The organism is Streptomyces sp. NPDC031670 (assembly GCF_055580545.1).
The window spans coordinates 658,695-708,128 of the sequence record NZ_JBVILC010000001.1 but is presented as its reverse complement, the minus strand read 5'-3'; the positions used below and the strand labels follow the sequence as shown (position 1 = coordinate 708,128).

Below are 49,434 nucleotides of genomic sequence, written 5' to 3'. Positions count from 1 at the left end.
CACTTGGCGGTTTTGTTCCCCCCCCCTTTGTCTTTGTGCTTTTTTTTGGGCGGAGCCCCGGGGGAACCCTCCCCCAGGGGAGGGGGAGGGCCCCACCCCCTGGCGGGGGTGCGGCCCCTTCCGCGTCATCCGTACGTCAGTGCACGGGGGAGCCCTGCGGCTGCGGCGTGATGCCCAGCGCGGCGGCGTACTGCGACAGCACGAGCTTGCCGATCGCCGGGTAGGCGCCCAGCGGCTCAGCGGCCAGGCAGTCGGCCTCCTTGGCGGCGGTGTCCAGCAGTCCGTCCGCGACCTCGGGGCCGATCAGGTAGGGGGCGACCGCGAGCTGCACCGAACCGGAGCCGCGCAGCTGCTCGGCCATGGCGGCGATCGAGCCCTCCTGGTCGAGCGCGGCGGCCATCACGGGCACGGCGAGGCGGGCGGCCAGCAGCATGCCGGTGATCCCGGCGGCCTGCACGGCCTCCTCGCCGCCGACCGTCGCCAGGATGATGCCGTCGGCGGCGGTGGCCACCGTGAACAGCCGGGCGCGGTCGGCGCGGGCCAGACCGGCCTCGGAGAGGCGTACGTGCAGGGCCTCGGCGAGCAGCGGGTGCGGGCCGAGGACGTCGGTCAGCTCGGCGGCGGCACGGCTGTCCATGACGGCCTGGCGCACCCGGCGGATCAGGGCGCTGTCGGGGCCCGCGAGCAGCGGCACGACGACGGCGACGGGGCCGTCGGGCGCGGCGACGTCCTGACCGGCGGCACGGGCCTGCTCGTAGCGGGCGGTGCGCTCGGCGGCGGTGTGCGCGAGCACGGCGTCGAGCGGGGGGAACTCCACGGCGGCCTCGTCGGCCGCGTCCAGGTAGCCGATCCGGGCGTTGAGGCCGGGCAGCTCCGAGCGCGCGATGCTGATGACTTCCTCCGCCAGGGCGCGCACGGCGGGGGAGGGGGTACCGGGAACGGCGAGGACGAGCGCGGGCGCGCCCTCGGGAGCGACCACCGGTTCCGGGCGGCGGTGCCGCCCTGGCTGGCGGGGTCGCGGCATTCGTACAGGCAGGCCGGATGCGGGCCCAGTGGGGGAGCTCATGGCGCCGCATGCTACTGGCTTTGCGTGCGCGGCTGTTCGGGTAGGGGTCAGGTGAGCGGTATCTGTCCACATTTATCCCGTGAGTGACATTGCCCTCAAGTGTCCCGCTCTGTCGTGACCCACAACATGCGCGGGTGGTGCGGCAGTCGCAGCTCGTCGCGGGCCAGCGCCGAGGCGATCAGCAGGGCTCCGGCGAGCGGATCTCCCGCCGCGGGCACTTGGCGGACGGACGGCAGCAGGGCGTCGAGCTCCTCCCGTACGGGGACGAGGAGCGGGTCGCCCACCCGGAACAGGCCGCCGGTGAGCGCCACTTCGCATTCGCTCACACTTTCGGCCGCCCTGTCGCCGACGGCTCCGCTCGCGCCGGAGTCCTTGGCCGTGCCGGGGCCGGGCCCGCTCGCGGGGTCCTCGCCGCGCGCGGGCGGCACGTCCGGGCAGACCGCCGCGGCCGACTCGGCGATGGCGCGGGCAGCCGCGCGCAGGATCGCCGCCGCGACCGGGTCGGACGGGGCACAGCGCGCCACCTCCGGCGCGAACGACGCCAGCACGGCGGGCCGGTCGGTGCGCGGATACAGCAGGCCGGGCAGCTCCGCCACGGGTCCGAACAGCGCCTCGGTGCGCTCCAGCAGGGCCGCCGAGCCGCCGTGCCGGCCGTCGTGGGCGCGCAGCGCGGCCTCCAGGCCCGCGCGGCCGATCCAGGCGCCGCCGCCGCAGTCACCGAGCAGATGGCCCCAGCCGTCGGCCCGCCGCCACCGCGTCAGATCCGTGCCCAGCGCGACCATTCCGGTGCCCGCCGCGACCACCGCCCCGGGCCGCTGGCCGAGCGCTCCGGCGTAGGCCGTCACCGCGTCGGCGGCCAGCGCGAGGCGTCGCACGCCGAGCGCACCGGCCAGGCCCGCGGGCAGCCGGGCGCGCAGGTCGTCGCCGAGCGAGACCATCCCGGCGGCGCCCACGGCCACCGCCGCCACCCGGCCCGCGCCGGTCCGGTCCAGCAACTCCCGGGCCGCGGGCGCCAATTGGGCGAGCAGCTGTCCCGCGTCGATCCCGGCGGGACCCGTGCGCACCGGCTCGTCGCTGAGCGACACCTCCGCCGGGGCGCCCCCGTCGGCCCGGCCGAGCGCGAACCGTACGCCGGACCCGCCGGAGTCGACGCCCAGCACCCACACGCCGTCGCCGCCCCCGGCGACCGTCACGGCAGGCGCCAGTCGACGGGCTGCGCGCCCTGGCGGACGAGGAGGTCGTTGGCCCGGCTGAACGGCCGCGACCCGAAGAACCCCCGGTCCGCCGACATGGGCGAGGGGTGCGCGGACTCGATCGCCGGGAGCTCGCCGAGCAGCGGGCGCAGGTTGCGCGCGTCGCGCCCCCACAGCACCGACACCAGCGGGGTCCCGCGCGCGACCAGCGCGCGGATGGCCTGCTCGGTCACCTCCTCCCAGCCCTTGCCGCGATGCGCGGCGGGCTTGCGGGGCGCCGTGGTCAGTGCCCGGTTGAGGAGCAGGACGCCCTGCTGGGTCCAGGGCGTCAGATCGCCGCTGGAGGGCCTGGGCAGCCCCAGGTCGGTGTGCAGCTCGCGGAAGATGTTCTCCAGACTGCCCGGCAGCGGGCGCACCTCGGGGGCGACCGAGAAGGAGAGCCCCACGGCGTGCCCCGGTGTCGGATACGGGTCCTGGCCCACGATCAGGACCCGCACGTCCTGGAACGGCTGCTGGAAGGCCCGCAACACATGCTGTCCGGCCGGGAGGTAGGTGCGCCCCTGGGAAATCTCCTGACGGAGGAAGTCGCCCATGGAGGCGATCCTTCCGGCCACGGGCTCCAGAGCGTCCGCCCATCCGGGCTCGACGATCTCTTTCAACGGTCGTGCTGCCACGGCCGTCACTCTACTGGCGGACCACCGCCGCCCGTACGCACAGCACATCGGGCAGATGGGAGGCGAGCAGGCTCCAGCTGTCGCCGTCGTCCGCGCTCGCGTACACCTCCCCGTTGCGGTTGCCGAAGTACACGCCCGCGGGGTCGGCGTCGTCGGTGCACAGGGCGTCGCGGAGCACCGTCCCGTAGTGCGCCTGCGAGGGCAGTCCGGCCGACAGCGGCTCCCAGGTGCGCCCGCCGTCCTGGCTGCGGAAGACCCGGCACCTGTTCCCGGCCGGGACCCGGTCGGAGTCGGCGGTGATCGGGAACACGTAGACGGTGTCCGGGCGGTGGGGGTGGGTGGCGGCGGCGAACCCGAAGGTGGAGGGCAGTCCCTCGCCGATGTCCTGCCAGCGCTCACCGCCGTCGTCGCTGCGGTAGACCCCCCAGTGGTTCTGCAGGAACAGCCGGTCCGGATCGGCCGCGTCCTGGGCGATCTTGTGGACGCACTGGCCGAACTCGGGGTGCTGGTCGGGCAGGAAGACCGCCGAAACGCCCTTGTTGGCGGGCGCCCAGCTCTCGCCTCCGTCCCGGGTGCGGAAGACCCCGGCGGTGGAGACCGCGACGGTCACCGCCCGGGCGTCGCGGGGGTCGGTGACGATGGTGTGCAGACCCTCACCGCCGCCGCCCGGCACCCACTGCGAGCGTGTCGGGTGCTCCCACAGCGGACGCACCAGGGTGAAGCTCTCGCCGCCGTCCTCCGAGCGGAAGAGCGCGGCCGGTTCGGTGCCCGCGTAGACCACGTCGGGCGCCTCGGGGCCCGCCGGGTGCAACTGCCACACCCGCTCCAGCGACTTGCCGGTGAACTCCGGGAACTTCACCGCGGGCCGGGGTGGCTCCACCCAGGTCGCGCCGAGATCGTCCGAGCGGAAGACGGAGGGCCCCCAGTGCGCGCTGTCGCCGCCGACGAGCAGCCGGGGGACCGGGCGCCGGGTGTCGATCCCGATGGAATAGACCGCCTGGGCGTTGAAGCGCGGCCCGTCGAACCGCCACTCGCCGCCGTGCCTGCGGCCGATGAACAGTCCCTTGCGGGTCCCCACAGTGAGCAGTACGTCGGTCATCGCTACCCCTCCAAAACGCCGTTGTCCCGGATATCCGCCAGTCTGCACCCGACCACTGACAGCGGCCCCCGAAGCCGGGGTCCGCGCAGGTCACAGGGCGTGGGAGCGGGATGCGGGGCGTGGCGCGAGGCCGACCGGGCCGCATTCACCCGGACGGGACCGGAGCGACCGTGACCGAGCCCTTCGAGGTCGCCCGAGGGCCTCCGGGCCGGGTCAGATCGCCCAGCCGTACTGGTCCGGCACCCGCACCTCGCCGCCCAGCTCACGGGCCGCCTGCCGCGCCCAGGACGGGTTGCGCAGCAGCTCCCGGCCGAGCAGGACCGCGTCCGCCTCCCCGTTGGCGAGGATCTTCTCGGCCTGGGCCGGTTCGGTGATCAGGCCGACGGTGGCGACGGGCAGCCCGCTCTCGCGGCGCACCCGGGCCGCGAATGGCACCTGGTAGCCGGGACCCACGGGAATGCGCACCCCCGTGGCGTTCCCGCCGGTCGACACGTCGAGGAGGTCCACACCGCGCTCCTTGAGCAGCGCGGCCAGGCGGACGGTCTCGTCCGCGGTCCAGCCGCCCTCCTCCAGCCAGTCGGTGGCCGAGACCCGGAAGAACAGCGGCAGCTCCTCGGGCCACACCTCCCGTACGGCTTCGGTGATGTCGAGCGCGAGGCGCGTGCGGTTCTCGAACGAGCCGCCGTACGCGTCGGTGCGCCTGTTGGAGTGCGGGGAGAGGAACTCGCCGATCAGATAGCCGTGGGCGCCGTGGATCTCGACGACCTCGAACCCGGCGTCCCGCGCGCGCCGGGCCGCGTCCGCGAACTGCCCGACGACCTCCTTGATCTGATCGGTGGTCAGCTCGCTGGGCACGGTGTGGCGGGGGGTGAAGGGCACCGGGCTCGGGCCGAGCGGCTGCCAGCCCTCCTCGGCGTCCGTGGCGATCGGCGCGCCGCCGCGCCAGGGGCGGTCGGTCGAGGCCTTCCGGCCGGCGTGCGCTATCTGGATGCCGGGGACCGTGCCCTGCGCCTTGAGGAACCGTACGATCCGGCCCAGCGCTTCGGCCTGGGTGTCGTTCCAGATGCCCAGGTCCGCGGGGGAGATCCGGCCCTCGGGGCTGACGGCGGTGGCCTCGACGAGGATCAGCCCCGTGCCGCCGGTCGCCCGGGCCGCGTAGTGGGCGAGGTGCCAGTCGTTGGCCACACCGGCGTCCGGACCGAACACCTCGGCGCTGTACTGGCACATCGGCGCCATCCAGATCCGGTTGGGGATCGTCAGCGACCGCAGGGTGTACGGCTCGAACAGGGCACTCGCAGCAGGCACGGCAGACTCCATTCCGGACGGCCGCGGCGCCACGGGCGGCGCCGGATCCGGTTCGTACGATATGCATCGTAGTACGGGAGATGTCAAACTACGACGCCTCTCGTACAATGCGTATGTGTCCACTGCAACGAGCAAGCGCGAACTCGACCACCCGGCACGCCACGAGATCCGTCTGGAGGCGGTGCTGCACGCGCTCTCCGACCCCATCCGGCTGCGGGTGGTCGGTGAGCTCGCGGCGGCCGACGGTGAGGTGTCCTGCTCGTTCTTCGACCTGCCCGTCACCAAGTCCACGACCACGCACCACTTCCGCGTGCTGCGCGAGAGCGGCGTCATCCGGCAGACCTATCGCGGCACCGCGAAGATGAACGGGCTGCGCCGCGACGATCTGGAAGAGCTCTTCCCGGGGCTCTTCGACCGCATCCTGGGCGCGGCGGCGCTCCAGGGGGCGCGGCTCGACGGCTGAGCGCCGCTCGGCTCGCGTGCGCCCCACTGCCGGGGCCGACGCCCTCCGGCCGGGCGCTCAGTCCCCGCGCGCGCCCAGCGCGGCGGCGAGCAGTCCCTCCCAGTCGGCGATCTTCACCGGGCCCCGGCCCAGCGAGCGGCCGAGCGCCGCCTCCGCCAGCTCGATGTCCCGCCAGCCCCGCCACTGGACCGGCCGCAGCCCCGACTCCCGCATGGCGTCCACGGGTTCGCCCTCGACGGGCCGCCGCGCCAGGGCGTCGGCATCCGCCAGGAGCGAGGTCACCGTCTCCTTGGCACACGGGCGGTTGGTGCCGATGACGCCGGTCGGGCCGCGCTTGATCCACCCCGCCACGTACTCCCCGGGCGAGGGCACGCCGTCGCGCAGCACCCGGCCCGCCGCGTGCGGGACCGTCCCCGTCGCCGGGTCGAACGGCAGACCCGCCAGTGGCACGCCCAGATAGCCGACCGCCCGCAGCACGAGCTGCGCCTCGATCTCCTCGTACGTGCCGGTGCCGCGCACGCCCCCGGCCCCGTCGGGGGCGGTGTGCTCGAAGCGGACGCCGCCCACCCGCCCGTCCCGCTCCAGGATCTCCACCGGGCGCAGGAAGAACCGCAGCCGCAGCGTGCGCTCCACGCTCCGCCGCTCGCGGTCCGGCGCCGCCCAGCCGCGCAGCACCTCGATGTTGCGGCGGACGGCGGCGGGCAGTGCCGAGGGGTCCGCGCAGGCCGGGTCCAGCGCCAGTTCGGCGGCGTCCACCACCGCCTCGGCGCCCGGCAGCACGCCCAGCTCGCGCAGCTCCTTGGTGGTGAACTTCGCCTGCGAGGGGCCGCGCCGGGCGGCCATGTGCACCTCGCGCACCCGGCTCGCCGCCAGCGCGTCCAGCGCCGCGTGCGGCACGTCGGTGGGACGCAGCTCCTCGGCGCCGCGCGAGAGGATGCGGGCCACGTCCACCGCCACGTTGCCCGCGCCGATGACGACCGCCGAGCGGGCGGTGAGCCATTCGAGGCGGAATCCGTTCGCCGAGGCGTCCGGGTGGGCGCTGTACCAGGCGACGAAGTCGGTGGCCGAGCAGCTTCCCGGCAGGTCCTCGCCGGGAATGCCGAGCCGGCGGTCGGCGGAGGCGCCCACGCAGTACACCACCGCGTGGTAGAGCCGCAGCAGCCGCTCCGGAGCGAGGCCCCCGGGCCCGATCTCGACGTGCCCGAGGAAGTTGATCCGTTCGTCCTCCAGGACCGCGCGCAGGTTGTTCTGGAGGGATTTGATCTTCTCGTGGTCGGGCGCCACCCCGTACCGCACCAGACCGTACGGACAGGGCAGCCGGTCCAGGACGTCGACGCGCAGGCCTGGGACCGTGCTCTGGGTGACCAGGGACTGAGCGGTGTAGACCCCGCTCGGCCCGGAACCGACGACGGCTATGCGCAGCACGAAGGGTCTCCCTTCCCGCAGGCGGATCCCACCGGGGGACTCCAGCATCGCACCGGCACGCGCGCGGCGTCAGGGGACGGCGAGCGGTTTCCCCTGCGGTGGCGGGTTGCCGAGCTCCCAGTCGAGCCCGAAACGCTGGAACAGCTCGCCCCGCAGCCGGGGCACCTCCATGGGGGCGCCGGGCAGCAGGGCCGCGAAGACCGCGCCCATCAGCAGGGCCCGCAGGATCGGGTACTCGGCGTCCACGTCCGCCGAGCCGTACCGCCGCATCGTGTCCTTCAGCAGCCAGGACAGGCGCTGCTGCTCGGGGCACTGCACGAACCCCTCGGCCTGGAGGATGCCCGCCATGTGGGCGCGCATCAGCACGGGGTGGACCGCGGTGAGGTCCAGTATCGCGTCGATGGCGCGGGCCAGCCGCTCCCGTCCGTCCTCGGTCCGCGGCTCCTGCTCCAGGCCCGCGTCCAGGGCCAGGTGCATGACCCGGTGGACGGCCGACTGGAGCAGTTGGCGCTTGCCCGGGAAGTAGTACGAGACCAGGCCGCGGGCCGAGCCGGCCCGGTCGGCGATGTCGCCGAGGGTGGTCGCCTCGTAGCCGCGCTCCGCCACCAGCTCGACTGTCGCCTGGAGCAGCCGCTCACGGGAACGCCGGCGCAACTCTTCATTGACCGATGCGCTGCGCGGGGACATGCTGTAACTCCTGCGTTGACTGGCTCTGAGCCAATATACTCAGGTGACCGTGTGCGGGAACCCCTGCCGGGTGTTCTGGCCTGCGGATTCGCTGTCCTTTCTGGGTGACGCGGGGGATCACCCAGGAGGGGCGGCCCTCTTCTGCCGCGCTCCGTCCGCGTCGACGAGGCCCAGGACGGGGCGCAGTCCGGCCGGCCGCTCGGTGACCGGCAGATGGTCCACGAAGTGGACGGCGCAGCCCAGCGCCGCGGCGCCGCCGTCCGCCTCCCGGTCGTCGCCCACCATCAGCACCTCGCCCGGCTCCCGCCCGATCGCCTCGCAGGCCGCGCGGAAGAGCCGCGGGTCGGGCTTCTGCACCCCGTGTTCGTACGACAGGACGTACGCGTCCACCAGGACGTCCAGGCCATGGGCGCGGAAGACCGGCCGCAGGTCCCAGCCGATGTTGCTGACCACCGCCACGCGCGCGCCCCGCTCCCGCAGCCCCCGCAGGACGGCTCCGGCGTCCGGATACGGGTGCCAGGCGGCCGGCGTCCTGTGCCGTTCGTAGAGCGCGGTGTGCAACTGCGGATCCGGCAATGTCACCGTTCGCGCGAGCCCCGTGTACGCCGCGCGGTGGAGTTCGGCGCTGCGGTCGCGGACCGCCCAGAGGTCCGCCAGATGCGGCGGCAGGAACTCGGGGGCGGGACCGCCGGGCAGCGCCCCCGCCCGGGCCAACTCGGCCGCGTACCGCGCGCGTCGCTCCTCGGTGAGCGCGATGCCGCGCGCGTCGAGGACGGCGTCGAGCCAGTCGCGCGTGGACTCGATACGGAACAGCGTCCCGGAGAAGTCGAACAGCACACCCTTGATCGCCATGGCGGCGATCCTCGCGTGCGGCCGGTGGCCGGTTCAAGCCCTGTCGCTCCCGGGCGGCCGGTTCGCGCCCCATCGCCCGTACGCCGCCACCGACAGACACACCAGTGCCGCCCCGATCAGCCAGCCGCCGGCCACGTCCGAGAGCCAGTGGACGCCGAGATAGACCCGGGTGAAGCCCACCCCGAGCACCGAGACGGCGCCGAGCGCGGCCACCGCCCGCCGCACCGCCGGGCGGGCGCCCCGGGCGACGGCCAGCCACAGCAGGAGGCCGAATGTCACCGTCACGGTGAGCGCGTGGCCGGACGGGAAGGCCGCGTACGAGGCGGAATCGACGGGATCCGGCCACTTGGGCCGTTCCCGCCCGAGCGCCGCCTTCATGGTCTGCTGCACCAGCGTGCCCAGCGCGCTCGTCGCCGCGGCCCACAGCGCCACGCGCCGCCCGCCGCGTACGAAGACGGCGACGACCACCGCGGCCAGCAGCGCGCGCATCGTCCAGGTGTCCCAGACCCAGTCGGTGAGCACCCGGTTGAGGTGGGTGAGACCCCGCTCGGCCACGGCCCTCCTGTGGAGCCCGTCGGCGACCGCGCGGTCCAGGTCCATCAGCGGGCCCCACGAGACCGCCACAAGGGCCAGCAGGAGGCCGGAGAGGGCCGTCAGGGCGGCGCCCGCGCGGGCCGGGCCGACTACGGGGGCCGGGACGCGGACCGGCGGGGGTGCGACGGGCATGGCTCGATCCTCGCTGAGACGCCCGCGGCTCGTGCGCGCGGGGTGCGTGCGCGGCGTCGTGGGGCGGCCGGCAAGGTGGCGGGTGGCTCGCCCTTCGGGCGGACGGCGCTACTTTGGCAACCCGCCCTAGCCGAGGGCGCGCAGCGCCGGGACGAAGGCCACCAGCAGGGGCACGACCGGGACCAGGGCGGCCGACGCCGTCAGCCGGAGCCGGTGGCCGGCGGTGAGCCGGGGCGAGGCGGCCAGCAGGCGGTTGACCCGCTGCGGGACCTCGCCGTGCGGGGCCGGGCAGGGCCCGAACAGGCCCCGGTCCTCGTTGAGTTCGACCAGCGCGAGCGCGATCGTCAGCCGGCCGTAGCGGCGCGAGGCGACATCGTCCGCGGCCAGCTCGACCAGCCGGTGCATCTCGTCACGGAAGGCCGCGAACACCGGGATCTTCGGGAATCCGTTGGCCAGCGCGGCCGAACAGTTCAGCAGCCAGTGGTGGCGGGCGCGCGCGTGCCCCTGCTCATGGGCGAGCACGGCGTCGAGCTGACGGCCCTTCAGGCGGCGAAGTGCCGCGGTGGTGATGACCAGTTGGGGACTGGGCCCCGGCAGCCACCAGGCGTTTGGACGCGGCCCCTCCAGGACCACCAGCGGCGCCCCGCCGGGTGCCTCGCCGGGCAGCAGCGGTGCGCGTACCAGCAGCTCCGAACGGCTCGCCCGGCGCCGGGCCCGCGCGTCGCGGATCTCCCGGGTGAGCATCGCGGCCGTCCAGGCACCGCCGCAGAAGAGCAGTACCGCGAGCGCCGCCGACCACGGGCCGTACGGCCCCAGCGCATACGCGTCGATCACCGCGCGCGGGGCGGTCGCGAACACCTGGCCCCGTACCGTCTGCCAGGCAGCCGCCGCGCTGAACACCATCGCCAGGGCGAAGCAGAGCAGCACCGCCCCCACCACGCACTGCCAGACCCACAACGCCACCACCGGCTCGCGCTCGGCCCAGTGGGCACGCGCGAACAGGCGCGGGGCCACCACGGCGGACACGACGCCGAGCGCCAGCAGCGCGAGGGAGACCATCATGTCCTCAGCCTATGAGCGGGGCCGTCCCCATAGGTACGACCTCGCGCGGCAAGTGACGCACGCCACGTTTTGATCACGGCCGTCCACCGGCGTCCGGGAGGGCGGCCGGGAGAACGGCGGACGGGGGGCGGACGAACACCGGGCGCACCGCGGGGGACGGGCCCCGACGGACGTCGCGGGCCGGCCCCCGACGTCCGTCACAGGGCGAGCAGCATCGCCAGCATGGCCATCCCCATCGACAACCGGCAGGCCAGGGTCAGTTCGGGCCGCGCGCCCCAGCCCGGCGCGGCGACCGCCCCGGCGGGCCCCGCCGTGGGCAGCAGCCGTATCCCGGCCGTGAGGACGTAGCCGACGTAGTAGACGAGCAGCGCGCCGGTGAGCGGGGGGATGCCGCCCGCGGCCCCCGCGTGGCCCTCGTGGCCCGGGTGGCCGCCGGGGGCGCCCATCGTCAGCGCCATGTAGACCATCGCGAGCGAGCCGATGGCGTGGTGCAGATGGTGTCCGCCGCCGGCCACGCGCGCGTGGACGAGCCAGCCCGCCCGCAGGGCCGTGGCCCCGAAGACCCCCGCGTACCCGGCGAAGATCCAGGGCGGCGGGGTCGCGAAGGCCGCCGGGACGGCCATCGCGGCCATGCCGAACCCCATCACCGCCTCGCCCCCGGCCGAGTCGCGCGCGTGAGGGCAGCCGCTGCGCAGCCGCAGGACGCCGTACGCGCCGGTGGCCGCGCAGACCGCCACGAGCAGCCAGCCGGACAGCGCCGTTCCGTGCATGGCCACCTCCCCGCTCCACATGTCGCCCCGCCGAGGGGTCGATGCCCGTGGGGCCGGTCGCGCACGCGGGCGCAAGGACACACAAGGGGGCGCGTGAGGGGCTCGCGGGACGGCGGAGGGCCGTCCCGCCGGACCCGGCGCGGCCGGAGGAGGCCGGGTCAGGGGCGAAAGCGCAGCGGGTGGTCGGCCGGCACCTCCACCACCACGATCCGCACCCCGTCCGGGTCCTGGAGCCACATCTCCACCAGTCCCCACGGCTCGCGCACCGGGGGCCGCGAGATCTCCACCCCGCGCCCGGTCAGCTCCTCGTACGCCTCGGCCACGTCCGCCACCTGGAGCCACAGCCGCAGACCGGGGGAGAGGGGCGCCTCGGCGCGGCCGGAGACCTCCAGGAAGCCGCCGCCGAGGAAGTAGACCGTGCCGCGTTCCGGTCCCGTACCGAACTCGCGGTAGACCGGGAGGCCCAACTGCCCGCCGTAGAAGGCGCGGGAGCGGTCCGGGTCGGTGGGGCGCAGAAGGGTCCTGCTGCTCAGCACATGAACCATGGAGGCAGGTTAGAAGACGCCCGCCGGGGCGGGGTTAGGCTCGGGGTGCGCCCGCCACGTCATGATGCAGTTGGGAGAACGTTCGCCATGGACACCACCCGCGCCGGAGAGCTGAGCTACCGGGACGCCACCGAGGCCGATGTCGAGGAGCTGGTCCCGCTCATCGAGTCGGCGTACCGGGGGGACACCAGCCGGGCGGGCTGGACCACCGAGGCGGACATCCTCGAGGGGCAGCGCACCGACCCCGAGGGGGTGCGCCAGGTGATCACGACGCCCGGCAGCCGGCTGCTCACGGTGGAGCGGGACGGCCGGATCGTCGCCTGCTGCCAGCTCGAACACCGCGGCCACGCGGCCTACTTCGGGATGTTCGCGGTCCGCCCCGAACTCCAGGGCGGCGGCCTCGGCAAGGAGATCATCGCCGAGGCGGAGCGCAGCGCGCGCGAGACGTGGGGCGTCACCGAGATGCACATGACGGTGATCTCGGTACGGGACGAGCTGATCGCCTGGTACGAGCGGCGCGGCTACCGCCGTACGGGACAGCTGACGCCCTTCCCGTACGGCGACGAGCGCTTCGGCATCCCCCAGCGCGCGGACCTCGCCTTCGAGCTGCTGGTGAAGGAGCTGGTCCGGTGACCGCCGGGGGCGTCTGTCAGGCCGTGAAGCGGCCGGTGCGGCGGATCTCCGGATAGTCGGTCGTCGCGCCGTCCAGGCCCAGCGCGCGGACCAGCCGCAGATGGTCCTGGGTGTTCACCACCCAGCCGATGACCTGTACGGACGCGGCGTGCGCCCGTTCGACGTCCTCCAGGGTCAGCCGGCGGATGTCGAGCGAGAGGGCGTGCGCGCCGACCGCCGCGGCCCGGTCCGCGATGCCGGTGTCCCAGCGGCTCGCGACCAGGACCGTCCGTACCCCCGGCACCAGCGAGGCCATCCGCACCAGCGCCTCCTCGTGGAACGAGGAGACCGTCACCCGGCCCACGACATCGCGCGCGTGGATGACGCGCGCGAGCTCGTCGGCGGCCCTGACGTCCTTGATCTCGGCCTGGAGCGGTGAGGCGACCGCGTCCAGGACCTCTTCGAACAGCGGGATGCGCTCGCCCTGGCCCGCGTCGAGCTCCCTCAGCTCCGCGACCGTCTTGTCGGCCACCGGGCCCTTCCCGTCCGTGGTGCGGTCCACGTCCGCGTCGTGCAGCACGACGAGCGCGCCGTCCTTGCTGAGGTGCAGATCCAGCTCGATGACGTCCATGCCCGAGCGTTCGGCGCGAACGAAGGAACGCAGGGTGTTCTCCGGCTCGACACCCATGACCCCGCGATGACCGATGGTGAGGAACGTCAAGACAGGCCTCGCTTCCGTCGACGGCGGTTTCCGCGGCGGGCCATCCCGAGCCCACGCGGCAGTGCCGCAGCCTAACGGCCGCGACGCGCGATGGACCCCGGCTCGCGCGGGGCATCCACGGTGTCCGCCCGGACGCCACGGGGCATCCGCGCCCCTGAGAGGCCACTCGCGGGTGGGCGAGTTGCCGCTGTCTTGACCCGGGCCAGCACTACGTCCGCGCCGTGGCAGAACCGAGCGCCTCGGCGGAGCTTCACAGGAAGAACAGCGGCCTGTGTGACGTAGTACGGGATAATTTCCCGAGATCCCCCTTGAGCGGGGTAACCGAACACGGATACGGTGTCTTGACGCGAGGTTCTCCTGTGGAGGAAGTGACATGACGGAAATTCTTGTGCAGGACGTGGCTGTCGGGGGCGTTCTCGCCACCCGGCCCGTGGTCGAGCACCCTGCCTGGACCGTGCTCAAGAGTTCCGTCGAGGAGATCCGGCCCTGGCAGTCCAAGGACGGCTCCATCGACTTCGACGCCGAGGGCGCCCCGTCCCGCGCCACCGCCGAAGCCGCCGTCGAGCGCGTCGCGGGCGCGGTCGAGGAGCTCTCCCTGCTGCTGCCGCACGACGCCGCCTACCACCGCGCCCTCGTCGCCGACCTGCGCAAATGGGCCGACAGTGCCTTCGACGTGCCGGACTTCCTGGACTCGCTGCTCGCCTTCCACCCGGCCGCGGACCGCGCCGACGGGCTCCAGCGCCTGGTCGTCTTCCCCATGTACACGCAGAACGGCAACCCGGACCGCAACCTGGAGGCGGTCGTCCTGCGCATGGTGTGGCCCGACTGGCTGGCCGAGCTGGAGGCCACCCGCTACGACAACCCGCTCTTCTGCGGCATCGCCTTCGAGGACTTCACCGCCGGGTACGACACCCACTCGGCCGTCCTCTTCCCCGAGACGATCGCCGTGCGCGAGGCGCCCGAGCGGTTCACCTGGGGCGGCATCTTCTGCGACCGCGAGGCCGCCCGCTTCCGCCGGGTCACCGAGGCGGCCGTCGACATCCTCGGCGTCGAGCTGCCCGAGGACATCCGGGAGATGGTGGGCGACCAGGAGCGCTGCGAGAAGGCCTTCGTGCTCTGGGACATGGTCCACGACCGCACGCACAGCCACGGCGACCTGCCCTTCGACCCGTTCATGATCAAGCAGCGCCAGCCGTTCTGGATGTACGGCCTGGAGGAGCTGCGCTGCGACCTCACCGCCTTCAAGGAGGCCGTGAAGCTGGAGGCCGAGGGCAACCAGCACGGCCGCGACGTGCAGTACGCGGTGCTCTTCGACCGGATGTTCCGCTTCCCGGTCTCCGGCGACCGCAACCGCAACTACGACGGCCTCGGCGGTCAGCTGCTCTTCGCGTACCTGCACAAGCACGACGTGGTGCGCTGGACCGACAACAGGCTGCACATCGACTGGGAGCAGGCCCCCCGGGTCACCAACGAGCTCTGCGCCGAGATCGAGAAGCTCTACCGGGACGGCATCGACCGCCCGAAGCTGGTGCACTGGTTCGCCGCGTACGACCTGGTCTCCACCTACCTCGCGCCGCACCCGGGATCGCGCTGGGCCAAGGGCCCGGACGCCCTGGACCTCTCGCTGCCGCCGCGCAAGCTCGTCGACGACGTGCTCGCGGACGAGTTTCCCCTGAGCATGTTCTATGAGGCGCTCGCCAAGAAGCTCAAGGACGTGATTGCCTCCACCAAGGGGATCACCGCGGCGAGCGTCCAGCCGGCTGCCGCGTGAGCACTGGTGCGGAGGAGATGAACATGAACGTCAACGGGAATGGCAGCGGGCCGCTGAGCGGCGCCGTGGTCGCGGTGGCCGGTGCGGCGGGCCCCGCGGGCCGCGCCGCCCTGCTCAGGCTCGCCGAGGCGGGCGCGACCGTGGTGGCGTCCGACGCGGACCCGGCACGCCTCGCGGAGGCCGTGGACGCGGCGCGCTACGCCCATGGCGGCGCGACCGTGGTCGGCGACACCGTCGACCTGCTCGACCTGGACGCCACCCGCGAGTGGGCGGCCCGGACCGAGAAGGAGTTCGGCCGGATCGACGGCCTGGTCCACCTCGTGGGAGGCTGGCGCGGCAGCCCCTCCTTCCCGGAGACCGACCTCGCCGACTGGGAGCTCCTGGAGAAGCTGCTGGTCAAGACCGTGCAGCACACCTCGCTCGCCTTCCACGACGGGCTGCTGCGCAGCGACCGCGGCCGTTTCGTGCTGGTCAGCCAGTCCGGGGCGCACAAGCCCACCGCGAACAACGCCGCGTACAACGCGGGCAAGGCCGCGGCCGAGGCCTGGACGCTCGCGCTCGCCGACGCGTTCCGCAAGGCGGGGGGCGAGGGCGGTCCGAACACCGCCGCCGCCATCCTGGTGATCAAGGCACTGGTGCACGACGCGATGCGCGCCGAGCGCCCCAACGCCAAGTTCGCGGGCTTCACCGACGTCAAGGAGCTGGCCGAGGCCATCGCCGGAGTCTGGGACCGCCCCGCCGAGGAAGTGAACGGACAGCGCCTGTGGCTGACCCCCAAGCCGTGAAGACGGACGCACGACGCCACCACGACCCCGAGGTGCGCGGCTTCGCCAGCGACAACTACGCGGGCGTGCACCCCGAGATCCTCGCCGCCATCGCCCTCGCCAACGGCGGCCACCAGGTCGCCTACGGCGAGGACGACTACACCGACCACCTCCAGCGCGTCATCCACAGCCACTTCGGCGCGGGTGCCGAGGCGTTCCCGGTCTTCAACGGAACGGGCGCCAACGTCGTCGCCCTCCAGGCGCTGACCGACCGCTGGGGTTCGGTGATCTGCGCCGAGTCCGCGCACATCAACGTGGACGAGGGCGGCGCGCCGGAGCGCATGGCGGGCCTGAAGCTGCTCACCGTGCCGACCCCGGACGGCAAGCTCACCCCCGAGCTCATCGACCGGCAGGCCTGGGGCTGGGAGGACGAGCACCGGGCGATGCCGCAGGTCGTCTCGGTCACCCAGAACACCGAGCTGGGCACGGTCTACACGCCCGACGAGATCCGCGCGATCTGCGACCACGCCCACCAGCACGGGATGAAGGTGCACCTCGACGGTGCCCGGATAGCCAACGCCGCGGCCTCCCTGAACGTGCCGATGCGCGCGTTCACCAACGCCGCCGGCGTCGACGTGATCTCGTACGGCGGTACCAAGAACGGCATGCTCTTCGGTGAGGCCGTCGTGGTGCTCAACCCGGACGCGGTGCGCCGGATGAAGCACATCCGCAAGATGTCGATGCAGCTCTCCTCCAAGATGCGCTTCGTCTCGGTGCAGTTGGAGGCGCTGCTCAGCAAGGACCTGTGGCTGCGCAACGCGCGCCACGCCAACGCGATGGCGCAGCGGCTCGCCGAGGGCGTCCGCTCGGTCGACGGGGTCGAGATCCTCTACCCGGTCCAGGCGAACGCGGTCTTCGCCCGGTTGCCGCACGACGTCAGCGAGCGTCTCCAGAAGCGCTACCGCTTCTACTTCTGGGACGAGGCGGCCGGCGATGTGCGCTGGATGTGCTCGTACGACACCACCGAGGACGACGTGGACGGCTTCCTCGCGGCGCTCAAGGAAGAGCTGGCCCGCTGAGACGGCCTTCCGACGGCTCCTGAGCCACTCCGCAAAACTGAATATCTATACGGCCGACCGTAAAGCCATTGACTTGCGGTCGGCCGTTTTCGTACGCTCGCGTGCCATGCGACTTCAGCAGCGGAACCCCGAACTCTCCGCCTATCTCGTGGCGGACGAGGTCATCGACCATGACCACCCGGTGGTGCGTGAGCTGGCGGCGAAGCTGGCCGCCCAGGCGACTGACGCATACTCATACGCCGAGCTCGCCTATGAACACGTCCGCGACACCGTCGCGCACTCCCAGGACGCGGGCGACGAGTGCGTCACCTGGCGGGCCTCCGACGTCCTGGAGCGGCGCACCGGCATCTGCTACGCCAAGTCCCACGCCTACGCCGCCCTGCTGCGCGCCGAGGGGATACCGGCCGCGCTCTGCTATCAGCGCCTCGCGGACGACGACGGCACTAACCCGGCGATCCATGGGCTGGTCGCCCTGAAGCTGCCCGGTGAGCGCGAGTGGGCGCGGCAGGACGTCCGCGGCAACAAGCCCGGCGTCGACGCGTGCTTCTCCCTGGGGCAGGAGCGGCTGGCCTGGACGCCCCGCCCGAAGTTCAATGAGGTGGACTATCCGGTACTCTACGATGTACCACACCCGGTGGTGCTGGCCGCCCTGAAGGCCGCTCCCGACCGTCCGCACCTCTGGCGGACGCTCCTGACCGAACTGTGAGGCACGACCCGCCATGACGCTCACCGTCACCGTATCCGACGAGGTGCGCGCGATCGCGCCCGGCTTCACCCATGTCGCCGTGGAGGCCCGCGGGCTCGTCAACGGGCCCAGCGACGAGGCGGGTTCGGCGCTGCTCGACGAGGCCGCCCGGCGGCTGCGCGAGCGCCTGGGGTCCCTCGACCCGCACGAGGACCCGCACATGGCCGCCTGGCGGGAGGCGTACACCGCGTTCGGCGCCAAGCCCTCACGCACCCGCAACTCGGCCGAGGCGCTGGCCAAGCGCGCTCTCGCCGACGGCGGGCTGCCGCGGATCAACCGGCTCGTCGACGTGTACAACGCGATCAGCGTGGCCCACCTCGTCCCGGTCGGCGGCGAGGACATCGACCGCATCGCGGGATCGATGCGGCTGGTCCGCGCCACCGGCCAGGAGCCCTTCCACACCGTGGCGGGCGGCGAGGCGGCGGTCGAGCACCCGGAGGCGGGCGAGGTGGTGTGGTGCGACGACGAGGGTGTCACCTGCCGACGCTGGAACTGGCGCCAGGGCGTGCGCACCCGGCTCACCGAGGAGAGCGTCAACGCGCTCTTCCTTCTGGAGGGCATGGCTCCGCACTGCCGCCCGGAAGTGGCCGCGGCGGAGCTCGCCGAGCTCCTGGAGAAGGTGAGCCCCGGGGCCCGGGTCACCGTGCACGCCCCGGTCGCCGCCGGGGCGTGACGTCAGCGCCGCCTCAGTGGCTGGCCTCGCGCTCGCGCACCTCTTCGGGCGTGGGCGCGGTGCCGCCGAGGTGCGCCGGGATCCACCAGGTGTCCGCGGCGTCCTTGGGACGTACGGGATAGGCGCGCTGGGCGGCTTCCAGAAGCTCCTGGCAGCGCTCCCGCAGCCGCCGGGTGATCGCCCCGGCGAACTGGTCGGCGGGCGCCTCGACCGGCTCGCCGACCCGGATGGTGACGGGGATGTGGCTGCGCTTGAAGTTGCGCGGCCGGCCCTTGGTCCACACCCGCTGGGTGCCCCACAGCGCCATCGGGATCAGCGGGACCCCGGCCTCCTGGGCGAGCCGGGCGGCACCCGACTTGAAGCTCTTGAGCGTGAACGACTGCGAGATGGTCGCCTCGGGGAAGACACCGACGATCTCTCCCGAACGCAGCGAGTCCAGCGCGTGCGCGTACGCGTTCTCGCCCTGCTTGCGGTCGACCGGGATGTGCTTCATCCCGCGCATCAGCGGGCCCGAGATGCGGTGCCGGAAGACCGACTCCTTGGCCATGAAGCGCACCAGGCGCTTCTGCGGCAGGGCGGCGAGTCCGGTGAAGATGAAGTCCAGATAGCTGATGTGGTTGCTGACGAGCACCGCGCCGCCGGAGCGCGGGATGTTCTCCGAACCCTGGGTGTCGATCTTCAGGTCGAGCGCCTTGAACATCGTGAGAGCGGCGCCGACGACCGGCCGATAGACGAGTTCTGCCATCTGGGGGAGACCCTTCTGCTTTCCCGGGGGAGAGTACTTCCGGTGGAAGTTACGCAGCCGTAGGTTTTCGGCGTTGGGCAGATCGTGCCCGATACGCGCCGTGGTGGCCAGTCCTGCGGCCTGTGGACGGGGAGATTCTCGTCACGTACGCGCAGGTCGGGGGCGGGTGGGAATCTTCCGGGCGGTCCTCGGCGCTGAAGAGTCCGGACCGCTGGACCGAGGAGAGGAAGCACGGTGCGCGAGGACGGGCCGAGGCTGGGAGCAGCCCAGTTGGGCGCGGAGCTGGGCGAGCGGGCGACCCTGGTGCAGTTCTCCAGCGCGTTCTGCCAGCCCTGCCGCGCAACCCGGCGCACCCTGGCGGAGGTTGCGGCCATGGTGGACGGGGTCGCGCATGTGGAGATCGACGCCGAGGAGCACCTCGCGCTGGTGCGGGCGCTGGAGATCCGTGCCACGCCCACCGTCCTGGTCCTGGACCGCGGCGGCCGGATCGTGCGCCGCGCGGCGGGACAGCCCCGCCGGGCCGACGTGATCGCCGCGCTGGGGCAGGCGGTGTGAGCGGGGCGGCGGGGGTCGTGACGGATCTCCCACATCGTAGAAGGCACTTGACTGCGTGTACCCGCAATCGTCAATCTGACGACGTGCCGAACCGAATCCTTCTCCCCGGCTGCGTCCCCGCGGACGCCGCCCGCACCGCACGTGCGCGCTGTCCGGGCTGCTGAGCAGTCCACAGCCCCATCGCACCGACCGCAGAAGGACAACTCCATGACGGCTTCGCCCGAACTCGGCACCGCACGCGCCGCCTCCCCCCAGCTGTTCCGCGCGGTCTTCCGTCAGCACGCCGCCGGTGTGGCGGTGATCACCGCACAGCGTGACGGCCGTCCCGTCGGCTTCACCGCCACCTCCCTGAACTCCGTCGCCGCCGAGCCTCCGCTGCTCTCCTTCGGCATCGGCACCGGCTCCTCCAGCTGGCCGGTGATCTCCGAGACCGAGCACATAGGCGTCCACATACTCGGCGAACACCAGGAAGACCTCGCCGCGACCTTCGCCCGCAGCGGCGCCGACCGCTTCGGCGGCGACACCCGCTGGCGGCCGGGCCCCGAGGGCGTCCCCGTCCTCGACGGCGTCCTGGCCTGGCTGGTGTGCCGGGTGGCCGCGCGCATCCCGGCCGGCGACCACCGCATCGTGGTGTGCGAGGCGGCCTTCGGCGAGCCCGCCGGACCGGGCCGTCCGCTCCTGTACCACCAGGGTCGCTTCAACGCGCTGCGCGACTGAATCGTCTCCGTACCCGCCGGTTACTCAGCGTTGGCAACGTCACAGTTCAAAGCGCTTGCTTACGGGGAACACAGTGGGTGTACTGGCGAGTAATATTTGGTTCGGAGCGTCGGTCGCCCCGACCGGAGACCGCCCCATCAGGCGCCTATGCTGCGTGCAACAAGGCAGCCCAGAAATGACGATGCAGTAGGAGAGCCGGCGTGAGCTTGAGGATCGTTGTCTGTGTGAAGTACGTGCCCGACGCCACCGGCGACCGGCACTTCGCCGATGACCTGACCGTCGACCGCGACGACGTCGACGGCCTCCTTTCGGAGCTCGACGAGTACGCGGTCGAGCAGGCACTGCAGATCGCCGACGAGGCGGACGACGCGGAGATCACCGTGCTGACCGTCGGCCCCGAGGACGCCAAGGACGCGCTGCGCAAGGCGCTCTCCATGGGCGCCGACAAGGCCGTCCACGTCGAGGACGACGACCTGCACGGCACCGACGTCGTCGGCACCTCGCTGGTGCTCGCCAAGGCGATCGAGAAGACCGGTTACGACCTGGTCGTCTGCGGCATGGCCTCGACCGACGGCACCATGGGCGTGCTGCCGGCGCTGCTCGCCGAGCGTCTGAACGTTCCGCAGGTCACGCTGCTCTCCGAGGTCTCGGTCGAGGACGGCGTGGTCAAGGGCCGCCGCGACGGCGACACCGCCTCGGAGCAGCTGGAGGCGTCCCTGCCGGCCGTCGTGTCGGTGACGGACCAGTCGGGCGAGGCCCGCTACCCGTCCTTCAAGGGCATCATGGCCGCCAAGAAGAAGCCGGTGGAGTCGCTGGACCTGGGCGACCTCGACCTCGACGCCGACGAGGTCGGCCTCGCGGGCGCCTGGACCGCGGTCGACTCGGCCGCCGAGCGTCCGGCCCGTACCGCCGGCACGATCGTCAAGGACGAGGGCGAGGGCGGCAAGCAGCTGGCCGAGTTCCTCGCGAGCCAGAAGTTCATCTAAGGCTCGCAGAGCCCCGACTGCCCCCAGATTCTTCGCACTCGCAGGAGATTGAGTCCCATGGCTGAAGTTCTCGTCTATGTCGACCACGTCGACGGCGCCGTCCGCAAGCCCACTCTGGAGCTGCTGACGCTGGCCCGTCGCATCGGCGAGCCGGTCGCGGTCGCCCTCGGCGCCGGCGCCGAGGCCACCGCGTCCGCGCTGGCCGAGCACGGCGCCACCCGTGTGCTGACCGCCGAGGCCCCCGAGTTCGCCGACTACCTCGTCGTACCGAAGGTGGACGCGCTCCAGGCCGCGTACGAGGCCGTGTCCCCGGCCGCCGTGCTCGTCCCGTCCTCCGCCGAGGGCAAGGAGATCGCGGCCCGCCTCGCGGTCCGCATCGGCTCCGGCATCATCACCGACGCCGTCGACCTGGAGGCCGGCGACAACGGCCCGGTCGCCACCCAGTCGGCGTTCGCCGCCTCGTACACCACCAAGTCCCGTGTCTCCAAGGGCACCCCGGTCATCACGGTCAAGCCGAACTCGGCCGCCGTGGAGGCCGCCCCGGCCGCGGGCGCCGTCGAGGCCCTGTCGGTCACCTTCTCCGCGCAGGCCACCGGCACCAAGGTCGTCTCCCGCACCCCGCGCGAGTCGACCGGCCGTCCCGAGCTGACCGAGGCCGCGATCGTGGTCTCCGGCGGCCGTGGCGTCAACGGCGCCGAGAACTTCGCGATCATCGAGGCGCTGGCCGACTCGCTCGGTGCCGCCGTCGGCGCCTCCCGCGCCGCCGTCGACGCCGGCTGGTACCCGCACTCCAACCAGGTCGGCCAGACCGGCAAGTCGGTCTCGCCGCAGCTCTACATCGCCTCCGGCATCTCGGGCGCCATCCAGCACCGCGCCGGTATGCAGACCTCGAAGACGATCGTGGCGATCAACAAGGACGCCGAGGCGCCGATCTTCGACCTGGTCGACTACGGCGTGGTGGGCGACCTGTTCGACGTCGTTCCGCAGCTGACCGAAGCCGTTCAGGCGCGCAAGGGCTGACCTGCCCGTCCGTACCGCCCCGGGGGCCGCGTGGTGATCTTCACCGCGCGGCCCCCGGCCGTTTCGGGCAGCCATTGACGTGACGGGTGCCCCTCACTAAATTCTGCTATGCGGATCGATGATTCCGGTAAGTGGAAAATCCGAATGTGTGCGGAGGGTGCGGGATGGGTCAGCAGGAGAAGGTGGCGACGAGCCTCGCGGGCACGGTCAGCGAGGAGATCAGCGCCTCGCTGACGGCCGTGGACGAGGAGCTCGCCCGCCGCTACCCGGGCGACCCCGGCACCCGCCAGCCCGTGCACACCGTCTACGTACCCGGTGACCTCTTCGACGCGGACACCCCGCGCTCCTGGGGCGACCGGGCGCTGGCCGCACTCGACGAACACGCCCCCGACGCCGCCTCCTTCGCCGACGTGCTCGGCATCGACGCCGACCTCGCCGAGCCCGTGTACGAGCGGGTGCGCGCCAAGCTGGAGCGCGAGCCGGTGGAGGACCTGCGCGTGGACTTCGAGGACGGCTACGGTCCGCGCCCGGACGCCGAGGAGGACACCGCCGCCGCCCGCGCGGCCCGGCTGATCACCGAGGCGTACGCGACCGGCACGGCCGCCCCGTACATGGGCATCCGTATGAAGTGCATGGAGGCCGCGGTACGCGACCGCGGCATCCGCACCACCGACGTCTTCCTCACCGGCCTGATGGAGCACGGCGGCCTGCCGGACGGACTGGTCCTGACCCTGCCGAAGGTGACCTACCCCGAGCAGGTCTCCGCCTTCGTACGGCTCCTGGAGGCCTTCGAGAAGGCCCACGGCCTGCCCGCCGGGCGGCTCGGCTTCGAGATCCAGATCGAGACCAGCCAGTCGATCCTGGCCGCCGACGGCACCGCCGCCGTGGCCCGGATGATCGGCGCCGCCGAGGGCCGTGCCACCGGCCTGCACTACGGCACCTTCGACTACAGCGCCTGCGTGGGCGTCTCCGCCGCCTACCAGGCGAGCGACCACCCGGCGGCCGACCACGCCAAGGCCGTGATGCAGGTCGCCGCCGCGGGCACCGGCGTACGGGTCTCCGACGGCTCCACCAACGTCCTGCCCGTCGGCCCCACCGCCCACGTCCACGAGGCGTGGCGGCTCCACTACGGCCTCACCCGCCGTGCCCTGGCCCGCGCCTACTACCAGGGCTGGGACATGCACCCCGGCCATCTGCCCACCCGGTACGCGGCGGTGTACGCCTTCTACCGTGAGGGCCTGGAGGCCGCCGCGGCCCGGCTGGCGGCCTATGTCGCCAAGGCCGGCGGCGACGTCATGGACGAGCCCGCCACCGCCAAGGCGCTCAGCGGCTTCCTGCTGCGCGGCCTGGACTGCGGCGCCCTCGACACCGAGGAGGTCACCCGCCTGACCGGGCTGACCCGCGCCGACCTCGACGGCTTCTCCTCCCCGCGCCGGGCCGCGCTCACCGTCACCGCCCCATAGCCGCGGAGCTGTCACCGCGGCCCCTTACCCTGGACGCGACCACATCACCACAGGGAACGGGGCAGCGGTGTCTTCGGGGGAGAACGACCGGCTTGCGGGCCGCTACCGGCTGATCGAACAGCTGGGCCGGGGCGGCATGGGCGTCGTCTGGCGCGCCGTCGACGAGGTGCTGGGCCGCGAGGTCGCGGTCAAGGAACTGCGGACGTACACGGACACGTCCGGGCCCGAACTGGGCGATCTGCGGGTGCGCATGCAGCGCGAGGCGCGCGCCGCCGCGCGTGTGCGCCACCCCGGAGTGGTCGCCGTCCACGACGTCACCGAGCACGACGGCCGCCCGGTCATCGTGATGGAGCTCGTCGAGGGGCCCTCGCTCGACGGGGTGCTGAGCGAGCGCGGCGCGCTGGACGCGCGCGAGGCGGCCGGGATCGGCGCCCGGGTCCTGGAGGCGCTGGCCGCCGCCCACCGCGCGGGCGTGCTGCACCGGGACGTCAAGCCCGGCAACATCCTGCTGGAGCGCGGCGGCCGGGTCGTGCTCACCGACTTCGGCATCGCCGCGATGGACGACCCGGGCGACGGCTCGGCCACCCATCTGACCCGCAGCGGCGAACTGGTCGGTTCCCTGGACTACCTGGCGCCCGAGCGCGCCCAGGGCCAGGACCCCGGCCCGGCGTCCGACGTCTGGGCGCTCGGCGCCACGCTGTACGCGGCGGTGGAGGGCTCCTCGCCGTTCCGCCGCACCTCCACCTGGTCCACGCTCTCCGCGATCGTGTCGGAGCCGCTGCCCGAGCCGGTGCGGGCGGGACCGCTCGCGCCCGTACTGCGCGAGCTGATGCACAAGGATCCGGCCCACCGCCCGGACGCGGACACGGCGGCCCGGATGCTGGCGGCGGTGGCCGAGGGCCGGCCCCCGGTCCTCACGCACGCGATGGACGCGCCGCCCGTCCCGGCGCCCGCTCCCGCTCCGCAGCCGGTGGCGCCGCCGCGCGAGGCGACCGTACGGGACGTGCTGCCGCACCGGCCGCAGGGTTTCGGGCCCCTCGTCACCCAGCGGCCCGCGCCGGAGCCCGCCCGGGGACGCGGACGCGCGCGCGGCCTGGTGGCGGCGGGCGTCGCGGCCGTCGTCCTCACGGGCGCCGGTGTCACGTACGCCCTGGTCGGCACCGGGGACGACGACGGCACCCGGCAGCAGGCCGTCGGCTCGGCGTCCGGCGCGAGCCCGTCGGCGTCCGGCGCCCAGGACGGCACGGGCGGCGTCTGGGAGGGCGCCGCGAGCCCCGGCCCGACCGGCGGGCACGGCCGCGCCTCCGCGTCACCCGGCGCGGGCCGCCCCGCCAAGGACGCCAAGGACGGCAAGGAAGGCAAGCGACCCGGCGAGAAGGGCGGCACCACCCCGGGCAGGGCGCCCACCGGCGGCCACGCGAGCGCCACCCCGGGCGGAGCCGGCGGAACCTCCGGCGGCGGCACCGGCTCCACGTCCGCCCCGTCCTGCCACCCCGCCGGCGCGGGCAAGGTCGACTGCCAGGTGTGGCGCACCGCGAAGAGCTACCGCCACGACGGCGGCGAGATGGGCGTGCTCAACGCGGGCACCAACTACTTCTACTGCCAGGTCGACCTGGGCCGCCGCGAGACGTACGGAAAGTGGACCAACACCTACTGGGCGCGCACCGACGACGACAGCGGCAACACCAACGTCTACGTCAGCGTGGTCTACCTCAAGGGCGGCGCCAACAACGCGCCGGTGCCCGGACTGCCGGTGTGCTGAGCCGCGGTCAGCCGACGGCCGGCGGGCGGATCTCGCCCGACCCGCGCGCGATGAGGGTGGTGGGCACCACCACGCGCGCGGGCGCCTCGTCCACGCCGTCGAGGCGGCGGAAGAGCCGCTCCGCCGCCGTGCGGCCGAGGGTGGCGGAGTCCTGCGAGATGACGGTGATGCCGAGCAGGTCGGCCAGCTCGATGTCGTCGAAGCCGACCAGGGCGACCGGGTGCTCCCGGCCCGCCAGGACGCGGACCACGGTCACGGTCACCCGGTTGTTGCCCGCGAAGACGGCGGTCACCGGCTCGGGGCCGCTCAGCATCGCCTCGGCGGCCTCGCGCACCCGCTCCGGTTCGGTGGAGCCGAGCGCGACCCACTCGTCCGCCACGACGAGCCCCGCCTCCTCCATGGCCGCGCGGTAGCCGCGCAGACGCTCGGTGGCGGTGTGGATGCGCGGCTGGTCGCCGATGAAGCCGATCCTGCGGTGGCCGTGCGCCACCAGGTGGGCGACGCCCTCGCGTGCGCCGCCGAAGCTGTCGGAGAGCACCGCGTCGGCGTCGATCCGCCCGGCCGGGCGGTCCACGAACACGGTCGCCACCCCGGCCTTTATCTCGGGCTCCAGATAGCGGTGGTCGCCCCCGGCCGGGATCACGATCAGCCCGTCGACGCGGCGGGCGCAGAAGGCCAGTACCAACTCCTGCTCGCGGTCGGCGTCCTCGGCGCTGGAGCCGTTGATGAGCAGCGCCCCGTGCGCCCGGGCCACCTCCTCGATCGCGCGGCTGAGCGGCCCGTAGAACGGGTCGGCCAGATCCTCCAGGACCAGCCCGATGGAGGCGGTGCGCCCCTTGCGCAGCACGCGCGCGCTGTCGTTGCGGCGGAAGCCCAGTGCGTCGATCGCCTCCGTCACCCGGCGCTCGGTGTCCGGGGTGACCCCGGCCTCGCCGTTGACCACCCGGGAGACCGTCTTCAGCCCGACACCGGCGCGGGCGGCGACATCCTTCATGGTGGGCCGGATGCCGTAGCGGGGCTCATGGTGGCGTGCGGTCTCGGCCACGTGCGGTGTCCTGTCGTCGTCGGAGGCTCAGCGGGCCCGGGGCGCTCGGGCGGGGTGTCCGGGGCGGATCCGGGGGGATCGCGGTGTGGCGTCGAGCATAGGCCCTGGACAACGTTGTCAGGTGAATGGAGACTGTTCATCCGACCGGCTCGACACCCTCGCCCACCAGGAGATCCGACACCGATGCAGACCGACCTCGTCGCCGCGCTCGACATCGGCGGCACCAAGATCGCCGGAGCGCTGGTGGACGCCGGTGGCCGACTGCTCGTACGGACCCAGCGGGCGACGCCCGCCCGGGAGGACGGCGAGACGGTGGCGCGGGCCGTGGACGAGGTGCTCGCGGAGCTGGCCGGATCCGCACTGTGGGGGCGGGTGGGGGCGCTGGGGGTCGGCAGCGCGGGCCCGGTCGACGCGTCCGAAGGGACGGTCAGCCCCGTCAACATCCCCGGCTGGCGAGGGTTCCCGCTGGTGGAGCGGGTGCGGGCGGCCACCGGCGGGCTGCCCGTCGAGCTCGTCGGCGACGGGGTGGCGATGACCGCGGCCGAACACTGGCTGGGCGCGGCCCGCGGCTACGACAACGCCCTGTGCATGGTCGTCTCCACCGGTGTGGGCGGCGGTCTGGTCCTCGGCGGACGCCTTCACCCGGGCCGCACCGGCAACGCCGGTCACATCGGTCACATCAGTGTCGAGCTCGACGGCGACCCCTGTCCGTGCGGGGCGCGCGGCTGTGTGGAGCGCATCGCCAGCGGCCCCAATATCGCCCGCCGGGCCCGGGAGAACGGCTGGACGCCGGGACCGGACGGCGACACGTCGGCCGCCGCCGTGGCCGAGGCGGCGCGCGCCGGGCATCCGGTGGCGCTCGCCTCGTTCGAGCGGGCCGCCCAGGCGCTCGCGGCCGGCATCGCGGCGACCGCGACCCTCACGGAGATCGAGATCGCCGTGATCGGCGGGGGCGTGGCCGGGGCGGGCGACGTCCTCTTCGACCCGCTGCGCCGCGCCCTGCACGACTACGCCACCCTCTCCTTCGTCCAGGGCCTGAAGGTCGCCCCCGCCCTGATGGGCACGGACGCGGGCCTGGTCGGTGCCGCGGCTGCCGCGATCAGCGCTCCGACGACTGCTCGCCGGGCAGTGCGGGCGGGAAGGTAACCCCTCATCACCTTCCTCCGGTTCCAGGACGGATGAACCGATTCGCCACCCCCTTCTTTCCCTCTTCTCCCACGCGCGTTTGCGGTAGAGCTTGTTGGAGTCTGTTGGAACAGAACGGGTAACGGTTGTTCGGAATCCCGTCAGAACCCTTGACGTCCCCTTCGGTTGGGGGTGTGATCCAAACCACGCGTTCGGTTGTGTTGGGTTACACCCTGGAGGAGGGGGACATGGCACAGTCATCGTTCAGAGGTTTTGCGGTGCCCGGGAGCGTGGCGGGACATCGGATGTCCCGGCGGAGTCTTCTCCGGAGCGCCGCGTTCGGTGCCGGGGCGGTCACCCTCCCCTCGCTGCTCGCCGCCTGCGACAGCGGGCCCGGGGGCGACGCCAAGACGATCCGGCTGGGCTCCAACTCCTCGGACGCGGTGCCGAAGAAGGCCTTCGGGGAGGCCTTCGCGGCGTACGCGAAGCAGTCCGGGGAAGGCCGCACGGTCAAGGTCAACACCGTCGACCACAACACGTTCCAGGAGAACATCAACCGCTATCTCCAGGGCAAGCCCGACGATGTCTTCATGTGGTTCGCGGGCAACCGTATGCAGTTCTTCGCCAAGAAGGGGCTGCTGCACGACATCAGCGACCTGTGGCAGGGCTTCCAGGGCTTCTCGCCCGCGCTGAAGGCGCAGTCGACGGGCGAGGACGGCAAGCAGTACCTCACGCCGTACTACTACTACCCGTGGGCCGTCTTCCACCGTAAGAGCGTGTTCCAGCAGCACGGCTACGAGGCGCCCAAGACCCTCGACGACTACATCGCGCTCGCCCGGCGGATGCAGAAGGACAAGCTCGTACCGATCGCGTTCTGCGACAAGGACGGCTGGCCCGTGATGGGCACGTTCGACTACCTCAACATGCGCACCAACGGGTACGACTTCCACCGCGATCTGATGGCCGGCAAGGAGGCGTGGACGGACAAGCGCGTCAAGGAGGTCTTCGACACCTGGCGCCGGATCCTGCCGTACTGCCAGAAGGGCGCCAACGGCCGCACCTGGCAGGAGGCCGCGCAGAGCCTGCAGAAGAAGGAGGCGGGCATGGCGGTGTTCGGACTGCCCCACGCGGGACAGCAGTTCCCGGTGGCCGACCAGGGCGACCTCGACTTCTTCCCCTTCCCGGTGATCAACCCCGAGCACGGTCTGGACGCGGTCGAGGCGCCCATCGACGGGTTCCTCCTCGCCAAGAACGCGAAGAACCTCAAGAAGGCCAAGAACATGGAGAGCGCCAAGGACCTCCTGAAGTGGCTGGCGACCCCGACCGCGGAGAACATCTACCTCGCCAGTGACCCCAACAACATCGCGGTCAACAGCGGGGCCGACACCTCCAAGTACAGCGCGCTGCAGAAGAAGTCGGTCGAACTGATCTCCGGCGCCAAGCAGATCTCTCAGTTCATGGACCGCGACACCCGGCCGGACTTCTCCTCCACCGTGATGATCCCGGCGCTCCAGCGGTTCATCGGCAACCCGGACGACGTGGACGGGCTGGTCAACGACATCGAACGCCAGCGAAAGTCGATCTTCGCCGCGGACTGACGCCGGGCGCCGCGCCGTCCGGCCGGCCCGTAGCCAACCGGCCCGCCCCCGCACCGACTTGGAGTACTCAGCCGTGTCGATCATCTCCGCACGGCGCGCCGGACGACGAGGACCGCGGCGGTTCACCGCCCGCGACCTCGTCGTCCTCGGCGTGCTGCTGGGCATACCCGTCCTGCTCGACCTCGCCGTCGTGTGGGGCCCGACCCTCGCCTCCGTCGTCCTCTCCTTCACCAGCTGGGACGGGATCGGCGACATCAAATGGGTCGGTACGCAGAACTACACCGACATCTTCACCAACTACCCGCCCTTCTGGCCGGCCGTCCGCCACAACCTGATGTGGCTGGCCTTCCTCGGCTTCGTCGCCGTGCCGTTCGGGCTGCTGCTCGCCGTACTGATCGACCGGGGCGTCCGCTTCAGCCGCTTCTACCAGTCGACGCTGTACATGCCGGTCGTGCTCTCGCTCGCCGTCGTCGGCTTCATCGCCCAACTGGTCTTCTCCCGCGACCAGGGCGCCCTCAACGCGCTCATCGGCGACCGGGAGAACCCGACCGACTGGCTGGGCGACCCGGACCTCAACATCTGGATGATCCTGCTGGCGGCGGCCTGGCGGCACACGGGGTACGTCATGATCCTCTACCTGGCCGGCCTCAAGGCGGTCGACCCCACGCTCAAGGAGGCGGCGGCGATCGACGGGGCCGGTGAGGCCCAGACCTTCTTCCGGGTCGTGCTGCCCACCCTGCGCCCGGTCAATGTGATCGTCGGCGTGATCACCGTCATCGAGTCGCTGCGCGCCTTCGACATCGTGTACGCGGTCAACCACGGCCGCAACGGACTCGAAGTGCTCTCCGTGCTCGTCACCGACAACATCATCGGCGAGGCCAGCCGCATCGGCTTCGGCTCCGCCATCGCCGTCGTGCTGCTGACCGTCTCCCTCGGGTTCGTCGTGACGTACCTGGTCCAGGAGATCCGAGGGGAGAAGAGCCGATGACCGTGGACACCGCATCCGTCACCCCCGTGACCGCCCCGCCGGCCGTTCCCACGGCCCGGCGCCGCCGCGTCCGACCCGGCCGCCTTGGCGTGCACGCGTTCCTGATGGCCGTGTCGCTGGCCTTCCTCGCCCCGCTGCTGCTCGCGGTCTACGCGTCGCTGCGCCCCTACGACGAGACGGCGAAGTACGGCTACTTCTCCCTCCCCAAGCACCTCTCCTTCGACTACTACACCCAGGCCTTCAGCGACTCCGGCATGACGAAGTACTTCGTCAACACGCTGATCATCGCGGTGCCGGGCGTGCTCGTGACGCTGTTCCTGGCGTCGTTCGTGGCCTTCGCGGTCTCCCGGCTCAGACTGCGCGGCGGCATCCTGCTCCTGATGCTGTTCACGGCCGGCAACCTGCTGCCCCAACAGGTCATCGTCACCCCGCTGTACGTCCTGTTCAACCGCATCCCGCTGCCGTACTGGATGTCCGACTCGATGACGATGTTCGACTCGTACTGGGCCGTCATCGTCGTCCACATCGGCTTCCAGGTCGGCTTCTGCGTCTTCGTCCTGGCCAACTTCATGCGCACGCTCCCGCAGGAGATCCTGGAGGCGGCGATCGTCGACGGTGCGGGCGTGTGGACCCAGTACTGGCGCATCACCCTGCCTCTGTGCCGCCCGGCCCTGGCGGCCCTGGCCACCCTCCAGTTCACCTGGATGTACAACGACTTCCTGTGGGCCCTGGTCTTCATGTCCGACGGCGACAAACTTCCCGTCACCTCGGCCCTGAACAATCTGCGCGGCCAGTTCTTCACCGACTACAACCTGCTGGCGGCGGGCTCGGTCATCGTGGCCCTGCCGACGCTGCTGGTGTTCCTGCTGCTGCAGAGGCACTTCATCGCGGGGCTGACGCTCGGGTCCAGCAAGGGATAGACCACCGGTCCGTACAGAAAGCGAACAACTGTCGGTCAACTGGCTGAATCCATACGGTAACGAATGCGCAACTACCGTCACCCGTGACCCTCCGTGGCGATGAGATGGCCGTCTCATCGCCCAGGGGGGCCACATGAAGCACACTCGTATCTCCACCCTCGCCGCCGGGTTCGTCGCGGCTGCCGCGCTCGCGCTGACCGGCTGCGGAGGCGGTGACTCCGGGGACGGCAAGGCCGGTCGGACGGTCGTACCCAGCCAGTCGTCGCAGTCCCCGACGCCCAGCGCGACCACCGAGAGCCCGACGCCCACCCCCACGCCCACCCCGACGCCCACGCCAACGCCCTCCGAGCCGGCCCCGCTGCTGTCGCTCGACGTGACCCCGGGCGACGACGGATCGGACGGGGGGAGCGCGTCCGATGGCACCGACGACGGGGGCGGCTCCGGATCTTCCGGCGGGTCCAGCACCTCCGGCGGCTCCGGCAGCACCTCCGGCGGGTCGGACGACTCCGACGACTCAGGTGGCAGCGGTGGCGACCACGGCGGGGCCACCGCCCTCTGCAACGACGGCACGTACTCGTTCGCGGCCCACCACCAGGGCGCCTGCTCACACCACCGGGGCGTCGCGGTCTTCTACCGGTAGCCGGCCGGGCCGGGCGGGGGTCAGTGGGCGGGCTCCGGCGCGTACTGGCGGACGACCACCAGGAACGCGTCCGACTCCAGGTCCATCACGACCTCCGCCGGCACGCCCTCGTCGCGGCGGTCGCGCGCGAACTCCTCGGCGGGCCAGCTGCCGCGCGGGCCGCCCGCGGGAAAGCGCTCCAGCACAGTACGACGCATCCGCCGCACCCCCTCACTCTCTTCCGGCACCCGCACAACGACGTTCTCGCCGGATGCGTTACGGCCCCCCGTGGCCGGTGCCCGGGGAGAAGGACGCGGCGGGCAGCCGGAACGGCCCGGACGGATGTGCAACAAGGGCGCCACAGTTGTGTACAAGATCAGGACGCCCGGTTCCGCCCCGGCGATTCCGTGGCACTCTGTTGCGGGCAATCCACTGGGGGCTATGGAAGAGGGGGCAACCGTGATCGTCTGGATCAACGGTGCGTTCGGCGCGGGCAAGACCAGCACCGCGCGCGAACTGGTCGACCTGATCCCGAACAGCACGTTGTACGACCCCGAGGTGATCGGCGCGGTGCTGAAGCACCTGCTCCCGCAGAAGCGTCTCGCGGAGGTCGGTGACTACCAGGACCTGCCCAGCTGGCGGCGGCTGGTGGTGGACGGCGCCGCCGCGCTGCTCGCCGAGGTCGGCGGGGTGCTCGTGGTGCCCATGACGCTGCTGCGGCAGGAGTACCGCGACGAGATATTCGGCGGCCTCGCCTCCCGTCGCATAGCGGTGCGGCATGTGCTCCTGACACCTGAGGAAACGATCCTGCGCGGCCGGATAGCCGCCCGGGTCGAAGTCCCCGACGACCCCGAGGCGAGCGAGCGCTGCCGCCAGTGGGCGTACGAGCACATCGCGCCCTACCGGGCGGCCCTCGGCTGGCTGGGCCGGGACGCCCACGCCGTCGACAACGGCGCCCTCACCCCGCGCGAGACCGCCGAGCGCATCGCCGAGGCCGTACGCACGGACGCCGCACCCGTCAGCGAGATCGTCCAGACCCCGGAGCCGACCGCCGAGACGCTCGCCGCCGGGGTGCTGCTCTTCGACGAGAGCGACCGGGTGCTGCTGGTGGATCCGACGTACAAGCCGGGCTGGGAGTTCCCCGGCGGAGTGGTGGAGCGCGGCGAGGCGCCCGCCCGGGCGGGCATGCGCGAGGTCGAGGAGGAGATCGGGATACGGCTCGACCGGGTGCCCCGCCTCCTGGTCGTCGACTGGGAGCCGCCCGCCCCGCCGGGTTACGGCGGGCTGCGGCTGCTCTTCGACGGTGGCCGGCTCGACAGCGCCGGGGCCGGACAGGTCCTGCTGCCCGGCTCCGAACTGCGCGACTGGCGGTTCGTCGGCGAGGAGGAGGCGTCCCGGCTGCTGCCGCCCGCCCGCTACGAACGGCTGCGCTGGGCGCTGCGGGCCCGGGAGAAGTCGACGGTGCTCAACCTGGAGGCGGGGGTGCCGGTGGGCTGAGCCCTCGCACCCGGCGCGCCGGCCGTCAGTCCTGTTCCGCCGTCTCGCGCAGCACCCTCGCCGCGTCCCGCGTCAGCGGGTCCCCGTGACCGAAGCACGCCACGGACGGGGCGAGCGCGGCGAGACGGCGGAAGGAGTCCCGGGCGCGGGCGCGGTCCACGTTGAAGACGCCCAGCATCACCTGGCCGACCCCGGCCACGCAGTCGCCGGTGAAGAGCACGCCGTGGCGCGGCAGATGGACACCGATGGAGCCGTCGGTGTGACCGGGGGAGTGGACCACCACCGCGCCCCCGCCGAAGTCGAGCACCTCGCCGTCCCCGACCTCGCGGTCGACCCGGGTCGGCGGGGCCTCGGGGACCGTCAACGCGTGCTCGTACAGCGGAAGTTCCCACTCGAGCAGATCGGGCTCGGGCACCGGCCGTTCACCCCGGATCACCGGCGCGTCCAGCCGGTGCGCGATCACCTCGGCCCCGTACCGCCCGGCCAGCTCCTCCGCCGCGCCGTAGTGGTCCCGGTGGCCGTGGGTGACCACGATCCGGCGCAGGGCGCCCGGGTCGAGACCGAGGTCCCGTATCGCCTTCTCCATGGGGGCCGCGGCGTTGACGTCACCCGCGTCCACCAGCGTCAACTCGTCCCCGTCGCGCCACAGATAGGCCTGGCCGACGGGGAAGCGGAACATGTGCAGCTCGGGGGTGACCGGTACGAGATCCATGCGGCGAACGTACGGCGGCGCCGGGGTCCGCCGCACGGATCTACGCTCTGCGCGATTCCGCCCAGAGCGTCATCGCGTCACATGCCCTCCCGCAGGGAAGGCGCGACGATTCGTCAGGCCTGCTTGGAGCGGGCGTAGTTGAGCAGGAAGTGCGCCTCGGCGACCGAGAGCCGCTCCAGCTCCTGCGGCGAGACGCTCTCGTTCACCGCGTGGATCTGCGCCTCCGGCTCGCTCAGCCCGATCAGCAGGATCTCCGCCTTCGGGTAGAGCGCGGCCAGGGTGTTGCAGAGCGGGATCGAGCCGCCCATGCCCGAGGACTGCATCTCCTCGCCCGGGTACGCGATCCGCATCGCCTCGGCCATCGAGGTGTACGCCGGGCTGGTGACGTCCGCGCGGAACGGCTGGCCCTGGCCGACCTGCTCGAAGGAGACACGCGCGTTCCACGGCGTGTGCTTCTCGATGTGGGCGAACAGCAGCTTGGTCGCCTCCGCCGCGTCCACGCCCGGCGGCACCCGCAGACTGATCTGCGCCCGCGCGCTCGCCGGGATGGACGGGGTCGCGCCCGCCACCGGGTGGCAGTCGATCCCGATCACCGTGACGGCCGGACGCGCCCAGATGCGGTCGGCGACCGTGCCCGTGCCCGGCAGCCCCACGCCGTCAAGGACCTTGGCGTCCTTACGGAACTCGTCCTCCGGGTACTGGAGCCCGTCCCACGCGGCGTCGGCGGAGAGCCCCTCGACGACCGTCTGCCCGTTCTCGTCCCGCAGCGAGTCCAGTACGCGGATGAGCGCCGCCAGCGCGTCGGGAGCCGCGCCGCCGAACTGGCCCGAGTGGAGGTTGCCCTCCAACGTGTCGATCCGCACCCGGATCATCGTCATACCGCGCAGCGTCGCGGTCACCGTCGGCAGACCGACCCGGAAGTTGCCCGTGTCCCCGATGACGATCGCGTCGGCCGTCAGCAGCTCCGGGTGCGCCTCGGCGTACCGCTCCAGGCCGCCGGTTCCCTGCTCCTCGGAGCCCTCGACGATGACCTTCACGGAGACCGGGACGCCGCCGTTCGCCTTCAGGGCACGCAGCGCCAGCAGGTGCATGATGAAGCCGCCCTTGCAGTCGGCGGCCCCGCGCCCGTACCAGCGGCCGTCGCGCTCGGTCAGCTCGAACGGCGGGCTCAGCCAGGCGGACTCGTCCAGCATCGGCTGGACGTCGTAGTGCGCGTACAGCAGGACGGTCGGCGCGCCCGCGGGGCCGGGCAGGAAGCCGTAGACCGACTGGGAGCCGTCCGGGGTGTCGAGCAGCGCCACATCCTGGAAGCCCTCGTCGCGCAGCGCCCCGGCCACCCACGCCGCGGCGGCCTCGCACTCGCTCCTCGGCGCCACCGCCTCGTCCGCCACCGACTGGAACGCCACCAGTTCCGTGAGCTCCGCCTGGGCGCGGGGCATCAGTGAGGCGACGGTCTCGGCGATCGGATTCGCGGTCATGGGCACGCTCCTCGTGGGTGCGACGTTGAAGTACGTGTACGCAAGTGCACGTGAATGTATGACGAAGGTAGAGCCGATCCTCCCACAGGGTGGATGGGTGCTACCGCGCCGTAGGATGCCGTCGTCAGCTTGACCACGGGTCGGATCAGGAGCAGAAGCCCATCGTGAGCAGCGAGAACGCAGATGCCGGGACACAGCCGGAGGAGCCGCAGGAGTCGTCCGTGTGGGATGTCGTCGTGGTCGGCGCCGGACCCGCGGGTGCCTCGGCGGCCTACGCGGCGGCGGTCGCGGGCCGACGGGTGCTCCTCCTGGAGAAGGCCGAACTGCCCCGCTACAAGACATGCGGCGGCGGCATCATCGGACCGTCGAGGGACGCCCTGCCGCCCGGGTTCGAACTGCCCCTGGAGGACCGGGTGCACGCCGTCACCTTCTCCCTGGGCGGCAGACTGACACGCACCCGCCGCTCCCGGCAGATGCTCTTCGGCCTGGTCAACCGGCCGGAGTTCGACGCCCGTCTGGTGGAGGCGGCCCAGAAGGCCGGCGCCGAGCTGCGGACGGGGGTGACGGTCCAGCGCGTCGAGCAGCACGGCCCGGCCGTGCCCGACCGCCGCACGGTGGCGGTCGTCCTGGCGGGCGGCGAGACCGTCCTCGCGCACGCGGTCGTCGGTGCCGACGGCAGTGCGAGCCGGATAGGAGCACATGTCGGCGTCAAGCTCGACCAGGTCGACCTCGGCCTGGAGGCGGAGATCCCGGTGCCCGCGACGGTGGCCGAGGACTGGGCCGGCCGGGTGCTCATCGACTGGGGTCCGATGCCCGGGAGTTACGGCTGGGTCTTCCCCAAGGGCGACACCCTCACGGTCGGTGTGATCTCGGCCCGGGGCGAGGGCGCCGGGACCAAGCGCTATCTGGAGGACTTCATCGGCCGGCTCGGCCTGGCCGGGTTCGAGCCCGCGATCTCGTCGGGGCATCTGACGCGCTGCCGCAGCGACGACTCGCCGCTGTCGCGCGGGCGGGTGCTGGTGTGCGGGGACGCGGCGGGGCTGCTGGAGCCCTGGACCCGCGAGGGCATCTCGTTCGCGCTGCGCTCGGGACGGCTCGCGGGGGAGTGGGCGGTGCGGATCGCGGAGGCGCAGGACGCGGTGGACGCCCGCCGCCAGGCGCTGAACTACGCCTTCGCCATCAAGGCGGGCCTGGGTGTCGAGATGGGCGTGGGCCGGCGGATGCTGGCGCTCTTCGAGAAGCGCCCCACGGCGTTCCACGCCGCGATCACCGGCTTCCGCCCGGCCTGGAGGGCGTTCGCGGACATCACCCGGGGCACGACGACCCTGGCGGGCCTGGTGCGTACGCACCCGATGGCGCGGCGCCTCCTGGACGCGGTGGACCGCCGCTCCCAGGGCAGGGCCGGGGCGTCGCGGGAGACCGCCGCCCCGGCGGAGGAGAAGGCCGCCGTGCCCGCCGCGTCCGAGGACAAGGTCTAGGGGCGGGCGGACGGGCCGGCCGGGGCTCGGGGCGGGCCCGGGCCCGGCGCGGCAGGGCCCTGGACGCTGTCCGGTTCCGGTCGGGTCAGCCCTCGACGGTGATGCGGAAGACCGGGTGGTCGGGCGCGGCGGCGAGCAGCTCGTCGTCGCTCGACTTCGCGGTCACGCCCTGGAAGTACTGGTTCACCTCCCACCCCCAGCGCTCCAGGTAGGTGCGCAGGACGGCGGTCTTCTCGCCGTCCGAGATCTCCACGGCCGTGAAGGTGCGGACCTTGCGGCCCACCCGCAGCTCGCCACCGCCCGCCGCCCGCATGTTGCGCACCCACTGCGAGTGCCCGCGGGCGGAGATGAGGTACTGCCCGCCCTCGTACGCGTGCGGATTGACCGGCACCCGTTGCATCTGGCCGCTCTTGCGGCCCCGCACCGACAGCTCGGCGGTGCCTGCCACGCTCATCCCGTGACGGGCCAGCCAGCCGATGGCGCTGTTCATCCGCGTGGCGAAGCGGCCGGCCTTCAGGTAGTACGGCTGCGAGCTGGGCATCGACGACATCGGGACTCCCTGGGGTGGTGGACCGGTCTGCGGGGTCGTGGTGCGGGGTGAGGTGCGGGTGCGGCTGTGACTCGTGGAGCGGTTCCGAGAGCACTGCTCTCGCTTGAGAGCAGTGTGCACGCAAGCGGTGCTCCAAAGCAAGAGCGGTGCTCTCTAAATTGTTCGCGGCTCGCTGGCCGGATCACCGCTCTCGTTCCGGTGCACCGCTCTCGACAATGGCAGAATGCCCCCATGAGCACCGTCCAGGGCGCCCGAGCCCGCGCGCGTACCGAGATCACCGCCGCCATCAAGGGCGAGGCGAGAAAGCAGCTCGCCGCCGAGGGCGCCTCGAAGCTGTCGCTGCGTGCCGTCGCCCGTGAGCTGGGCATGGCCTCCTCCGCCCTCTACCGCTACTTCCCGAGCCGCGACGACCTGCTCACCGCGCTGATCGTGGACGCCTACGACGCCGTGGGCGAGGCCGCGGAGCGGGCGCTCGCGCAGGCCGCGCCCGCCGACGCCCCCGCGGAGCGCTGGGTCGCCGTCTGCCGTGCCGTCCGGACCTGGGCGCTGGCGCACCCGCACGAGTACGCGCTCATCTACGGTTCGCCCGTGCCCGGCTACACCGCGCCCCAGGCCACCGTCGGCCCCGCCTCGCGGGTGGCGCTCGTGCTCATCGGGATCGTCCGCGACGCCCACCAGGGGCGGGGCATCGCCGTCCCCCGGCCCGCCCCCGGACTGCGCGCCGAGGGCGAGCGGATGGCGGCCGACTTCGCGCCCGGACTGCCCCCGGCGGTCGGCCCCGCGCTGGTCGCCGCGTGGGCGCAGCTCTTCGGGCTGATCTCGTTCGAGTTGTTCGGCCAGTTCCACCGCGTGGTCGAGGAGCGGGACGCGTTCTTCGCGCACGCGGCCGGCGCGCTCGCCGCTTCGGTGGGCCTGGTACTCCCCGGGGAGTAGCCGTGACCACCACGCCGGGCTGACGCCCGGGCGGCACTCCCGCGGCTAGCGTGGCCGGTATGGACGAGCAGCAGTCGGCGCCTCCGGCCGGGCGGCAGGGCCGCCCCTGGGCGAGGCAAGGGCCGCCGCTCCCTTCCCGGGCGCGGAAGTGGGCCCGGGCGGGGGGTGGCGGGACGGACCTCCGGGGGCGCTCACGGCTGCCCTGGCCCTCCACCCTGCTGCTGACCGCCGTCGTGCTGGGCGGCTCCACCGTCGCCGCGCACAACCAGAGCGGGCGCGCCTCGCTCGACGTCTTCGCCCGGCTGCTGCTCCTCGCGAGCTGCGGGGTACTGCTCGTACGCCGTCGCCACCCCGTCCTCGCCGTGTTCGGCTCGGCGGGGGCGGCCATGGTGTACCTGGGCGCCGGCTATCCGTACGGGCCGGTCTTCCTCGCGGTGGCCGTGGGCTGCTTCGCGGCGATCGCCGCGGGTCACCGCCGGGCCGCCTGGTCGGCCGTCGGGATGCTCTGGCTCGGCCACGTCCTGGTCGCGCACTGGCTCTACCGCGTGCTGCCCCCGAGCGGCGACCGTCCCGCGCCCTGGGCGCAGGAACTGGTCGTCGCCGCCTGGGTGCTGGCCGTCGTGGCGTTCGCCGAGCTCTCCCGCGTACGCCGTGAGCAGTGGGCCAGGGCGGGGGCCGAGCGGGCCGCCGCCGACCGGCGGCGCGCCGACGAGGAGCGGCTGCGGATCGCGCGCGAACTGCACGACGTGCTGGCGCACAGCATCTCCGTCATCAACGTCCAGGCGGGCGTGGGCCTCGCGCTGCTCGACTCCGACCCGGAGCAGGCCCGTACCGCGCTGACCACCATCAAGTCCGCCAGCAAGGAGGCGCTGGGCGAGGTGCGCCAGGTGCTCGACACCCTGCGTACCCCGGGCGACGCCCCCCGCTCGCCCGCGCCGGGCCTCGACCGGCTGCCCGAGCTCGTCGAACAGGCGGCGGCGGCCGGGCTCACCGTCGCGGCCACGACGACCGGTTCGCCCCGGGCCCTGCCGCCGGGGGCCGATCTCGCCGCCTTCCGTATCGTCCAGGAGGCGCTGACCAACGTGGTGCGCCACTCCGGCTCCCGTACCGCGCGCGTGGTGCTCGGCTATGCGCCGGACCTGCTCGAACTGCGGGTGGACGACGACGGACCGGCCGGTTCCGGTGACGCGGGCGGCAGCGGGAACGGTCTGATCGGTATGCGGGAGCGGGCCGCCGCGCTCGGTGGCACCATCGAGGCGGGCCCCCGCCCCGACGGCGGCTTCCGGGTGGTCGCCCGCCTCCCGCTCACCCGCACCGCCCCCGCCACGCCCAGGGAGACCCCGTGATCCGCGTACTGCTCGCCGACGACCAGTCCCTCGTGCGCGCCGGATTCCGGGCGCTGCTCGACGCCCAGCCGGACATCGAGGTCGCGGGCGAGGCCGCCGACGGCGAGGAGGCGGTGCGCCTGGTGCGCGAACTGCGGCCGGACGTCGTCCTGATGGACATCCGTATGCCCCTGCTCGACGGGCTCGCCGCCACCCGCCGGATCACCGGCGACGCGGAGCTGGACGCGGTGAAGGTGGTGATGCTGACGACCTTCGAGCTCGACGAGTACGTCTTCGAGGCGATCCGCGCCGGGGCCTGCGGCTTCCTGGTCAAGGACACCGAGCCGGAGGAGCTGCTGCGGGCCGTACGGGCGGTGGTGGACGGGGACGCGCTGCTCTCGCCGGGGGTGACCCGGCGGCTCATCGCCGAGTTCGCCGCCCGCTCCAAGGAACCGGCCACGGCGGCGCGCCTGGGCCAACTGACCGAGCGGGAGCGGGAGGTGATGGCCCTGGTCGGGATCGGGCTTTCCAACGCGGAGATCGCGCGCCGCCTGGTCGTCAGCCCGCTCACCGCCAAGACCCACGTCAGCCGCACCATGGTCAAGCTGGGGGCCCGCGACCGGGCCCAACTGGTGGTGCTGGCCTATGAGTCGGGCCTGGTGCGGCCGGGCTGGCTCGGCTGACGACGGGCGCCGTCGCCCGCGTACGAGAAGCGCCACAGGACGTGCACGGTCCTGCCGACGAAGGCGAGCACGGCGGCAGCCGTCCCGGCGAGCAGCAGCAGCCCCCGGGCCGGATGGCCCAGGCCGAAGAGGAAGACGGGTCCGGCGACGACGCCGAAGGCGAGCAGGGCGGCCAGTGAGGCGGTCACCACGGCGTACATGATCTCCACAGTGACGGCGTCGCGTTCGCCCTGGCTCCGGTTGCTCATGAGAGCAGTCTTCACACAGATGCGGCCGACGGGCAAGAAGCACCCGTCGGCCGCACCCGCCCCCGTGGCGGCGTCAGTCGCCGACGGCGACCTTCGCGGGCTCCTGTGCGGCGGCCGGCTCCTGGGCCGCCCCGGCCACGACCAGCGTCCGCCGGTCGGGCTTGGCGCGCAGTCCGGTCAGGGTGATGAGGAGACCGGCGAGCGCGATGCCGGTCACCACCAGCAGACCCGGCCGGAAGCTGTCGAGCAGGTCCTGCCGGGAGTCGCCCCGGTTGCCCGCGGTGATCACGGCCGTCACCACGGCCAGGAAGATCGCACCGCCCACCTGGATGGAGGTGTTGAGCAGACCCGAGACCATGCCCTGCTCGCTGTCGTCCACGCCGGTGGTGGCCTGGATGTTGAGGGAGGGGAAGACGAGCGCGCAGGCCGCGCCGAGCAGCAGCATCGACGGCAGGATGACGGCCGCGTACTGCGGGGTGAGGCTGATGCGCAGGAACAGGGCGTACGCGAGGACCAGCGCGCCGAAGCCGATGGCGATGATGCGCGGGGTGCCGAAGCGGTCGACGACCGCCCCGATCCTCGTCGAGGAGAGGGCGACCAGCACGCCGGCGGGCAGGAAGGCCAGCGCGGTCTGGAGAGCGGTCCACTGGAGCACCGACTGCATGTACTGGGTGACCATGAACTGGAAGCCGACGTAGGAGCCGAAGAAGGCGGCGGCGCCCAGCTGGGTGCGGACCTGGGTGCCGGAGCGCAGTACGCCGAGCCGGATCAGCGGGCTCGCGGTGCGCTGCTCGATCCGGACGAACGCGGTGAGCAGGACGGCGACGGCGAGGAAGGACAGCAGCGTACGGGCGGAGGCCCAGCCGGCCTCGGGTGCCTGGACGACGGTGTAGACGAGCAGCAGCATCGAGCCGGTGCCGGTGATGGCGCCGGGCACGTCGTAGTGCCGCTTGCCCTCGCCGCCGGGGCTGCGGGGGATGAGCTTGAGCCCCGCGACCAGGGCGATCACGGCGACCGGCGCCGGGAGCAGCATGGTCCAGCGCCAGCTCAGCTCGGTGAGCAGACCGGACAGGACCAGGCCCATCGAGAAGCCGGTGGCGGCGCAGGTGGTGTAGATGGAGAGCGCGCGGTTGCGCTGCGGGCCCTCCTTGAACGTCGTGGTGATGATCGACAGGCCGGCGGGGGCGGTGAAGGCCGCGCTGAGGCCCTTGATGAAGCGGCTGGCGATGAGCAGCGGTCCGGAGTCGACGAGTCCGCCGAGCAGCGAGGCCACCGCGAAGACGCCGAGCGCGATGAGGAACACCTGGCGGCGGCCGAGCAGGTCGGCCGCCCGGCCGCCGAGGAGCAGCAGGCCGCCGTAGCCGAGGATGTAGCCGCTGACGATCCACTGGAGCGTCGAGGTGGTGAGGTTCAGATCGGTCGCGATCGAGGGCAGGGCGACGCCGACCATGGAGACATCGAGCGCGTCCAGGAACATCGCGGCGCAGAGCACCAGCAGGGTGCCCCACAGCCGCGGGCTCCAACGCTCTTGAGTGGACTGGACGTTGAGCGGAGAGGTCATGCGGAGCAGACTACATGCGCATGCATCGAGTGCAAGTGCATTTAATTCCGGTGCAACAAAGTGCGTCATTTCTGCTAACGTGCGGCCATGGCGGCCAAGAAGTCCGAGCGCATGCTGGTGGACGAGTGGCGCGGCATCCTCGCGGTGCACGCGCGGACGACGTGCGAACTCGATCGTGAGCTGCATCCGTACGGAATCGGAGCGAGCGACTTCGAGGTGCTCGACGTGCTCGTCGAGGGATGTGCGGAGGACGGCGGTACGGCGTTCCGCGTCCAGGACCTCGCCTCGCGCGTCCATCTGAGCCAGAGTGCCCTGTCCCGCCTGATCGGCAGGCTGGAGAAGGAAGGCCTGGTCACGCGCGGGATGTGCAGCGAGGACCGGCGCGGGGTCCGGGTCATGATCACGGACCGGGGCCGGGCGCGGCACACCGACGTACGCCCCCTCCAGCGCGCGGTGCTCGCCAAGATGCTGACGGACCGGCCCGCGTAACCCCCCGCGGTACGGCGGCGGGGCCACGGCCGGTTGTGCCGTGGCCCCGTACGAAAACGCGTCAGCCCCAGGTGATGGCGGACTTCTCCCGCCACAGCCCGGCGAGCGACGCGTCGCCCGCGACGGTGACGCGGGAGAGCGGCAGCCGGTTCCACAGCGCCAGATAGAGGTCGTAGGCGGAGCCGCCGAGCTCGCAGTCGGCGGGGCCGTCGTCGTCCCGGACCGTCAGTGGCACCCCCTCCGAAAGACGCACCGTCCACACCGCGTCCGCGTCCGCCGCCCGGACACGCAGGGTGCGCGGCGTCGAGGTGCGCACCCGGCTCTTCTCCCGGCCGTGGAAGGCGAGGAGGAGTTCGTCGATGCCGTCCACGGCGAACTCCGGGTCCGGCGCGGTGAAGTCGCCGCCCCGGGCCGACTCGGCGTCCGCCCGGTGGACGGCCGTCTCGTGTGCCTGGCGGCGGGCCCAGAACGCCAGCGGGGAGGGCGCGGGCATGAATTGCCAGCACTCCAGGTCCTTCGGCGCCGCGCTCAGCGCGTCGACGAGTGCGCGGTGGCCCTCGCCGAACCAGTCGATCAGTTCCCGGCCGTCCAGAGCGGGCTCCGCACCGCTGGGGTGGAAGGCGCTGTGGCCCTCGGTGATGAAGGTGGTCGCCCAGCGGTGCACCGTGCCGGTGTGCCGCAGCAGATCCCGTACGTGCCAGTCGGGGCAGGTCGGCACGGGTGCGTCGGTGCCCGCCGTCCGGGCGGCCAGGGCCAGCAACCGGCCCTCGCGGTCGAGGGCGTTGATGAGGTCAGCGGTGTCCATGACGGAATTCTGCCAGGGAGACGGTCGGATGAGCTGATCTTTGTTCTCGGCGGCAGTCACCCGCGTCGCGCGGCCCGGAAGCGGGGCCGTCGTCCGCAGGGCGCCCGGCCGTGTGGCCGCTGTGTGGGGCGCCCGCCCCCCTGAGTCGGGCCGCCGCGGGCGCCCGCCGGCGGTCCGGCGCCCGCCGTCCGTCCGTCAGCCCGCGGTCGCGTGCCGTGATCCGTACGCGATCAGGGCCGCCGCCGCCGACAGCGCGGCCACCGTCGTCAGGGCCACGGGCAGCGAGGACCACTGGGCGAGGAAGCCGATCGCGGGCGGCCCCAGCAGCATGCCGCCGTAGCCCAGGGTGGACGCGGCGGCGACGCCGCCGGGTCCGGCCAGCGCGCCCGCGCGGGCCACCGCCACCGGGAAGATGTTGGCCAGGCCCAGGCCCATCACCGCGAACCCGGCGAGCGCGAGCCAGACCGTCGGCGCGAGCGCGCCGAGCAGCATCCCGGCCGTGGCCGTGGCGCCGCCCGCGACCAGCGCGCGGGTCTGGCCCAGGCGTTCGAGCAGGAAGGTGCCGCTGAGCCGGCCCGCCGTCATGGCCAGCGCGAACAGGGAGTAGCCGATGGCGGCGACACCCGGGGCGGCGTCGAGGTCCTGCTCCAGGTGGAGGGCGCCCCAGTCGGCCATGGCCCCCTCCCCGTACGCCGTGCACAGCGCGATCACGCCGAACAGAAGGACCAGTCGGCGGGCCCGGCCGTCGGGCCGCCGGCCGCGAGCGTGGGGCATCGTGGGATGCGCGGGGGCCGGGTGGCGGAGCAGGACCGGGCCCGCGAGGGCGGTGACCAGGAGGCCGAAGCCGGTCAGGGCGAGCAGGTGCGCGGTGGGGGAGAGGCCGCCCGCAACCACCGCGCCGATGCCCGCGCCGAGCATCCCGCCGAGGCTGAACGCGGCGTGGAAGCTGGGCATCACCGGGCGCCGCAGGGCGGCGACCAGGTCGACGGCCGCACTGTTCATGGCGACGTTGATCCCGCCGTACGCGGCGCCGAAGACCAGCAGGACCGCTCCCAGCGAGAGCGCGGAACGCGCCTGTGCCGGAAGGGCGATGGCGAGCGCCATCAGCGCGGCGCAGGCCACGGTCACGGGGTGGCTGCCGAAGCGCCGGCACAGCCGGCCGGTGATCACCATCGTCACCACGGCGCCCGCCGAGACGCCGAGCAGGGCCAGGCCGAGGTCACCGGCCGAGGCGCCGGTCTGCTGCTTGATGGCCGGGATACGGACCACCCAGCCGGCGAAGAGGAATCCGTCGAGGGCGAAGAACACGGTCAGGGCGGTGCGGAGGCGGAGCAGGGAGGGCGCGGGGGTGTGCGCGCCGGGTCCTGCCGGCAGGGCTGTCCGCACTTTGTTTAGTAGCGGCACAAACTCAGGATAGGGGGCGGCGGCCCTCACGGACAACCCGTTTCCCCCGCACGTCCCGGCCCCCGCGGCGGCCGGCGGGTGAGCGGCGGGTGAACGGGGACCCGGTCCGGAGGGAATGCCACCGTGCTGGATCATGGGAGACTCGCCCCCATGAACGGCAAGGCGACGCACACCAGGACGAGACTGGACCGGGGCCGCGGGGCGCTCGGCCCCGCGCTCGAACTGGTCCACACCGGCCGCGCGCCCACCCGCGCCGTCCTCACCGCCGAGCTGGGCGTCACCCGGGCCACGGCCGGGGCGGTCGCCGCCGAACTCGAAGCGCTCGGCCTCATCCAGGTGGACTCCCGCCCCGGCGCCGCCGCCGGTTCCCAGGGTCGCCCCTCGCACCGCCTCGCCGTCAACGACTCGGGTCCCGTCGCCCTCGCCGCCCAGGTGCACGCCGACGGGTTCCGGGCCGCGCTGGTCGGTCTCGGCGGACGGACCATCGCCACCGCCCCCGGCTGCGTCACGGTCTCCGCCGACCCGGCACAGGTGCTGGGCGAGGTCGTCCGGGCGGGCGCGGAACTGCTGCGCGGCAGCGGGCTGCGCTGTGTCGGCGCCGGTCTGGCCGTGCCCTCGGCCGTCGCGGAGCCCGACGGCACCGCGCTCAACCCGCTGCACCTGGCCTGGCCCGCCGGGGCCCCGGTGCGCGAGATCTTCGCCGAGCAGGTACGGGCGGCGGGCATCGACGGTCCCGCCTTCACCGGCAACGACGTCAACCTCGCCGCCCTCGCCGAGCACCGCCACGGCGCCGGGCGCGGCGCCCAGCATCTGCTGTGCGTGGCCACCGGGCACCGGGGCGTCGGCGGCGCGCTCGTCCTCGACGGCCGTCTGCACACCGGGAGTTCGGGCCTGGCACTGGAGGTCGGCCACCTCACCGTCAACCCCGAGGGCCGCCCCTGCTACTGCGGCGGGCGCGGCTGCCTCGACGTGGAGACCGACCCGCTCGCGTTCCTGACGGCGGCCGGCCGCGACCCCGGCCCCGAGGTCTCGCTCCTGGAGCAGTCCCGCGAGCTGCTGCGCACGGAGTACGAGGACATGTCGGTGCGCGGGGCGGCCGAGGAGCTCGTCGACCGGCTCGGCCTGGGTCTCGCCGGGCTCGTCAACATCCTCAACCCCGACCGGATCATCCTCGGCGGACTGCACAAGGCGCTCCTGGAGGCGGACCCGGACCGCCTGCGGGCCGTCGTGGCCGACCGCAGCCTGTGGGGCCGCAGCGGCGGCGTGCCGATCCTGGCGTGCTCGCTCGACCACAACAGCCTGGTGGGGGCGGCGGAGTTGGCGTGGCAGCCGGTACTGGACGACCCGCTGCGGGCGCTGGGATGAGACCGTCCGGGCCATAGGCCGTGCGCGGCCCCCCCGCGCCTACGGTGTGCGCAGTGCGAACGCCTCCGCCGGGTTCGCGACCATCACCCGCTCCACCAGCTCCCGGCCCAGGGCGAGTTCGAGCCGGGGCCGCACCCGGCGCAGCAGATACGGCATGCCCGGCGTGTCCGGGGTCACCGTGTCCCCGCCGAGCAGCAGCCGGTCCGCGAACCCCGCGTCGGCGAGCGCCTCCAGCGCCTCAGGCATCCGCCAGTCCGTGGCGTGGTTGGCCCGTGACGGCCCGTCGAAGCCCAGATAGGCGCCCTCGGCGGCGGCCTGCCGGTGCACGGCGAAATCCGGCGAGCGGTTGAGATGGCCGAGGATCACCCGGTCCGGCGCCACTCCCAACTCCCCGCAGAGCAGGTCGAGTACGTCCAGGGCCCCCGTGCCGAGCTCCAGGTGGACGGCGACGGCCGCACCCGTGCGGTGCTGGGCCTCGGCGGCGGCGCGCAGGGTCAGCCGGGCGTGCGCGTCGAGCCCGTGGAACCCGCCGGCGACCTTGATCAGCCCGGCCCGTACGCCGCCCGTGCCCGCCACCCCCTCGGTGATCTCGCGCACGAACAGCTCGGCGAGCGAGTCGCGTACGGAGTCGAGCAGTTCGGGTGCGTAGTGGACCGCCTGGTGCAGCCCGGTGGCGGCCACGACGTGGACCCCCGACCGCCGGGAGAGCTCCGCGAGCCGGTCCGCCCGGCGGCCCATTCCGTACGGTGTCCACTGCACCACCGTGCCGCCGCCGAGATCCCGGAAGGCGGCGAGGCGGGCCGCCGCGTCGTCGGCGTCGTCGAGCTCCTGGCCCGGCAGCAGCGGGCTGCGGATGAAGAGGTGGTCGTGCGCGTCCACCACCCCGAGCCGGTCGCCCGGCACATCGCCGAGCACCGTACGGACGACGCCGCTCACCAGTGCCGTCCCCGGGTCAGCGCGGCGCGCTCGGGCGCCGACAGACGCAGCACCTCGAACCGGTCGCCCGGCGCGGACGGGGTCTCCTGCTCCCAGAGGGTGAGGCGCAGCAGCTCCCAGCGGCGCGGGTCGACCGCCACCGCGCTCGCCACCGCCCCCGGCCCGGCCGCCCGCGCCGGCTGTCCGGCGACGAAGTCGGCGGGGTGTACGCCCTCCGGCACCGCGAGGCGCTCACGGGTCGCCGAGCGGGGCACGGCGCCCGCCGCCTCCCCTTCCTCGTACGACAGCCCCATCCAGTGCTGGACCTCGGGGCGGCCGAAGTCGTCCACGACGCCCTGGAAGCCCGGGCCCCACAGGAAGGAGTTCATGCCCTCGGGGGTGTTCCAGAGATAGAAGGGCGCATACGCGTTCACCGGCGAACCGGCGCCGCGTTCGCGGATCAGATACGCCTTGAGGCCGAGGCCCGGGAAGGCGTCGAGGAGATGGCCCCGGGTGGCGACCCGGGTGCGGATGATGCCCATGTCGTAGTCGGCGGGGAGGGTGATCTCGTACTGAAGCGCGTGCACGGTGTTCTCCTCAGGAAGCGGACGACGGGTAGGCGTCGGCGTCGACATGGCGGTCCCAGTCGACCGCGGTGCCGTCCGGCGCCGTCTCGACTGCCGCGAGATGCGTCATGAACGTGTGGGGCCCGGCGCCGTGCCAGTGCCACTCGTCCGGCTCGATCCAGACGGTGTCGCCGGCCCGGACGGGCTCGACGGGGCCGCCCCGGCGCTGCACCAGGCCTTCGCCCTCGGTGACATGGAGGACCTGGCCGTGCGGATGGCGGTGCCAGGCGGTGTGGGCGCCCGGGGTGAAGTGGACGCTGAACATCCGCAGCCGTGACGGAGACGGGGGCGCGGCGATCTCGTCCAGCCAGACCGTGCCCGTGAAGTGCTCGGCCGGGCCGCGCGTACTGGCGGGGCGTCGACGGGTGACCTGCATGGCTGCTCCTCGGCGTGGGTCAGGGGGTACGGGGGGCGAGCAGGGCGAGCAGACCGCGCACGCCCGCGTCGAACGCGGCGGGCGAGCCGGACGCGCGGGCCAGGACATAACCGCCCTGGACGGTCGCGACCACCGTCGCCGCGACCTCCTCGGGCACCAGGGGAACGGTGAACTCGCCCGCGTCCAGGCCTTCCTGGACGATCGCGGCGAGCCGGCCGCGCAGCCAGTCGATCGTCTCGGTGACGGGCGCGCGCAGTTCCTCGCTGGCGATGACGTCCGGGTCCATGGTCAGCCGGCCCACCGGGCAGCCGCGCAGCACATCGCGCTCGCGCAGCAGATAGCCGCGGATGCGTTCGTACGCCGTGCCGCCGCCCCCGAAGGAGGCCTCGGCGCTCGCGCGCAGCTCGTCCGCGGTGCGCCGGATGGCGGCGAGCGCCAGATCCGGTTTGCCCGTGAAGTGGTGGTACATGCTGCCCTGGCCCGCCCCCGCGTGCTGCTGGATCGCCTTGGGGCTGGTGCCGACATAGCCCCGCTCCCACAGCAGCTCCCGGGTGGCCTCGATCAGACGCTCTGGGGTGCTCATGATCCGTACTGTACATACTAGTAGGTACAGAATCCAGCGCGGATCGCGCGGAAAGGCCCGTCCCGGTGCGTCCGTTCGGAGCAGTCGCGCGTGCCCGGCTACTCCCCGGGGGGTACGCCGGGTGCCGCCGGTCGTACGACGCGCCGGAGGCCGCTCGGGAGGAGTCTCGAAAGCACCACGGGACCAACCCCTACCGAGGAGCCGATCACGATGAACACCCTGGCCTACGACGGACCCGGACCCTGGATCCTCTTCTTCCCGGTGGTCTGGGCGGCGGTGATCCTCACGGTCGTGACCCTGCTGCGGCGCACGGTTTGGCGCGGCGGGCGCGGCCCCTGGCGTCCGCCCTTCGGCGGCCCCCGCTCCTACGGCGACCGGCCCTCGCTCGACGAGCGCTCACCGCTCGCCGTGCTCGGCCGCCGGTTCGCAGCCGGTGAGATCGACGAGGAGGAGTACTGGCGGCGGCTCTCCGTCCTGGACGAGGAGTTCGGCCGCGGCAAGAGCGGTGCGGCCTGACCGCCGCACCGCGCGCCCCCGGCGCCCGGCCCGATGGGGGGGGGGGGGGGGGGGGGGGGGGAGGGGAGGGTCGGGCGCCACCACGCGGTCCTGCCCCTCCCTCCCATCACCCCCC

At 73.0% G+C, this 49,434-nt stretch carries 53 protein-coding genes; 26 read left to right on the top strand and 27 right to left on the bottom strand.

From position 1 onward, the window contains the following. Positions 1–136: 136 nt before the first annotated feature. From ACZ5ID_RS03195 to ACZ5ID_RS03175, 5 genes are all read right to left on the bottom strand, one after another. Positions 137–1,066 (bottom strand): sirohydrochlorin chelatase, encoded by a 930-nt coding sequence (locus ACZ5ID_RS03195; RefSeq protein ID WP_406555464.1) that lies wholly within the window; start codon positions 1,064–1,066, stop codon positions 137–139. A 95-nt stretch (positions 1,067–1,161) separates the two neighbouring features. Continuing rightward, positions 1,162–2,259 (bottom strand): N-acetylglucosamine kinase, encoded by a 1,098-nt coding sequence (locus ACZ5ID_RS03190; protein ID WP_468892890.1) that lies wholly within the window; start codon positions 2,257–2,259, stop codon positions 1,162–1,164. Then, entirely contained in the window at positions 2,256–2,933 is a 678-nt protein-coding gene (locus ACZ5ID_RS03185) for a uracil-DNA glycosylase (protein ID WP_468892888.1), read from the bottom strand. The genes ACZ5ID_RS03190 and ACZ5ID_RS03185 overlap by 4 nt, the downstream gene beginning before the upstream one ends. A gap of 10 nt (positions 2,934–2,943) precedes the next feature. Then, on the bottom strand, positions 2,944–4,032 hold the full coding sequence (locus ACZ5ID_RS03180) for a WD40/YVTN/BNR-like repeat-containing protein (protein WP_468892887.1): 1,089 nt from the start codon (positions 4,030–4,032) through the stop codon (positions 2,944–2,946). Positions 4,033–4,245: 213 nt separating this feature from the next. Next, on the bottom strand, positions 4,246–5,349 hold the full coding sequence (locus ACZ5ID_RS03175; protein WP_468892886.1) for an NADH:flavin oxidoreductase/NADH oxidase: 1,104 nt from the start codon (positions 5,347–5,349) through the stop codon (positions 4,246–4,248). 103 nt (positions 5,350–5,452) lie between these two features. On the opposite strand from ACZ5ID_RS03175, the gene ACZ5ID_RS03170 reads away from it, so the two are divergent. After that, positions 5,453–5,800 carry an ArsR/SmtB family transcription factor gene (locus ACZ5ID_RS03170; RefSeq protein WP_468892885.1) on the top strand — a complete coding sequence of 116 codons (348 nt, stop codon included), beginning with the start codon at positions 5,453–5,455 and terminating at the stop codon, positions 5,798–5,800. Between the two features lie 57 nt (positions 5,801–5,857). On the opposite strand, the gene ACZ5ID_RS03165 is transcribed toward ACZ5ID_RS03170, so the two are convergent. From ACZ5ID_RS03165 to ACZ5ID_RS03135, 7 genes are all read right to left on the bottom strand, one after another. Next, positions 5,858–7,225 (bottom strand): FAD-dependent oxidoreductase, encoded by a 1,368-nt coding sequence (locus ACZ5ID_RS03165; RefSeq protein ID WP_468892884.1) that lies wholly within the window; start codon positions 7,223–7,225, stop codon positions 5,858–5,860. Between the two features lie 69 nt (positions 7,226–7,294). After that, positions 7,295–7,912, bottom strand: coding sequence for a TetR/AcrR family transcriptional regulator (locus ACZ5ID_RS03160; protein WP_468892883.1), 618 nt, complete (start codon positions 7,910–7,912; stop codon positions 7,295–7,297). Between the two features lie 117 nt (positions 7,913–8,029). After that, complete coding sequence (locus ACZ5ID_RS03155; protein ID WP_468892881.1) at positions 8,030–8,764, bottom strand: HAD family hydrolase; 735 nt, start codon at positions 8,762–8,764, stop codon at positions 8,030–8,032. Between the two features lie 33 nt (positions 8,765–8,797). Further along, entirely contained in the window at positions 8,798–9,490 is a 693-nt protein-coding gene (locus ACZ5ID_RS03150; RefSeq protein WP_468892880.1) for a phosphatase PAP2 family protein, read from the bottom strand. Between the two features lie 126 nt (positions 9,491–9,616). Further along, a complete protein-coding gene (locus ACZ5ID_RS03145) occupies positions 9,617–10,552 on the bottom strand; it encodes a M56 family metallopeptidase (RefSeq protein WP_468892879.1) in 936 nt (311 codons plus the stop codon). A 197-nt stretch (positions 10,553–10,749) separates the two neighbouring features. Beyond that, positions 10,750–11,322 carry a DUF5134 domain-containing protein gene (locus tag ACZ5ID_RS03140; protein WP_468892877.1) on the bottom strand — a complete coding sequence of 191 codons (573 nt, stop codon included), beginning with the start codon at positions 11,320–11,322 and terminating at the stop codon, positions 10,750–10,752. 158 nt (positions 11,323–11,480) lie between these two features. After that, complete coding sequence (locus ACZ5ID_RS03135) at positions 11,481–11,867, bottom strand: VOC family protein (RefSeq protein WP_468892876.1); 387 nt, start codon at positions 11,865–11,867, stop codon at positions 11,481–11,483. Positions 11,868–11,954: 87 nt separating this feature from the next. Here ACZ5ID_RS03135 and ACZ5ID_RS03130 point away from each other — a divergent pair, with 87 nt between their 5' ends. Further along, positions 11,955–12,500, top strand: a complete 546-nt coding sequence (locus tag ACZ5ID_RS03130; protein WP_468892875.1) for a GNAT family N-acetyltransferase — start codon at positions 11,955–11,957, stop codon at positions 12,498–12,500. Between the two features lie 16 nt (positions 12,501–12,516). Here the strand turns inward: ACZ5ID_RS03130 and ACZ5ID_RS03125 are convergent, their stop codons facing one another. Beyond that, on the bottom strand, positions 12,517–13,200 hold the full coding sequence (locus ACZ5ID_RS03125) for a glycerophosphodiester phosphodiesterase (protein ID WP_468892874.1): 684 nt from the start codon (positions 13,198–13,200) through the stop codon (positions 12,517–12,519). Between the two features lie 373 nt (positions 13,201–13,573). On the opposite strand from ACZ5ID_RS03125, the gene ACZ5ID_RS03120 reads away from it, so the two are divergent. The 5 genes from ACZ5ID_RS03120 to ACZ5ID_RS03100 all read left to right on the top strand — a co-directional run bounded on the left by ACZ5ID_RS03120 (position 13,574) and on the right by ACZ5ID_RS03100 (position 18,232). Further along, positions 13,574–14,971, top strand: coding sequence for a DUF6421 family protein (locus ACZ5ID_RS03120; RefSeq protein WP_468892873.1), 1,398 nt, complete (start codon positions 13,574–13,576; stop codon positions 14,969–14,971). Between the two features lie 23 nt (positions 14,972–14,994). Then, positions 14,995–15,756 carry an SDR family NAD(P)-dependent oxidoreductase gene (locus ACZ5ID_RS03115; protein WP_468892871.1) on the top strand — a complete coding sequence of 254 codons (762 nt, stop codon included), beginning with the start codon at positions 14,995–14,997 and terminating at the stop codon, positions 15,754–15,756. After that, on the top strand, positions 15,753–16,814 hold the full coding sequence (locus tag ACZ5ID_RS03110; RefSeq protein WP_468893174.1) for a threonine aldolase family protein: 1,062 nt from the start codon (positions 15,753–15,755) through the stop codon (positions 16,812–16,814). Before ACZ5ID_RS03115 ends, ACZ5ID_RS03110 begins: the two co-directional genes overlap by 4 nt. Before the next feature lie 106 nt (positions 16,815–16,920). Beyond that, positions 16,921–17,520, top strand: coding sequence for a transglutaminase-like domain-containing protein (locus tag ACZ5ID_RS03105; protein ID WP_468892870.1), 600 nt, complete (start codon positions 16,921–16,923; stop codon positions 17,518–17,520). 13 nt (positions 17,521–17,533) lie between these two features. Then, positions 17,534–18,232, top strand: a complete 699-nt coding sequence (locus ACZ5ID_RS03100; RefSeq protein ID WP_468892869.1) for a B3/B4 domain-containing protein — start codon at positions 17,534–17,536, stop codon at positions 18,230–18,232. Positions 18,233–18,245: 13 nt separating this feature from the next. On the opposite strand, the gene ACZ5ID_RS03095 is transcribed toward ACZ5ID_RS03100, so the two are convergent. Then, positions 18,246–18,977 (bottom strand): lysophospholipid acyltransferase family protein, encoded by a 732-nt coding sequence (locus tag ACZ5ID_RS03095; protein ID WP_406552302.1) that lies wholly within the window; start codon positions 18,975–18,977, stop codon positions 18,246–18,248. 234 nt (positions 18,978–19,211) lie between these two features. Between ACZ5ID_RS03095 and ACZ5ID_RS03090 the strand changes: the two genes are divergently transcribed. The 6 genes from ACZ5ID_RS03090 (at position 19,212) to ACZ5ID_RS03065 (ending at position 25,480) form a co-directional block, all read left to right on the top strand. Further along, the gene (locus tag ACZ5ID_RS03090; RefSeq protein WP_468892867.1) at positions 19,212–19,532 is read left to right on the top strand and encodes a TlpA family protein disulfide reductase; all 321 of its coding nucleotides are present in this window, start codon (positions 19,212–19,214) and stop codon (positions 19,530–19,532) included. A gap of 207 nt (positions 19,533–19,739) precedes the next feature. Further along, the gene (locus ACZ5ID_RS03085) at positions 19,740–20,249 is read left to right on the top strand and encodes a flavin reductase family protein (protein ID WP_468892865.1); all 510 of its coding nucleotides are present in this window, start codon (positions 19,740–19,742) and stop codon (positions 20,247–20,249) included. 200 nt (positions 20,250–20,449) lie between these two features. After that, the gene (locus ACZ5ID_RS03080; protein ID WP_365101502.1) at positions 20,450–21,235 is read left to right on the top strand and encodes an electron transfer flavoprotein subunit beta/FixA family protein; all 786 of its coding nucleotides are present in this window, start codon (positions 20,450–20,452) and stop codon (positions 21,233–21,235) included. Positions 21,236–21,292: 57 nt separating this feature from the next. Then, a complete protein-coding gene (locus ACZ5ID_RS03075; protein ID WP_468892864.1) occupies positions 21,293–22,255 on the top strand; it encodes an electron transfer flavoprotein subunit alpha/FixB family protein in 963 nt (320 codons plus the stop codon). Between the two features lie 164 nt (positions 22,256–22,419). After that, on the top strand, positions 22,420–23,718 hold the full coding sequence (locus ACZ5ID_RS03070) for a DUF6986 family protein (protein ID WP_468892862.1): 1,299 nt from the start codon (positions 22,420–22,422) through the stop codon (positions 23,716–23,718). A gap of 67 nt (positions 23,719–23,785) precedes the next feature. Further along, a complete protein-coding gene (locus ACZ5ID_RS03065) occupies positions 23,786–25,480 on the top strand; it encodes a serine/threonine-protein kinase (RefSeq protein ID WP_468892860.1) in 1,695 nt (564 codons plus the stop codon). Between the two features lie 7 nt (positions 25,481–25,487). Here the strand turns inward: ACZ5ID_RS03065 and ACZ5ID_RS03060 are convergent, their stop codons facing one another. After that, positions 25,488–26,525: a LacI family DNA-binding transcriptional regulator gene (locus ACZ5ID_RS03060; protein ID WP_468892859.1), complete on the bottom strand. Its 1,038-nt coding sequence runs from the start codon at positions 26,523–26,525 to the stop codon at positions 25,488–25,490. 183 nt (positions 26,526–26,708) lie between these two features. Here ACZ5ID_RS03060 and ACZ5ID_RS03055 point away from each other — a divergent pair, with 183 nt between their 5' ends. The 5 genes from ACZ5ID_RS03055 to ACZ5ID_RS03035 all read left to right on the top strand — a co-directional run bounded on the left by ACZ5ID_RS03055 (position 26,709) and on the right by ACZ5ID_RS03035 (position 31,796). Further along, positions 26,709–27,671, top strand: a complete 963-nt coding sequence (locus tag ACZ5ID_RS03055) for an ROK family protein (RefSeq protein ID WP_468892857.1) — start codon at positions 26,709–26,711, stop codon at positions 27,669–27,671. Positions 27,672–27,955: 284 nt separating this feature from the next. Continuing rightward, positions 27,956–29,248: an ABC transporter substrate-binding protein gene (locus ACZ5ID_RS03050; protein ID WP_468892856.1), complete on the top strand. Its 1,293-nt coding sequence runs from the start codon at positions 27,956–27,958 to the stop codon at positions 29,246–29,248. 73 nt (positions 29,249–29,321) lie between these two features. Further along, positions 29,322–30,236 carry a carbohydrate ABC transporter permease gene (locus ACZ5ID_RS03045; RefSeq protein ID WP_468892853.1) on the top strand — a complete coding sequence of 305 codons (915 nt, stop codon included), beginning with the start codon at positions 29,322–29,324 and terminating at the stop codon, positions 30,234–30,236. Further along, positions 30,233–31,156, top strand: coding sequence for a carbohydrate ABC transporter permease (locus ACZ5ID_RS03040; RefSeq protein WP_468892851.1), 924 nt, complete (start codon positions 30,233–30,235; stop codon positions 31,154–31,156). The genes ACZ5ID_RS03045 and ACZ5ID_RS03040 overlap by 4 nt, the downstream gene beginning before the upstream one ends. Before the next feature lie 133 nt (positions 31,157–31,289). Beyond that, on the top strand, positions 31,290–31,796 hold the full coding sequence (locus ACZ5ID_RS03035) for a DUF3761 domain-containing protein (protein ID WP_468892848.1): 507 nt from the start codon (positions 31,290–31,292) through the stop codon (positions 31,794–31,796). 20 nt (positions 31,797–31,816) lie between these two features. Here the strand turns inward: ACZ5ID_RS03035 and ACZ5ID_RS03030 are convergent, their stop codons facing one another. Beyond that, positions 31,817–31,993, bottom strand: a complete 177-nt coding sequence (locus ACZ5ID_RS03030; RefSeq protein WP_406555983.1) for a hypothetical protein — start codon at positions 31,991–31,993, stop codon at positions 31,817–31,819. A gap of 241 nt (positions 31,994–32,234) precedes the next feature. Here ACZ5ID_RS03030 and ACZ5ID_RS03025 point away from each other — a divergent pair, with 241 nt between their 5' ends. Then, positions 32,235–33,272, top strand: a complete 1,038-nt coding sequence (locus ACZ5ID_RS03025; RefSeq protein WP_468893172.1) for an NUDIX hydrolase — start codon at positions 32,235–32,237, stop codon at positions 33,270–33,272. Between the two features lie 25 nt (positions 33,273–33,297). On the opposite strand, the gene ACZ5ID_RS03020 is transcribed toward ACZ5ID_RS03025, so the two are convergent. Together ACZ5ID_RS03020 and ACZ5ID_RS03015 are read right to left on the bottom strand one after the other, a co-directional pair. Further along, positions 33,298–33,984, bottom strand: a complete 687-nt coding sequence (locus tag ACZ5ID_RS03020; RefSeq protein WP_468892847.1) for an MBL fold metallo-hydrolase — start codon at positions 33,982–33,984, stop codon at positions 33,298–33,300. Between the two features lie 113 nt (positions 33,985–34,097). Continuing rightward, entirely contained in the window at positions 34,098–35,462 is a 1,365-nt protein-coding gene (locus ACZ5ID_RS03015; protein WP_468892845.1) for a M20/M25/M40 family metallo-hydrolase, read from the bottom strand. Positions 35,463–35,626: 164 nt separating this feature from the next. Between ACZ5ID_RS03015 and ACZ5ID_RS03010 the strand changes: the two genes are divergently transcribed. Beyond that, positions 35,627–36,940 carry a geranylgeranyl reductase family protein gene (locus ACZ5ID_RS03010; RefSeq protein WP_468892843.1) on the top strand — a complete coding sequence of 438 codons (1,314 nt, stop codon included), beginning with the start codon at positions 35,627–35,629 and terminating at the stop codon, positions 36,938–36,940. 85 nt (positions 36,941–37,025) lie between these two features. Here the strand turns inward: ACZ5ID_RS03010 and ACZ5ID_RS03005 are convergent, their stop codons facing one another. Then, positions 37,026–37,490 (bottom strand): nitroreductase family deazaflavin-dependent oxidoreductase, encoded by a 465-nt coding sequence (locus ACZ5ID_RS03005; RefSeq protein WP_468892841.1) that lies wholly within the window; start codon positions 37,488–37,490, stop codon positions 37,026–37,028. Between the two features lie 231 nt (positions 37,491–37,721). On the opposite strand from ACZ5ID_RS03005, the gene ACZ5ID_RS03000 reads away from it, so the two are divergent. Genes ACZ5ID_RS03000 through ACZ5ID_RS02990 form a run of 3 tightly spaced genes read left to right on the top strand, consistent with a single transcriptional unit; the run spans position 37,722 to position 40,431 of the window. Then, the gene (locus tag ACZ5ID_RS03000; protein ID WP_468892840.1) at positions 37,722–38,423 is read left to right on the top strand and encodes a TetR/AcrR family transcriptional regulator; all 702 of its coding nucleotides are present in this window, start codon (positions 37,722–37,724) and stop codon (positions 38,421–38,423) included. A gap of 59 nt (positions 38,424–38,482) precedes the next feature. Continuing rightward, a complete protein-coding gene (locus ACZ5ID_RS02995) occupies positions 38,483–39,769 on the top strand; it encodes a sensor histidine kinase (protein WP_468892838.1) in 1,287 nt (428 codons plus the stop codon). Further along, the gene (locus ACZ5ID_RS02990; RefSeq protein ID WP_468892835.1) at positions 39,766–40,431 is read left to right on the top strand and encodes a response regulator; all 666 of its coding nucleotides are present in this window, start codon (positions 39,766–39,768) and stop codon (positions 40,429–40,431) included. The genes ACZ5ID_RS02995 and ACZ5ID_RS02990 overlap by 4 nt, the downstream gene beginning before the upstream one ends. Here ACZ5ID_RS02990 and ACZ5ID_RS02985 read toward each other — a convergent pair. After that, entirely contained in the window at positions 40,392–40,679 is a 288-nt protein-coding gene (locus tag ACZ5ID_RS02985; RefSeq protein ID WP_468892833.1) for a DUF6332 family protein, read from the bottom strand. The genes ACZ5ID_RS02990 and ACZ5ID_RS02985 overlap by 40 nt on opposite strands. A 73-nt stretch (positions 40,680–40,752) precedes the next feature. Beyond that, entirely contained in the window at positions 40,753–42,240 is a 1,488-nt protein-coding gene (locus ACZ5ID_RS02980) for an MFS transporter (protein ID WP_468892831.1), read from the bottom strand. Positions 42,241–42,327: 87 nt separating this feature from the next. On the opposite strand from ACZ5ID_RS02980, the gene ACZ5ID_RS02975 reads away from it, so the two are divergent. Continuing rightward, positions 42,328–42,729, top strand: coding sequence for a MarR family winged helix-turn-helix transcriptional regulator (locus tag ACZ5ID_RS02975; protein ID WP_468892830.1), 402 nt, complete (start codon positions 42,328–42,330; stop codon positions 42,727–42,729). Positions 42,730–42,790: 61 nt separating this feature from the next. Here ACZ5ID_RS02975 and ACZ5ID_RS02970 read toward each other — a convergent pair whose 3' ends face one another. After that, positions 42,791–43,534, bottom strand: a complete 744-nt coding sequence (locus tag ACZ5ID_RS02970) for a maleylpyruvate isomerase family mycothiol-dependent enzyme (protein WP_468892828.1) — start codon at positions 43,532–43,534, stop codon at positions 42,791–42,793. Positions 43,535–43,729: 195 nt separating this feature from the next. Then, entirely contained in the window at positions 43,730–44,938 is a 1,209-nt protein-coding gene (locus tag ACZ5ID_RS02965) for an MFS transporter (RefSeq protein WP_468892826.1), read from the bottom strand. Between the two features lie 150 nt (positions 44,939–45,088). On the opposite strand from ACZ5ID_RS02965, the gene ACZ5ID_RS02960 reads away from it, so the two are divergent. Then, entirely contained in the window at positions 45,089–46,303 is a 1,215-nt protein-coding gene (locus tag ACZ5ID_RS02960) for an ROK family protein (RefSeq protein ID WP_468892825.1), read from the top strand. A 39-nt stretch (positions 46,304–46,342) separates the two neighbouring features. Here ACZ5ID_RS02960 and ACZ5ID_RS02955 read toward each other — a convergent pair whose 3' ends face one another. From ACZ5ID_RS02955 to ACZ5ID_RS02940, 4 genes are read right to left on the bottom strand one after another with little or no spacing between them, the layout of a single operon-like run. Beyond that, positions 46,343–47,239 carry a phosphotriesterase family protein gene (locus tag ACZ5ID_RS02955; RefSeq protein ID WP_468892823.1) on the bottom strand — a complete coding sequence of 299 codons (897 nt, stop codon included), beginning with the start codon at positions 47,237–47,239 and terminating at the stop codon, positions 46,343–46,345. Beyond that, on the bottom strand, positions 47,236–47,805 hold the full coding sequence (locus tag ACZ5ID_RS02950; RefSeq protein ID WP_468892821.1) for a DUF4865 family protein: 570 nt from the start codon (positions 47,803–47,805) through the stop codon (positions 47,236–47,238). The genes ACZ5ID_RS02955 and ACZ5ID_RS02950 overlap by 4 nt, the downstream gene beginning before the upstream one ends. A gap of 10 nt (positions 47,806–47,815) precedes the next feature. Continuing rightward, complete coding sequence (locus ACZ5ID_RS02945; RefSeq protein WP_468892819.1) at positions 47,816–48,220, bottom strand: (R)-mandelonitrile lyase; 405 nt, start codon at positions 48,218–48,220, stop codon at positions 47,816–47,818. A gap of 19 nt (positions 48,221–48,239) precedes the next feature. Continuing rightward, positions 48,240–48,803 carry a TetR/AcrR family transcriptional regulator gene (locus tag ACZ5ID_RS02940; RefSeq protein WP_468892818.1) on the bottom strand — a complete coding sequence of 188 codons (564 nt, stop codon included), beginning with the start codon at positions 48,801–48,803 and terminating at the stop codon, positions 48,240–48,242. 210 nt (positions 48,804–49,013) lie between these two features. Between ACZ5ID_RS02940 and ACZ5ID_RS02935 the strand changes: the two genes are divergently transcribed. After that, positions 49,014–49,319 carry an SHOCT domain-containing protein gene (locus ACZ5ID_RS02935; RefSeq protein WP_468892816.1) on the top strand — a complete coding sequence of 102 codons (306 nt, stop codon included), beginning with the start codon at positions 49,014–49,016 and terminating at the stop codon, positions 49,317–49,319. Positions 49,320–49,434: the final 115 nt, after the last annotated feature.

What these genes read in the sequence shown, in the direction of transcription:
- ACZ5ID_RS03195 (WP_406555464.1), bottom strand. Translation starts at nt 1,066, where the DNA reads ATGAGCTCCCCCACTGGGCCCGCATCCGGCCTGCCTGTACGAATGCCG.
- ACZ5ID_RS03180 (WP_468892887.1), bottom strand. Translation starts at nt 4,032, where the DNA reads ATGACCGACGTACTGCTCACTGTGGGGACCCGCAAGGGACTGTTCATC.
- ACZ5ID_RS03175 (WP_468892886.1), bottom strand. Translation starts at nt 5,349, where the DNA reads ATGGAGTCTGCCGTGCCTGCTGCGAGTGCCCTGTTCGAGCCGTACACC.
- ACZ5ID_RS03160 (WP_468892883.1), bottom strand. Translation starts at nt 7,912, where the DNA reads ATGTCCCCGCGCAGCGCATCGGTCAATGAAGAGTTGCGCCGGCGTTCC.
- ACZ5ID_RS03155 (WP_468892881.1), bottom strand. Translation starts at nt 8,764, where the DNA reads ATGGCGATCAAGGGTGTGCTGTTCGACTTCTCCGGGACGCTGTTCCGT.
- ACZ5ID_RS03150 (WP_468892880.1), bottom strand. Translation starts at nt 9,490, where the DNA reads ATGCCCGTCGCACCCCCGCCGGTCCGCGTCCCGGCCCCCGTAGTCGGC.
- ACZ5ID_RS03145 (WP_468892879.1), bottom strand. Translation starts at nt 10,552, where the DNA reads ATGATGGTCTCCCTCGCGCTGCTGGCGCTCGGCGTCGTGTCCGCCGTG.
- ACZ5ID_RS03140 (WP_468892877.1), bottom strand. Translation starts at nt 11,322, where the DNA reads ATGCACGGAACGGCGCTGTCCGGCTGGCTGCTCGTGGCGGTCTGCGCG.
- ACZ5ID_RS03135 (WP_468892876.1), bottom strand. Translation starts at nt 11,867, where the DNA reads ATGGTTCATGTGCTGAGCAGCAGGACCCTTCTGCGCCCCACCGACCCG.
- ACZ5ID_RS03130 (WP_468892875.1), top strand. Translation starts at nt 11,955, where the DNA reads ATGGACACCACCCGCGCCGGAGAGCTGAGCTACCGGGACGCCACCGAG.
- ACZ5ID_RS03120 (WP_468892873.1), top strand. Translation starts at nt 13,574, where the DNA reads ATGACGGAAATTCTTGTGCAGGACGTGGCTGTCGGGGGCGTTCTCGCC.
- ACZ5ID_RS03115 (WP_468892871.1), top strand. Translation starts at nt 14,995, where the DNA reads ATGAACGTCAACGGGAATGGCAGCGGGCCGCTGAGCGGCGCCGTGGTC.
- ACZ5ID_RS03105 (WP_468892870.1), top strand. Translation starts at nt 16,921, where the DNA reads ATGCGACTTCAGCAGCGGAACCCCGAACTCTCCGCCTATCTCGTGGCG.
- ACZ5ID_RS03100 (WP_468892869.1), top strand. Translation starts at nt 17,534, where the DNA reads ATGACGCTCACCGTCACCGTATCCGACGAGGTGCGCGCGATCGCGCCC.
- ACZ5ID_RS03095 (WP_406552302.1), bottom strand. Translation starts at nt 18,977, where the DNA reads ATGGCAGAACTCGTCTATCGGCCGGTCGTCGGCGCCGCTCTCACGATG.
- ACZ5ID_RS03085 (WP_468892865.1), top strand. Translation starts at nt 19,740, where the DNA reads ATGACGGCTTCGCCCGAACTCGGCACCGCACGCGCCGCCTCCCCCCAG.
- ACZ5ID_RS03075 (WP_468892864.1), top strand. Translation starts at nt 21,293, where the DNA reads ATGGCTGAAGTTCTCGTCTATGTCGACCACGTCGACGGCGCCGTCCGC.
- ACZ5ID_RS03070 (WP_468892862.1), top strand. Translation starts at nt 22,420, where the DNA reads ATGGGTCAGCAGGAGAAGGTGGCGACGAGCCTCGCGGGCACGGTCAGC.
- ACZ5ID_RS03055 (WP_468892857.1), top strand. Translation starts at nt 26,709, where the DNA reads ATGCAGACCGACCTCGTCGCCGCGCTCGACATCGGCGGCACCAAGATC.
- ACZ5ID_RS03050 (WP_468892856.1), top strand. Translation starts at nt 27,956, where the DNA reads ATGTCCCGGCGGAGTCTTCTCCGGAGCGCCGCGTTCGGTGCCGGGGCG.
- ACZ5ID_RS03040 (WP_468892851.1), top strand. Translation starts at nt 30,233, where the DNA reads ATGACCGTGGACACCGCATCCGTCACCCCCGTGACCGCCCCGCCGGCC.
- ACZ5ID_RS03035 (WP_468892848.1), top strand. Translation starts at nt 31,290, where the DNA reads ATGAAGCACACTCGTATCTCCACCCTCGCCGCCGGGTTCGTCGCGGCT.
- ACZ5ID_RS03030 (WP_406555983.1), bottom strand. Translation starts at nt 31,993, where the DNA reads ATGCGTCGTACTGTGCTGGAGCGCTTTCCCGCGGGCGGCCCGCGCGGC.
- ACZ5ID_RS03020 (WP_468892847.1), bottom strand. Translation starts at nt 33,984, where the DNA reads ATGGATCTCGTACCGGTCACCCCCGAGCTGCACATGTTCCGCTTCCCC.
- ACZ5ID_RS03015 (WP_468892845.1), bottom strand. Translation starts at nt 35,462, where the DNA reads ATGACCGCGAATCCGATCGCCGAGACCGTCGCCTCACTGATGCCCCGC.
- ACZ5ID_RS03005 (WP_468892841.1), bottom strand. Translation starts at nt 37,490, where the DNA reads ATGTCGTCGATGCCCAGCTCGCAGCCGTACTACCTGAAGGCCGGCCGC.
- ACZ5ID_RS03000 (WP_468892840.1), top strand. Translation starts at nt 37,722, where the DNA reads ATGAGCACCGTCCAGGGCGCCCGAGCCCGCGCGCGTACCGAGATCACC.
- ACZ5ID_RS02995 (WP_468892838.1), top strand. Translation starts at nt 38,483, where the DNA reads ATGGACGAGCAGCAGTCGGCGCCTCCGGCCGGGCGGCAGGGCCGCCCC.
- ACZ5ID_RS02985 (WP_468892833.1), bottom strand. Translation starts at nt 40,679, where the DNA reads ATGAGCAACCGGAGCCAGGGCGAACGCGACGCCGTCACTGTGGAGATC.
- ACZ5ID_RS02980 (WP_468892831.1), bottom strand. Translation starts at nt 42,240, where the DNA reads ATGACCTCTCCGCTCAACGTCCAGTCCACTCAAGAGCGTTGGAGCCCG.
- ACZ5ID_RS02975 (WP_468892830.1), top strand. Translation starts at nt 42,328, where the DNA reads ATGGCGGCCAAGAAGTCCGAGCGCATGCTGGTGGACGAGTGGCGCGGC.
- ACZ5ID_RS02970 (WP_468892828.1), bottom strand. Translation starts at nt 43,534, where the DNA reads ATGGACACCGCTGACCTCATCAACGCCCTCGACCGCGAGGGCCGGTTG.
- ACZ5ID_RS02960 (WP_468892825.1), top strand. Translation starts at nt 45,089, where the DNA reads ATGAACGGCAAGGCGACGCACACCAGGACGAGACTGGACCGGGGCCGC.
- ACZ5ID_RS02945 (WP_468892819.1), bottom strand. Translation starts at nt 48,220, where the DNA reads ATGCAGGTCACCCGTCGACGCCCCGCCAGTACGCGCGGCCCGGCCGAG.
- ACZ5ID_RS02940 (WP_468892818.1), bottom strand. Translation starts at nt 48,803, where the DNA reads ATGAGCACCCCAGAGCGTCTGATCGAGGCCACCCGGGAGCTGCTGTGG.
- ACZ5ID_RS02935 (WP_468892816.1), top strand. Translation starts at nt 49,014, where the DNA reads ATGAACACCCTGGCCTACGACGGACCCGGACCCTGGATCCTCTTCTTC.